Annotated in this window: 54 protein-coding genes, 1 tRNA gene and 3 pseudogenes; 23 read left to right on the top strand and 35 right to left on the bottom strand. The window is 57.8% G+C overall.

Annotation, left to right across the window (positions count from 1 at the left end; all coding sequences use genetic code 11):
* Positions 1-112: 112 nt before the first annotated feature.
* From ACR0BK_RS04805 to ACR0BK_RS04790, 4 genes are all read left to right on the top strand, one after another.
* Positions 113-337 (top strand): YdcH family protein, encoded by a 225-nt coding sequence (locus ACR0BK_RS04805; protein ID WP_209504778.1) that lies wholly within the window; start codon positions 113-115, stop codon positions 335-337.
* 76 nt (positions 338-413) lie between these two features.
* A complete protein-coding gene (gene purE, locus ACR0BK_RS04800; protein WP_209504779.1) occupies positions 414-899 on the top strand; it encodes a 5-(carboxyamino)imidazole ribonucleotide mutase in 486 nt (161 codons plus the stop codon).
* Positions 896-1,651, top strand: coding sequence for an NAD(P)-binding domain-containing protein (locus ACR0BK_RS04795; protein WP_480553925.1), 756 nt, complete (start codon positions 896-898; stop codon positions 1,649-1,651). Before purE ends, ACR0BK_RS04795 begins: the two co-directional genes overlap by 4 nt.
* 2 nt (positions 1,652-1,653) lie before the next feature.
* Positions 1,654-2,721: a 5-(carboxyamino)imidazole ribonucleotide synthase gene (locus tag ACR0BK_RS04790; RefSeq protein WP_480553924.1), complete on the top strand. Its 1,068-nt coding sequence runs from the start codon at positions 1,654-1,656 to the stop codon at positions 2,719-2,721.
* 65 nt (positions 2,722-2,786) lie between these two features.
* Here ACR0BK_RS04790 and ACR0BK_RS04785 read toward each other — a convergent pair whose 3' ends face one another.
* The 6 genes from ACR0BK_RS04785 to ACR0BK_RS04760 form a co-directional block, all read right to left on the bottom strand.
* Positions 2,787-3,938, bottom strand: a complete 1,152-nt coding sequence (locus ACR0BK_RS04785) for an alpha-D-ribose 1-methylphosphonate 5-triphosphate diphosphatase (RefSeq protein WP_480553923.1) — start codon at positions 3,936-3,938, stop codon at positions 2,787-2,789.
* Complete coding sequence (locus ACR0BK_RS04780; RefSeq protein WP_480553922.1) at positions 3,935-4,708, bottom strand: alpha/beta fold hydrolase; 774 nt, start codon at positions 4,706-4,708, stop codon at positions 3,935-3,937. Before ACR0BK_RS04780 ends, ACR0BK_RS04785 begins: the two co-directional genes overlap by 4 nt.
* Positions 4,709-4,737: 29 nt before the next feature.
* Entirely contained in the window at positions 4,738-5,589 is an 852-nt protein-coding gene (locus ACR0BK_RS04775) for a DMT family transporter (protein ID WP_480475467.1), read from the bottom strand.
* A gap of 246 nt (positions 5,590-5,835) precedes the next feature.
* A complete protein-coding gene (gene groL / locus ACR0BK_RS04770) occupies positions 5,836-7,473 on the bottom strand; it encodes a chaperonin GroEL (protein WP_480475465.1) in 1,638 nt (545 codons plus the stop codon).
* Between the two features lie 53 nt (positions 7,474-7,526).
* Complete coding sequence (groES, locus tag ACR0BK_RS04765) at positions 7,527-7,814, bottom strand: co-chaperone GroES (RefSeq protein WP_209504786.1); 288 nt, start codon at positions 7,812-7,814, stop codon at positions 7,527-7,529.
* Positions 7,815-7,965: 151 nt separating this feature from the next.
* Positions 7,966-8,640, bottom strand: coding sequence for a DUF2161 domain-containing phosphodiesterase (locus tag ACR0BK_RS04760; RefSeq protein WP_480553921.1), 675 nt, complete (start codon positions 8,638-8,640; stop codon positions 7,966-7,968).
* A gap of 109 nt (positions 8,641-8,749) precedes the next feature.
* Between ACR0BK_RS04760 and ACR0BK_RS04755 the strand changes: the two genes are divergently transcribed.
* The 4 genes from ACR0BK_RS04755 (at position 8,750) to ACR0BK_RS04740 (ending at position 12,373) form a co-directional block, all read left to right on the top strand.
* Positions 8,750-9,730: a TraB/GumN family protein gene (locus ACR0BK_RS04755; RefSeq protein WP_480553920.1), complete on the top strand. Its 981-nt coding sequence runs from the start codon at positions 8,750-8,752 to the stop codon at positions 9,728-9,730.
* A 110-nt stretch (positions 9,731-9,840) separates the two neighbouring features.
* On the top strand, positions 9,841-10,761 hold the full coding sequence (locus ACR0BK_RS04750) for a manganese-dependent inorganic pyrophosphatase (protein ID WP_480475459.1): 921 nt from the start codon (positions 9,841-9,843) through the stop codon (positions 10,759-10,761).
* A gap of 191 nt (positions 10,762-10,952) precedes the next feature.
* Positions 10,953-11,828 (top strand): TIGR01459 family HAD-type hydrolase, encoded by an 876-nt coding sequence (locus ACR0BK_RS04745; RefSeq protein WP_480553919.1) that lies wholly within the window; start codon positions 10,953-10,955, stop codon positions 11,826-11,828.
* Positions 11,829-11,929: 101 nt separating this feature from the next.
* Positions 11,930-12,373 (top strand): MaoC family dehydratase, encoded by a 444-nt coding sequence (locus tag ACR0BK_RS04740; RefSeq protein ID WP_267362989.1) that lies wholly within the window; start codon positions 11,930-11,932, stop codon positions 12,371-12,373.
* Between the two features lie 75 nt (positions 12,374-12,448).
* Here ACR0BK_RS04740 and ACR0BK_RS04735 read toward each other — a convergent pair whose 3' ends face one another.
* Positions 12,449-13,438: a methylenetetrahydrofolate reductase gene (locus tag ACR0BK_RS04735; RefSeq protein ID WP_480553918.1), complete on the bottom strand. Its 990-nt coding sequence runs from the start codon at positions 13,436-13,438 to the stop codon at positions 12,449-12,451.
* A complete protein-coding gene (locus ACR0BK_RS04730) occupies positions 13,435-14,016 on the bottom strand; it encodes a methylenetetrahydrofolate reductase C-terminal domain-containing protein (protein WP_480553917.1) in 582 nt (193 codons plus the stop codon). The genes ACR0BK_RS04735 and ACR0BK_RS04730 overlap by 4 nt, the downstream gene beginning before the upstream one ends.
* A 261-nt stretch (positions 14,017-14,277) precedes the next feature.
* On the opposite strand from ACR0BK_RS04730, the gene ACR0BK_RS04725 reads away from it, so the two are divergent.
* Genes ACR0BK_RS04725 through ACR0BK_RS04715 form a run of 3 tightly spaced genes read left to right on the top strand, consistent with a single transcriptional unit; the run spans position 14,278 to position 16,714 of the window.
* Positions 14,278-15,210 (top strand): bifunctional riboflavin kinase/FAD synthetase, encoded by a 933-nt coding sequence (locus tag ACR0BK_RS04725; RefSeq protein WP_480553916.1) that lies wholly within the window; start codon positions 14,278-14,280, stop codon positions 15,208-15,210.
* Positions 15,207-15,680: a YcgN family cysteine cluster protein gene (locus ACR0BK_RS04720; protein ID WP_480493604.1), complete on the top strand. Its 474-nt coding sequence runs from the start codon at positions 15,207-15,209 to the stop codon at positions 15,678-15,680. The genes ACR0BK_RS04725 and ACR0BK_RS04720 overlap by 4 nt, the downstream gene beginning before the upstream one ends.
* Entirely contained in the window at positions 15,680-16,714 is a 1,035-nt protein-coding gene (locus ACR0BK_RS04715) for a threonine aldolase family protein (protein ID WP_480482272.1), read from the top strand. The genes ACR0BK_RS04720 and ACR0BK_RS04715 overlap by 1 nt, the downstream gene beginning before the upstream one ends.
* Here ACR0BK_RS04715 and ACR0BK_RS04710 read toward each other — a convergent pair.
* Positions 16,701-17,516, bottom strand: coding sequence for an alpha/beta fold hydrolase (locus tag ACR0BK_RS04710; RefSeq protein ID WP_480553915.1), 816 nt, complete (start codon positions 17,514-17,516; stop codon positions 16,701-16,703). The two genes, ACR0BK_RS04715 and ACR0BK_RS04710, sit on opposite strands and share 14 nt — an antisense overlap.
* A gap of 14 nt (positions 17,517-17,530) precedes the next feature.
* Positions 17,531-18,133, bottom strand: coding sequence for a DsbA family protein (locus ACR0BK_RS04705; RefSeq protein ID WP_480553914.1), 603 nt, complete (start codon positions 18,131-18,133; stop codon positions 17,531-17,533).
* A gap of 107 nt (positions 18,134-18,240) precedes the next feature.
* On the opposite strand from ACR0BK_RS04705, the gene ACR0BK_RS04700 reads away from it, so the two are divergent.
* Positions 18,241-19,260 carry a ribose-phosphate pyrophosphokinase gene (locus ACR0BK_RS04700; RefSeq protein WP_480553913.1) on the top strand — a complete coding sequence of 340 codons (1,020 nt, stop codon included), beginning with the start codon at positions 18,241-18,243 and terminating at the stop codon, positions 19,258-19,260.
* Positions 19,261-19,365: 105 nt separating this feature from the next.
* Positions 19,366-19,815 carry a ribose 5-phosphate isomerase B gene (rpiB, locus tag ACR0BK_RS04695; protein ID WP_480487551.1) on the top strand — a complete coding sequence of 150 codons (450 nt, stop codon included), beginning with the start codon at positions 19,366-19,368 and terminating at the stop codon, positions 19,813-19,815.
* 28 nt (positions 19,816-19,843) lie between these two features.
* On the opposite strand, the gene ACR0BK_RS04690 is transcribed toward rpiB, so the two are convergent.
* The 7 genes from ACR0BK_RS04690 to ACR0BK_RS04660 all read right to left on the bottom strand — a co-directional run bounded on the left by ACR0BK_RS04690 (position 19,844) and on the right by ACR0BK_RS04660 (position 26,201).
* The gene (locus ACR0BK_RS04690) at positions 19,844-20,194 is read right to left on the bottom strand and encodes an H-type lectin domain-containing protein (RefSeq protein WP_480553912.1); all 351 of its coding nucleotides are present in this window, start codon (positions 20,192-20,194) and stop codon (positions 19,844-19,846) included.
* Positions 20,195-20,308: 114 nt separating this feature from the next.
* On the bottom strand, positions 20,309-20,719 hold the full coding sequence (locus ACR0BK_RS04685) for a F0F1 ATP synthase subunit epsilon (RefSeq protein ID WP_480553911.1): 411 nt from the start codon (positions 20,717-20,719) through the stop codon (positions 20,309-20,311).
* 12 nt (positions 20,720-20,731) lie between these two features.
* On the bottom strand, positions 20,732-22,156 hold the full coding sequence (gene atpD / locus ACR0BK_RS04680; protein ID WP_480475437.1) for a F0F1 ATP synthase subunit beta: 1,425 nt from the start codon (positions 22,154-22,156) through the stop codon (positions 20,732-20,734).
* Between the two features lie 20 nt (positions 22,157-22,176).
* Complete coding sequence (locus ACR0BK_RS04675) at positions 22,177-23,052, bottom strand: F0F1 ATP synthase subunit gamma (protein WP_480482282.1); 876 nt, start codon at positions 23,050-23,052, stop codon at positions 22,177-22,179.
* Positions 23,053-23,064: 12 nt separating this feature from the next.
* Positions 23,065-24,603 (bottom strand): F0F1 ATP synthase subunit alpha, encoded by a 1,539-nt coding sequence (gene atpA, locus ACR0BK_RS04670; protein ID WP_480475432.1) that lies wholly within the window; start codon positions 24,601-24,603, stop codon positions 23,065-23,067.
* Positions 24,604-25,164: a F0F1 ATP synthase subunit delta gene (locus ACR0BK_RS04665; protein WP_480493594.1), complete on the bottom strand. Its 561-nt coding sequence runs from the start codon at positions 25,162-25,164 to the stop codon at positions 24,604-24,606.
* 302 nt (positions 25,165-25,466) lie between these two features.
* Entirely contained in the window at positions 25,467-26,201 is a 735-nt protein-coding gene (locus ACR0BK_RS04660; protein ID WP_480493592.1) for a class I SAM-dependent methyltransferase, read from the bottom strand.
* Positions 26,202-26,262: 61 nt separating this feature from the next.
* On the opposite strand from ACR0BK_RS04660, the gene gloB reads away from it, so the two are divergent.
* Both gloB and clpA read left to right on the top strand, forming a co-directional pair.
* A complete protein-coding gene (gene gloB / locus ACR0BK_RS04655; RefSeq protein WP_480553910.1) occupies positions 26,263-27,030 on the top strand; it encodes a hydroxyacylglutathione hydrolase in 768 nt (255 codons plus the stop codon).
* 174 nt (positions 27,031-27,204) lie between these two features.
* A complete protein-coding gene (clpA, locus tag ACR0BK_RS04650; RefSeq protein WP_480553909.1) occupies positions 27,205-29,529 on the top strand; it encodes an ATP-dependent Clp protease ATP-binding subunit ClpA in 2,325 nt (774 codons plus the stop codon).
* Positions 29,530-29,772: 243 nt separating this feature from the next.
* On the opposite strand, the gene ACR0BK_RS04645 is transcribed toward clpA, so the two are convergent.
* The 3 genes from ACR0BK_RS04645 to ACR0BK_RS04635 form a co-directional block, all read right to left on the bottom strand.
* A complete protein-coding gene (locus ACR0BK_RS04645) occupies positions 29,773-31,515 on the bottom strand; it encodes a peptidoglycan -binding protein (RefSeq protein ID WP_480553908.1) in 1,743 nt (580 codons plus the stop codon).
* A gap of 3 nt (positions 31,516-31,518) precedes the next feature.
* Positions 31,519-32,697: a biopolymer transporter ExbB gene (locus ACR0BK_RS04640; protein WP_480553907.1), complete on the bottom strand. Its 1,179-nt coding sequence runs from the start codon at positions 32,695-32,697 to the stop codon at positions 31,519-31,521.
* Between the two features lie 69 nt (positions 32,698-32,766).
* Entirely contained in the window at positions 32,767-33,297 is a 531-nt protein-coding gene (locus ACR0BK_RS04635; RefSeq protein ID WP_267365629.1) for a gamma-glutamylcyclotransferase, read from the bottom strand.
* 67 nt (positions 33,298-33,364) lie between these two features.
* Between ACR0BK_RS04635 and ACR0BK_RS04630 the strand changes: the two genes are divergently transcribed.
* Positions 33,365-34,366 (top strand): DUF2125 domain-containing protein, encoded by a 1,002-nt coding sequence (locus tag ACR0BK_RS04630; protein WP_480553906.1) that lies wholly within the window; start codon positions 33,365-33,367, stop codon positions 34,364-34,366.
* Here ACR0BK_RS04630 and ACR0BK_RS04625 read toward each other — a convergent pair.
* From ACR0BK_RS04625 to ACR0BK_RS04610, 4 genes are all read right to left on the bottom strand, one after another.
* Positions 34,363-35,214: an extensin-like domain-containing protein gene (locus ACR0BK_RS04625; RefSeq protein WP_480553905.1), complete on the bottom strand. Its 852-nt coding sequence runs from the start codon at positions 35,212-35,214 to the stop codon at positions 34,363-34,365. The two genes, ACR0BK_RS04630 and ACR0BK_RS04625, sit on opposite strands and share 4 nt — an antisense overlap.
* Entirely contained in the window at positions 35,211-36,131 is a 921-nt protein-coding gene (locus ACR0BK_RS04620; protein ID WP_480553904.1) for a prephenate/arogenate dehydrogenase family protein, read from the bottom strand. The genes ACR0BK_RS04625 and ACR0BK_RS04620 overlap by 4 nt, the downstream gene beginning before the upstream one ends.
* Positions 36,128-37,213: a histidinol-phosphate transaminase gene (gene hisC, locus ACR0BK_RS04615; RefSeq protein ID WP_480519187.1), complete on the bottom strand. Its 1,086-nt coding sequence runs from the start codon at positions 37,211-37,213 to the stop codon at positions 36,128-36,130. The genes ACR0BK_RS04620 and hisC overlap by 4 nt, the downstream gene beginning before the upstream one ends.
* Before the next feature lie 64 nt (positions 37,214-37,277).
* Positions 37,278-38,693: an aminotransferase class V-fold PLP-dependent enzyme gene (locus tag ACR0BK_RS04610; protein ID WP_480553903.1), complete on the bottom strand. Its 1,416-nt coding sequence runs from the start codon at positions 38,691-38,693 to the stop codon at positions 37,278-37,280.
* Between the two features lie 102 nt (positions 38,694-38,795).
* Between ACR0BK_RS04610 and ACR0BK_RS04605 the strand changes: the two genes are divergently transcribed.
* Positions 38,796-39,257, top strand: a complete 462-nt coding sequence (locus ACR0BK_RS04605) for an Lrp/AsnC family transcriptional regulator (RefSeq protein ID WP_480519191.1) — start codon at positions 38,796-38,798, stop codon at positions 39,255-39,257.
* Here ACR0BK_RS04605 and ACR0BK_RS04600 read toward each other — a convergent pair whose 3' ends face one another.
* Positions 39,258-40,130, bottom strand: coding sequence for a LysR family transcriptional regulator (locus ACR0BK_RS04600; RefSeq protein WP_480519193.1), 873 nt, complete (start codon positions 40,128-40,130; stop codon positions 39,258-39,260).
* 93 nt (positions 40,131-40,223) lie between these two features.
* Here ACR0BK_RS04600 and ACR0BK_RS04595 point away from each other — a divergent pair, with 93 nt between their 5' ends.
* A complete protein-coding gene (locus tag ACR0BK_RS04595) occupies positions 40,224-40,505 on the top strand; it encodes a DUF1330 domain-containing protein (protein WP_480519196.1) in 282 nt (93 codons plus the stop codon).
* 58 nt (positions 40,506-40,563) lie between these two features.
* Here the strand turns inward: ACR0BK_RS04595 and rpsD are convergent, their stop codons facing one another.
* The 10 genes and pseudogenes from rpsD to ACR0BK_RS04545 all read right to left on the bottom strand — a co-directional run bounded on the left by rpsD (position 40,564) and on the right by ACR0BK_RS04545 (position 52,812).
* Positions 40,564-41,184, bottom strand: a complete 621-nt coding sequence (rpsD, locus tag ACR0BK_RS04590; protein ID WP_480519198.1) for a 30S ribosomal protein S4 — start codon at positions 41,182-41,184, stop codon at positions 40,564-40,566.
* A 270-nt stretch (positions 41,185-41,454) separates the two neighbouring features.
* On the bottom strand, positions 41,455-41,898 hold the full coding sequence (locus ACR0BK_RS04585; protein ID WP_480475404.1) for a hypothetical protein: 444 nt from the start codon (positions 41,896-41,898) through the stop codon (positions 41,455-41,457).
* Positions 41,899-42,404: 506 nt separating this feature from the next.
* A complete protein-coding gene (locus ACR0BK_RS04580) occupies positions 42,405-44,216 on the bottom strand; it encodes a TniQ family protein (protein ID WP_480554138.1) in 1,812 nt (603 codons plus the stop codon).
* Positions 44,217-44,247: 31 nt separating this feature from the next.
* Positions 44,248-45,249: a TniB family NTP-binding protein gene (locus tag ACR0BK_RS04575; protein WP_480553902.1), complete on the bottom strand. Its 1,002-nt coding sequence runs from the start codon at positions 45,247-45,249 to the stop codon at positions 44,248-44,250.
* A complete protein-coding gene (locus ACR0BK_RS04570) occupies positions 45,246-47,507 on the bottom strand; it encodes a transposase family protein (RefSeq protein WP_480553901.1) in 2,262 nt (753 codons plus the stop codon). The genes ACR0BK_RS04575 and ACR0BK_RS04570 overlap by 4 nt, the downstream gene beginning before the upstream one ends.
* A gap of 5 nt (positions 47,508-47,512) precedes the next feature.
* Positions 47,513-48,184: a hypothetical protein gene (locus ACR0BK_RS04565; RefSeq protein WP_480553900.1), complete on the bottom strand. Its 672-nt coding sequence runs from the start codon at positions 48,182-48,184 to the stop codon at positions 47,513-47,515.
* Between the two features lie 1,476 nt (positions 48,185-49,660).
* Positions 49,661-50,565, bottom strand: a pseudogene (locus tag ACR0BK_RS04560) (IS3 family transposase); the annotation flags it as partial.
* A gap of 6 nt (positions 50,566-50,571) precedes the next feature.
* Positions 50,572-51,933: pseudogene (locus ACR0BK_RS04555) on the bottom strand (IS110 family RNA-guided transposase).
* 228 nt (positions 51,934-52,161) lie between these two features.
* Positions 52,162-52,401: pseudogene (locus ACR0BK_RS04550) on the bottom strand (transposase); the annotation flags it as partial.
* A gap of 90 nt (positions 52,402-52,491) precedes the next feature.
* Positions 52,492-52,812 carry a hypothetical protein gene (locus ACR0BK_RS04545; RefSeq protein WP_480553899.1) on the bottom strand — a complete coding sequence of 107 codons (321 nt, stop codon included), beginning with the start codon at positions 52,810-52,812 and terminating at the stop codon, positions 52,492-52,494.
* A gap of 119 nt (positions 52,813-52,931) precedes the next feature.
* Here ACR0BK_RS04545 and ACR0BK_RS04540 point away from each other — a divergent pair, with 119 nt between their 5' ends.
* The 5 genes from ACR0BK_RS04540 to ACR0BK_RS04520 all read left to right on the top strand — a co-directional run bounded on the left by ACR0BK_RS04540 (position 52,932) and on the right by ACR0BK_RS04520 (position 56,069).
* Positions 52,932-53,060, top strand: coding sequence for a hypothetical protein (locus ACR0BK_RS04540; RefSeq protein ID WP_480553898.1), 129 nt, complete (start codon positions 52,932-52,934; stop codon positions 53,058-53,060).
* 507 nt (positions 53,061-53,567) lie between these two features.
* Positions 53,568-53,661, top strand: a tRNA-Ile gene (locus ACR0BK_RS04535).
* A 226-nt stretch (positions 53,662-53,887) separates the two neighbouring features.
* On the top strand, positions 53,888-54,379 hold the full coding sequence (locus tag ACR0BK_RS04530; RefSeq protein ID WP_480553897.1) for a hypothetical protein: 492 nt from the start codon (positions 53,888-53,890) through the stop codon (positions 54,377-54,379).
* Positions 54,380-54,459: 80 nt separating this feature from the next.
* Positions 54,460-55,680: an AAA family ATPase gene (locus tag ACR0BK_RS04525; protein WP_480553896.1), complete on the top strand. Its 1,221-nt coding sequence runs from the start codon at positions 54,460-54,462 to the stop codon at positions 55,678-55,680.
* Positions 55,681-55,760: 80 nt separating this feature from the next.
* A complete protein-coding gene (locus tag ACR0BK_RS04520; protein WP_480474846.1) occupies positions 55,761-56,069 on the top strand; it encodes a hypothetical protein in 309 nt (102 codons plus the stop codon).
* The last annotated feature ends 250 nt before the right edge of the window (positions 56,070-56,319 follow it).

Raw genomic sequence — 56,319 nt, 5'->3', positions numbered from 1 at the left:
CAACCGCTTGTTATAGAATATGGGAAGAAACCAGGATGTCCACAAGGTCTGGCGCGATAACGTCTGACACACTATCTTGTTGGGCAAGCACCACAACAAGCCCGAGTCGCCAATGAACGCGCCCACCGACCTTTCGATGAAAACCGATGAAGTTCTGCGGGTTGAATTGGAGGTTTTCCGCCGCCAGCACCGCGACCTTGATGAAGCGATCGAGGCGCTGCATGAAAAAGGAACGGCTGATCAGTTGACCCTTCGGCGTCTGAAAAAGGAAAAACTGCGCCTGAAAGACTTCATCCGCCTGATCGAAGACCGCCTGACCCCCGATATCATTGCCTGAACACCCTGTACCGCATTGCCACAAAAGCGGATTTGGCTATAGTGCGCGCTCTTTCTGAGCGCGGGGACGTAAGCGGATGAGCGATGTGACAGTGGGGATCATCATGGGCAGCCAGTCGGACTGGCCCACGATGAAGGAAGCCGCAGATATTCTGGATGAACTGGGCATCGCTTATGAGGCGCGTATCGTTTCGGCCCATCGCACCCCGGACCGGTTGTGGGACTATGGCAAGACCGCCGTGTCGCGCGGGTTGCAGGTGATCATCGCGGGCGCAGGTGGCGCGGCACATCTGCCGGGCATGATGGCCTCGAAAACACGGGTACCGGTGATTGGCGTGCCTGTGCAGACGCGGGCCCTGTCGGGGGTGGATTCGCTGTATTCCATTGTGCAGATGCCCAAGGGATTTCCCGTGGCGACCATGGCAATTGGGTCCGCTGGCGGGGCCAATGCGGGCCTGATGGCGGCGGGCATTCTGGCCTTGCAGGATGAGGCCCTGGCCGCGCGGCTGGATGCCTGGCGCGAGGCCTTGTCAGCCTCGATCCCCGAGGAACCGCAGGGATGAGCAGAATCGGGTTTATCGGCACCGGGCATATCGCCGCGCCGATTGCGCGGCTGATGGCCGCCAAAGGGCATGAGATCAGCGTGACCGAACGCAACGCCGAGGTCTCGGCCGCCCTGAAGGCCGAACTGGGTGTGGCTATCGCGCCGCCGCAGGCGGTGATTGACACCTCGGACATCGTGTTTCTGTGCCTGCGCCCGCATATCGCGGCCGAGGTTCTGACTCCCCTGACCTTTCGCGCCGATCAGCAGGTCGTGTCGGTGATGGCGGCCGTTTCCGCCAAGGATTTGGCCAAGCTTTGCGCACCGGCGTCGGATTTCGTGCAGACCATCCCGCTGGGGTTCTTGCAGTCCGGTGGCTGCCCGATGGCGGCATTTGGAAATGACCGCTTGCTGGCCGAGCTGTTCGAGCCGGAAAACCCCGTGGTCAAGGTTGCGGATGAGGCGGCGCTGAACGCGCATTTTGCAATTTGTGCCATGGTTCCCGGCATTCTGGATTTGATGGCCACCGGGGCCGAATGGCTGGGTGACGTAACCGGCGATGCGGACGGGGCCGAGTTCTATACCACGCAGTTGATGGCGGGTTTTCTCGCTTCGATGAAGAAAGGCACAGCCGGGCGGTTGGCACAGGAGCGCGACGCTTTGGCGACCGAAGGTACTTTGAGCCTGCAAATGACGGGCACCCTGATCGAACAGGGCGCGCATGAGGCGCTGAGAGCGGCGCTTGGCGCAATTGGAAAACGTTTGGAGAATTGACGATGGCGGAGATGCTCGCCCAAGGTGCAGTGATCGGGATTCTGGGTGGCGGCCAGCTGGGCCGGATGCTGTCGGTGGCGGCCTCTCGGCTGGGGTTTGTCAGCCACATCTACGAGCCGGGCGCAAACCCGCCTGCCGGGCAGGTTGCGGATCGGGTTACGACAGCGGCCTACGACGATATCGACGCCTTGACGGCCTTCGCCGATGCGGTGGACGTCATCACCTATGAGTTCGAGAACATCCCGACCGAGGCATTGGATATTCTGGAAGCCCATCGCCCCATTCATCCCGGGCGTGAGGCATTGAGGGTCAGTCAGGACCGCCTGACCGAGAAGACGTTCCTGCAGGGGCTTGGCCTGAAAACGGCTCCGTTTGCGGATATCACCGATCTGGACAGCCTGAATGCGGCCATCGAAGAAATCGGCACGCCCGCCATCCTGAAGACCCGCCGCTTTGGCTATGACGGCAAAGGACAAGCCAGATTGCGCACCCCCCGGGATGCCGAGGCCGCGCTGGCCGATATGGCTGGTGCGCCTGCCCTTCTGGAGGGTTTTGTTGATTTCTCACACGAGGTTTCGATCATTGCAGCGCGGGGACTGGACGGTCAGGTGGCCTGTTTCGACCCGGGTGAGAATGTGCACCGCGACGGCATCCTGCACACCACCACCATCCCTGCCCGACTGTCCCCTGCCCAGCGCACCGATGCCATCCTGCTGGCGGCCAATATCCTGAACGCGCTGGAATATGTCGGTGTCATGGGCGTTGAGCTGTTCGTGACACCCGGCGGGCTGATCGTGAACGAGATCGCGCCGCGCGTGCATAATTCGGGCCACTGGACGCAGAATGGCTGCGCCGTGGATCAGTTCGAACAGCACATCCGCGCGGTGGCGGGTTGGCCGTTGGGCGACGGGCAGCGCCACTCGGATGTGGTGATGGAGAACCTGATTGGCGACGATATGGACCGTGTGCCCGAGCTGGCGCGCGAACGGGACGTCGCGCTGCATCTTTACGGCAAGGCCGAGATCAAGGCCGGTCGCAAGATGGGACATTTCAACCGGATCAAGCGGTAGAATATCGCGCTGCGGCGCGATGCCTTCGGCGAAAGTATTTGGAAAAAGGTGAAGCCGGTCTGGTTTCACCCCACAAAGCGCGCCGCGATATCCCCTGACATGTAGCTGACGCGCCCGCCCGCCAATGTCGCGGCGACCCGGTGATTGGTTGCGTCAAGGATTACCAGATCGGCGCGTTTGCCCGCGGCAAGCGTGCCCCGGTCCTGCAAGTCCAGCACCCGCGCGGGGCCGGATGAGATCAGCGCCCAGGCCCCTGCGAGATCCAGCAGCCCGGTTTTGATCAGCATCAGCGCCGCGCGGCGTGGACTGGGATAATGGTAGTCCGAGGCCAGCGCATCACAGAGCCCCATCGCAATCAGCTCTACCGCGCTGGCGTTGCCCTTATGCGAGCCGCCGCGGACCACATTGGGTGAGCCGAGAATGACGTGATCCCCGGCAGCGCGCGCGGCCTCGGCGGCTTCAAGCGTTTCGGGAAACTCGGCAATGCGCACCCCTTGGCCGCGCCACCAGGCGCGCGCCTCGGCAGTTGCGTCATCGTGGCTGCCCAGACGCACGCCCATGTCCGCAAGGTCCGAACAGAGCGCTTCTAGCGCCGCCGGAACCTCAGCCTTGCGGGCGTGCATGTCGAGCAGCATCGCAAAATGCGCCTCTGGGTTGCGTCCGGCCTTCAATGCCTGCCCGGTCAGGCGCGGTGGTTTCTTGCCCTGTGCCAAACGATCATGCGGCAGGTGATCATTGAAGACCACGTATGGCACCTGCCAATCGGCGATGCGACGGGCCAGCCCGTCGTAATCCGCGAGCATATTGGTCTCGAACCGCAATTGCGGGATCAGATCGGTGACCGTGCTGCCCTTGACCGCTGCGATGGCCGCAAACACCTGCGCGGCAAAGTCCGGGCCGCGTACGCCGCCTTCCCAGCTGTAAAACTGCGCCAGAACGGCTGTGGTGATGCCGTTGGCCGCCAGTTCGGCCTCGACCGACAGAATGCCCTCATTCATCTGCTTCATCGCGCCGCGACGTGGGGCGATATGGCGTTCGAACCCATCGCCGTGCAAGTCGACAATACCTGGCAGAACAAGAAATCCGGTCAGGTCAATCCGCCGCCCGGTTGCGTCTTTCTGAATGACCCCACCTGCAATGGAAAGCTCCGCGCGTGACAGCCCTTTATCCGGCAACAGAACCTCGGCACCGGTCAATGTCAGATCCAATGTGGTCATTCTGATGGCTCCGCCCCCGGTTCCGAGCAATTCTGCCCGATGCAGATCTCGTCAATTACGTCCATCACACCGTCCAGCCAAGTGATCTGGGGATCGAACCGACCAAATTCGATAAAGTGCAGAGCCTGTGCCATGACCTGCGGGTTGTTCATCATGAAGGTGTGGGTCACCGGCAAGACGAGATGATCGGCCATGCCTTCGACCTTGGTGGATTCGACCGACACTTTGCCATCGTCAGGACCGTCGATCAGAGACGAAAACACGAGGTTCAATGACTGGTCACCTGCGATGACACCCAGTTCGAAATCCACGGGCGGCAGGCGGCTGGGAATACCATCCGGGCCCGTACCCAGTTGAAGACCGGCCGGACCGTTTAGGTATCCGAACACCTCCCACGCGCTGAGTTCATCGACCAGTTGGCTACCCTGATTGGGCGGCCCCAGCATGACGACACGGCCCATGTTTTCAGGGCTGTGGTCCTGCAACCAATACCGCAACAGGATGCCGCCCATCGAATGTGCGACAACATTGACGGTATCAGTACCGCAGGCTGCAAACGCTTGCGGGATGGTTTGTTCGGCCAGTTCGGGGATACCGATTTCGGTCGATGGGTAACCCGGGCGCACCACGGAATAGCCATTCGCTTTGAACAGTTGCTCCATCACGCTAAACGACGCCTCGGTCCGGGCAAGACCGTGCAGCAGAACAACGCATTTCGCGTTGGCCACGGCCGGAATAAGACAAAGAAGCAGAGCGATCAGAATTCTCATACCCGCCAGATAAAGCCTGTGCGCCTGCGTTAAAAGCCCTTCCCGCGTTGACGTCGCAGGACAGCCAGCGCGATACCGCCCAAAACCAGCGCCGCACCAACAAGCAGCCGCACACCCGCGCTTTCCCCCAACAGCACCACGCCGCCCACAATCGCGATCACCGGCACGCTGAGCTGAACGACTGCCGCCGTCGAAGGTGCCAGCCGGGGCAGTACGCGATACCACAAGGCGTATCCCAGACCAGATGTTACGCCACCCGAAAGGGCCGCGAGGAGATAGCCCATTCCGGTCATGTGCCACTCTGCCCCTGTGGCCATCAGGGCCAGCGCGGTCACCGGCAGCGCGACGATGAAATTCGCTGCCGTGCCCTGCAATGCGTCAGGCTCGGACCGTCCGGCCAGTGAATAGGCCGCCCAGCCGATCCCGGCGGCAATCATCAAAACGGTTCCGGTTGGATCGACCTGCACTGTTCCTGTGGGCCACAGGACACAGGCCAGACCACCCAGTGCAATCGCTGCCCCGGCCAGTTGCCGCCGGGTAGGTTTGGTCCCGGTAAGGGCGTTGGCGGCGAACATGGTGATCTGCACAACGGCAAAAAGGATAAGCGCGCCCAGCCCCGCATCCAACGTCAGATAGGCAATGGAAAACCCGATCATATACAGGGAAAGCGACCCGGCCCCGATGAACCGCCTGCAGGTGCGCAGCGGCAAATGTCCTCTGCGCAGCACAACCAGTGCGGCCAGAACCAGCGCCCCCGCCAGAACCCGGATAATGGCAAACCCCGCGGGATCACTGGATCCGCTGTCGATAGCCAGCCGGTTCAGAATGGAGTTCGCCGCAAAGGCGCACATGGTCAGGGCGGTCAGAAGGAACAGTCGCATTTCAACCACATACCGACTTGGCGGCAGGTTGGACACTCACAATTCGGGCACACGCGGAGCTGCCTTCATCTTTTCCAAAATACTCCCGCCAGAGGCGTGGCCGCATTGCGGCTATCAGGAACGAAACGGGGCCGCCAAAAGGCGACCCCGTTCGTTAGCACTTTGGCTTCCCCTCTCGACAGCTTGACCTTGCAGCCAAACGCCTGTCAGGGGTCGTCAGAATTCGCCGAGGCGAATTCGACGTGCTTACATCATGCCGCCCATGCCGCCCATGTCGGGCATGCCGCCAGCAGGTGCATCTTTTTGCGGTTTGTCTGCAACCATCGCTTCGGTAGTGACCAGCAGGCCGGCAACAGATGCCGCGTCTTCCAGAGCGGTACGAACAACTTTGGCCGGGTCGATCACGCCGAACGAGAACATGTCGCCATATTCTTCGGTCTGAGCGTTGAAACCAAAGGCCGGATCCGAAGACTCGCGCACTTTGCCTGCAACAACCGCGCCGTCAACGCCTGCGTTTTCGGCGATCTGGCGCAGCGGCGCTTCGATGGCCTTGCGCACGATGTTGATGCCTGCGTCCTGATCAGCGTTCGCGCCTTTCAGCGATTCCAGTGCTTTACCGGCCTGAACCAGAGCAACACCACCGCCTACAACGACGCCTTCCTGAACGGCTGCGCGTGTTGCGTTCAGAGCATCGTCCACACGGTCCTTACGCTCTTTCACTTCAACTTCGGTCATGCCGCCGACGCGGATAACGGCAACACCGCCTGCCAGTTTGGCAACGCGTTCCTGCAGCTTCTCACGGTCGTAATCCGACGAGGTTTCTTCGATCTGGGTGCGGATCTGGGCAACACGTGCTTCGATCTCGGCTTTCTCGCCAGCACCGTCGACGATGGTGGTTTCGTCTTTGCTGATCTCGATCTTCTTGGCGGTGCCCAGCATGTCCATGGTGACATTCTCAAGCTTCATGCCCAGATCTTCGCTGATCACCTGACCACCGGTCAGGATTGCGATGTCCTGCAGCATGGCTTTGCGGCGATCGCCGAAGCCCGGTGCCTTGACAGCAGCAATTTTCAGGCCGCCGCGCAGTTTGTTGACAACCAGAGTCGCCAGCGCTTCGCCTTCAACATCTTCTGCAATGATCAGCAGCGGCTTTTGCGACTGGATCACCTGCTCGAGCAGCGGAACCATCGGCTGCAGCGAGGACAGTTTCTTTTCGTGCAGCAGGATCAGGCAGTCGTCAAGCTCGGCCACCATCTTGTCTGCGTTGGTGACGAAGTAAGGCGACAGGTAGCCACGATCGAACTGCATCCCTTCGACAACATCGGTCTCGGTTTCCAGACCTTTGTTTTCTTCGACGGTGATGACGCCTTCGTTGCCGACCTTCTGCATCGCGTCTGCGATCTGCTGGCCAATTTCAGCTTCGCCGTTGGCCGAGATGGTGCCAACCTGAGCAACTTCTGCCGAGTCTTTGACTTCACGCGAAGCAGCACGGATGCCTTCGACAACTTTGGCTGTTGCCAGGTCGATACCGCGCTTCAGGTCCATCGGGTTCAGGCCCGCTGCAACCTGCTTCAGGCCTTCTTTTACGATGGCCTGCGCCAGAACGGTCGCGGTGGTGGTGCCGTCACCGGCTTCGTCATTGGTGCGGCTGGCGACTTCTTTCACCATCTGCGCGCCCATGTTTTCGAACTTGTCTTCCAGTTCGATTTCCTTGGCAACCGAAACACCGTCTTTGGTGATGCGCGGTGCGCCGAAGGATTTGTCCAGTACCACGTTGCGGCCTTTGGGGCCCAGGGTCACTTTGACAGCATCCGCCAGGATGTTCACACCCCGGAGCATCTTGTTGCGGGCATCGGTGTCGAACTTGACGTCCTTTGCAGCCATGTCGTTTCTCCTTGAGAAAATGTGTTGAGTGGAAGATCAGAGAAAGCGCGGGCTTACTCGATGATCCCCATGATGTCGCTTTCTTTCATCATCAGCAGCTCTTCGCCGTCGACCTGAACCTCGGTGCCCGACCATTTGCCGAACAGGATCTTGTCGCCAGCCTTGACCGCCATTGCGATCAGCTCGCCGCTGTCCTTGCGCGCGCCTTCGCCGGTTGCGACGACTTGGCCTTCGCTGGGCTTTTCTTTTGCGCTGTCAGGAATGATCAGTCCGCCTGCGGTTTTTTCATCGCTTTCGGTACGGCGAACCAGCACACGGTCATGAAGCGGTTTCAATGCCATCTTTGCAGCTCCTTGGGCTCAAAGTTTTGTTTATCCTCCCCTCGCCTTTCGACGAGGCGTTAGCACTCGGTGTGTATGAGTGATAACGACGCATAGCTAGGGAGTCTAAAACGCCGAGTCAACAAGGTGTTTGGGATTTTTTTACAACGCCTCAGTCAGCCTGTTCCCAGCTGTAGGCCCAGTGTTTCAAGCCGTCTGTTCCCTCAGAAGTAAGAGCGTAGACACCTTTTTCAACCTTCTCGAACCACCCATAGTGATTTTCCCGCATCAACCGGGTGGCGACCGGAACACCCGCCGATCTGGCAACCTCGGCCCCTTTGGCCGGGCCGTGTTCGGCCAGAAAGGCCGCGCATTTCAGCGCATCCTGACGGTAGGCCGTCACGATCCCGTGACGTGTCGCGCCCCCGGAATTGGGGTCGCCCTCCAGCCGAGCGAATTCACGCAGCAGCCGCGCCGCCCTGGCCTTGTCCTTGCGCGGCACATATGGGCCCGGGTCGCATTGCACCTCGACCGTGCCATCGGCGCGTACGGTGATCAGACCCAGGCCAAGCCTGCGGCACAGAGCCAGATTGTCCCTGAGCGCCCGCCGGGCCGTGCGCCCGGTGGGTTTGCTGACCCCGATATAGACCTGATCCGTGAGTTTCAGGCGGGTAATCGCCTGATGGAAAAGGGACAGCGTGAACCTGAGCTTGAGTTCGACAATCACAGGCGTCTCGTCTTCGCGCATGGCGACGATATCGGCTGCGCCCACTTCTCCTTTGACGGTGTATCCCTGACGCTCCAAAAGCGCCTTGATCGGGGGATAGAGGTCCTGCTCGCGGTTCATGGGCCTATGCTACGCAGATTGTTGAGGAATACCAGACGGGTTGCTTGAACATGGGCCGCAGGCATGGCTATGTCTGGGACACCTTGATGACACAACACCGGATGGGTTCATGCGCCTGCTGACGTTTCTCGCTTTTCTACTGGCCCCGATCACAGCTGCGGCTGCGTGCGATGGGCAGGACCTGCGCCCACTGCTGTCAGATGACGCGCGGGCCGAGTTGCAACGCGCCGTGGCGGACATCCCCTTTCCGGAAGGCAACCACTGGATTGCGCGCAAGGGTGACACGGTTCTGCACATCGTTGGCACCCTGCACACTTATGACGAACGTATGGAAAAGGTGGTTGAACGCCTGTCTCCGGACCTGAGCAAGGCTGACGCATTCTATTTCGAAGTCACCCAGACTGACATGGACGCATTCGAAAAAAACCTGGCCAATAATCTCAGCGCTGTAATGATCACATCCGGGCCGACCCTGATCGACTTGATGGGAGATGAAGACTGGGCCGCATTCTCGACTGCGTTGAACCAGCGCGGCATTCCCGGCTGGATGGCAGCCAAAATGCGACCGTGGTTCTTGAGCATGATGCTGAGCATCCCGCCCTGCATGATGGAAGATCCGAACGGGACCTACGGCATGGACGCCCGCCTGAACGATCTGGCCGCAGAAAACGGCATTCCGCAATACTCGCTGGAACGTATCGACGACCTGATCGCCATGTTCGACAGCCACCCTCTGGAACAGCAGGTCGAGTCGCTGGTGCGGCTGTCCGGGGCGATGATGGGAAGCAACGATCAACTGGCCACCATGGCCAATGGATATCTGGAAGAAAAGCACGCCGAGATCATACAATTCGCACGCCATCAGGGGTTCGAGGAATCCGGGTTGAGCCGGGACGTCTTCGATGAGGAATGGAACGGGTTCGAGCAGCAGATGCTTGTCCAACGGAATGCTCTGTGGATGGAGCATATTCTGGCCATCACGGATCAGACGGCGGTGATCGCGGTCGGCGCAGGTCATCTGAGTGATGACCACGGTTTGCTGAACCAGCTGGAGCAGGCCGGATACACGCTGACACGCGCCGCTTTCTAAGCTGGTTCAGCGGTTTTCAGACCAAGCGTCGCAGACGGGCTGCTGTGGCGTGACAAGGGCGTTTGTCCGCCCTATAAGGCGCGCAAATTTCCATTCCGCAGGACGCTGACATGACAACGCTCGTATTTGGTCACAAATCCCCCGACACCGATTCCACAGGCTCGCCGATCCTGTGGTCGTGGTACCTCAACGAAATCAAAGGTGTGCAGGCCGAGCCCGTGCTGTTGGGCGAACCCAACACCGAAGCGGCGTTCATGCTGGACAACTGGGATCTGCCCAAACCACGCATCCTGGACGATCTGGCAGCGGACACTCCGGTGGTTATCGTCGACACCAACAACCCTGCCGAACTGCCCGCCAACGTCAATGACGCTGACATCCGCGCCATCATCGACCACCACAAGCTGGTCGGTGGTCTGGAAACCAAAGGCCCGATCGACATCACCGTGCGCCCGCTGGCCTGCACGGCCACCATCATGGTTGACCTGATGGGCGACGATGCAGCCAAGATGCCCGACGCCATCAAGGGCGCGGCACTGACCTGCATCCTTTCGGACACGCTGGAATTCCGCTCGCCCACCACCACGCCCCATGACCGCGAGGTCGCAGAGCGGCTGGCAGCCGAGTTGGAGCTGGATATCTCGGCTTACGCGGCAGATATGTTTGCGGCGAAATCGGATGTCTCGTCCTTCTCGGATGCCGAACTGATCCGCATGGACAGCAAGGAATACGAAGTCGATGGCACCAAATTCCGCGTCTCGGTTCTGGAAACCACTGCGCCGGGTGTCATTCTGGACCGCAAGGCAAGCCTGGCGGGTTCGATGGTGGATGTCGCCAAAGAAGACGGTGTCGATCAGGTGCTGCTGTTCGTCGTCGATATCCTGAACGAGGAAGCCACCCTGCTGGTGCCCAATGATCTGGTCAAAACCGTTGCCGAGAAAAGCTTTGGTGCATCCGTCGATGGCGACGCCGTGGTTCTGCCGGGCATCATGAGCCGTAAAAAGCAGATCATTCCGAACCTGAAGGTCTGAAAAAACACGCGGGGTCCGTCATTCTGAGTAAAACGGGCCTCGCATTATTGGTCTTCAGTCTGCGCCTTCGGCATTGCGCTTAAACAGACCTTTACCCAACCGACGAAATACAGGGCGGCCACCGATCGATTGGTGGCCAATCCCTTGCCAATCGGTCATAAGGCTCGTGCAGTTTCAGCTTGAGGCCACATATGACCCAGATCGTTCACGCGCTGTCCGAAATCTCCGCCCGCTACAAAGCGTTGTTTGTCGATCTTTGGGGGTGCGTTCACAACGGAATCACGGCCTATCCCGAAGCTGTCGCAGCCCTTCAAGCCTATCGCGCGGACGGGGGGCTTGTTGTGCTGGTCACGAACTCGCCCAAACCCCGTGCGGGTGTGTCCGAGCAACTGGTGCAGTTCAATGTTCCCGCAGATGCCTATGACACCATTGCCACCAGCGGCGATTCCGCACGGTCGGCGATGTTCCGTGGTGCTGTCGGGCACAAGGTTTACTTCATGGGGGAATGGCAGCGCGATGCGGGCTTTTTCGAGCCCCTGAAACTGCTGCACCACCCGATCCAGATTGAACGTGTCCCGCTGAGAGAGGCCGAGGGGATCGTCTGCTGTGGCCCTTTTGATCCGATGGCCGACCCGGACGTGAACCGCCCCGATTTCCTCTATGCCAAACAGATGGGCATGAAGCTGCTGTGCGCAAACCCCGACATTGTTGTCGATCGCGGCGAGGTGCGCGAATGGTGTGCAGGCGCTTTGGCAAAGCTCTATACCGAGATGGGCGGCGAGAGCCTGTATTTTGGCAAGCCGCACCCACCGATCTACGATCTGGCGCGCCGCAGGTTGCAGGAACTGGGCCATGATATCCCGGACGGCGACATTCTGGTGATCGGCGACGGCCCCCATACGGACATTCTGGGGGGCATGGGTGAAGGCATTGATTCCCTGTTCATTTCGGGCGGGCTGGCGGCTGCTGAGACAAAAACGTCGCACCATCCGGATCACGAATCCCTAACGGCTTATATCGAAAGGGAAAAGATCAACCCGACCTACACAATCGGGCGATTGAGATAGCAAGAAAAGACTTGATTTTCTGCAGTTGCGAAGTAATAAAGTTGCCAACCTAGGCCGGATAGTGGTTTTTTCTTTCTCGGTCGATTTCGAGTGAGGGCAACATGTTGGACAATCTTCCACGCGGAACGATCTGTATCGAAGACATCGAAATGGGAATGTCCCGCCACCTGCGCAAAGTGGTGACGGACGAAGATATCGAGATGTTTGCGCAGATCTCGACAGACCGGAACCCGGTGCATCTGGATGATGATTATGCCCGCGATACAATCTTCGAAGGGCGTATCGCGCACGGAATGCTGACAGCTGGGCTGATCTCGGCCGTTATTGGCGAACAACTGCCGGGCCATGGCACGGTCTATATGGGGCAGTCACTGAAGTTCCTGGCCCCCGTGCGCCCCGGTGACATGGTTTATGCCGAGGTCAAAGTCATCGACATCGACTTTTCCAAGCGTCGCGTCAAACTGGATTGCCATTGCTCGGTCGAGGGCAAGAAGGTGCTGATCGGTGAAGCCATGGTACTGGCCCCGTCGCGCAAGTTCGACTGATCGGCGAACACATCCATGCAAAAGGCGCCCGACCGGCGCCTTTTTTGTTGGGACACTGAGTTTTGCCTGTGCCTTTCAGGACGGGCGGGCGCGTTTTCGCCCTTTCAACGCACCGGATTCCAGGATGATCTCTGACACCACGTGTTCGCGCCTGTAGGCCATCACATGAACGCCGGACACTCCCGCGATATCGCGAATCTGCTGGATCAGTTCGATACAGATCTTTTTGCCCTCGTCAGCTGGTTTTTCGGCTTTCTCCATCCGCTCGATTACCTGATCGGGGATGTGAATGCCGGGAACATTGCTGCGCATCCAGCGTGCCGCACGCGCTGACGCGATGGGGCCGACGCCCGCGATGATGAACACTTTCTTGTCCAGTCCCGCATCGCGCACACGCGCCATAAATTTCTCGAACAGCGGAATGTCGTAGATGTAATTGGTCTGAATATACTCGGCCCCGGCCTCAACCTTCTTTGCCAGACGATCAGGTCGCCAGTCATAAGGCGGTATGCAGGGGTTTTCGGCAGCACCAAGGAACAGTTGCGGCGGGCGCGTGATCTTACGACCAGAAAGGAACATTCCCTGATCGCGCATCGTGCGGATCGTCCGCAACAGGGTCAGGGAATCGAAATCGAATACCGGTTTTGCCCCCGGCTGATCCCCGACGCCGACGCCGTCGCCGGTCAGGCACAGCACGTTACTGACGCCCAACGCCGCAGCCCCCAGAACATCGCCCTGAATGGCAATCCGGTTCCGGTCGCGGCAGGAAATCTGATAGACCGGAGAATAACCCGCGCGCGTCAGCAAGGCACAAATCCCAATCGAGGACATATGGCAGTTCGCGCCCGAAGCATCGGTTGCATTGATCGCGTCAGCCACTTCGCCAAGCGGTTGGGCCGCCTGATAAACATCCTCGGGGTCGGCACTGTCGGGTGGGTTCAACTCGGCGGTGACTGCGAAACGGCCTGAACGGAGTACCTTTTCCAACCGGCTGTGCGACACATGTCCTTGGGGAACCGGAACATAGCCAATCGGCTCCACCTCGTTGCGATGGGTATCACTCATTTCTTCAGTTCCCGGTTTATCGCGTTGGGTGGTTCGGCGGCCAGTGGTGCCGCAGAAGGTTCATTCTCGCGCGCTTCGGGGAATGCCTCGGCCAGCGCCAACCGGGCTGCATCCCGGGTCTCGCGCTCCTGCGCAGCAATCTCGCGGCTGACCCGCAGCCAGGATGACGAGCCTTTCAACGTGTGCTCCACCGGCGGAAGAACTTCTTTTATCTTGTCGGCTCCGTGCCGCATGCGGCTGGCTCCGTTCCAGGCCAGGGCCCAGACGCATTTCATATCCGGCTTCACCTCGCAAAACTCGCCGGGACGTACGCCGCCACAGGGGCCATTGCGCAATTGCTTTGGGCAGTTCATCGGGCAGGACATGCCGGTCGATGACAACACGCATTGCCCGCACATCTTGCAATCGAACAACAGGGTTTTGACGCCCTTCTCGACCAGTGCGATGGGGCGTTCGACGCGGTTATATCCGATCTTTGCAAATATCGGGTCCATCGCGACCATGCCGCGTTCGACACATTTATAGATCCACTCGAAAGTGCGGGCATGACGAATCGCGAACAGTCGCATTCGGTACATGGGTCTGCCTCCTGTGCTGGGTTCGTTCGAACCTCGCCGGGCTTTGATCCGGTGCGCCTTAATCCAGGGAACCGGATTTTCAGTCTAAACCCGGAGTTTTTTTTGAATCAAGCGGTTGGAGGCGCTTGGCCTGAAATACTTGGATTGGCCTCATGCATTTTCCCGGCCAACTGAAATGTTCAAAGCTCAGTCACAGGATCGCATTCTTGGAATTCAAACTGCCGCTTGAACAAATTGACTCGCGCCGCTACGCAATCGTCTATGCACATCATCCGGGATATCCAGTTCGTCCAGCCAGAAGATCGCGGCGCCAGCGTGGCAATCGGGAATTTCGACGGCGTTCATTTGGGGCATCAGTCGGTCATTGAACTGGCCCGTAATGCAGCGCCGGACGCGCCGCTGGGTGTGTTGACCTTCGAGCCGCATCCGCGGGAGTATTTTGCGCCTGACGCGCCTCCGTTCCGCCTGATGCGGGGCAATGCGCGAGCGCACCGGCTGGAGAAGCTGGGCGTAGAGAAGCTTTATGAACTGCCGTTCAACGCCGCGCTGGCCGGGCTTTCGCCAATGGAGTTTGCGCGCAACGTGATCTGCGACGGGCTGGGCCTGTCGCATGTCGTGGTGGGTGCCGATTTCTGCTTTGGCAAGGGCCGCAGTGGCACGGCGCAGGATCTGGTGAAGTTCGGGCAGGACATGGGGTTCGGTGTGACGATTGCGCCTTTGATGGAACGGTCGGAAAATGTTGTATCCTCAACCGCCATTCGCACCGCGCTGAGCGACGGCCGCCCACGGGACGCAGCCGCGATGCTGGGACACTGGCACCGGATCGAAGGCGAAGTGATCGGGGGCGAACAGCGCGGGCGCGAGCTGGGCTTTCCCACCGCGAACATGTCCATCGAAGGGCTGCATCCGCCAAAATTCGGTGTCTACGCCGTACTGGTGGATGTGTTGGATGGGCCGCATAAGGGCAGCTATCACGGTGCGGCCTCGATCGGGGTGCGCCCGATGTTTAACGGCCAGGTGCCCAATATCGAAACCTTCCTGTTCGACTTTTCGGGCGATCTGTACGGGGCGACCCTGTCGGTGGGTCTGATCGACTATCTGCGCCCCGAGATGACATTCGACGGGCTGGAGAGTCTGATCACGCAGATGGATGCCGACTGCGAACAGGCCCGCGGTATATTGACCGCCCTATGAGTGTTGATCCGATTGAACGCGCGGGCCTGCCTGCCCGGTTTTGGGAGCGCAAACCCCTGCGCCAAATGAACCAGCGCGAGTGGGAGGCGTTATGTGATGGCTGCGGCAAATGCTGCCTGAACAAGCTGGAAGATGAAGACACGGGCGAGGTTGCCCTGACCTGCGTCGCGTGCCGCCTGTTGGATGACGAAAGCTGCCGCTGCGTACAATACGACATCCGGCATCAATTCGTGCCCGAATGCATCGTCATGACCCCCGACAATATCGACGAACATGCCTATTGGTTGCCACAAACCTGCGCGTATCGGTTGCTGTGGGAAGGCAAACCGCTTTACGACTGGCACCCGTTGATATCTGGTACAGCGGACAGTGTGCATGCCGCCGGGGTCTCGGTTCAGGGGCGCACAGTGTCCGAGTTTGAGACACCCATGGAAGAGTGGGAAGATTACATAATCGAGGAGCCAAGCTGATGCATTTCGCGTCTGACAATTCCGGGCCGGTTCATCCGCAGGTCATGGCCAGGCTGGCCGAGGTCAATCAGGGCTATCAGATGGCCTATGGTGCGGATACGCTGATGAACGAGGTGCGCGACCGTATCCGCAGCATCTTCGAGGCTCCGGGTGCTGCGGTCTATCTGGTGGCGACGGGGACAGCCGCGAATTCTCTGGCCCTTGCAACATTGTCAAAGCCTTGGGAAACGGTTTTCTGTTCCCCAGTCGCGCATATCCACGAGGACGAATGCAACGCACCGGAGTTTTACAGCGGCGCCAAGCTGACCCTGGTTCCGGGCGGAGACAAGATGACCCCTGAGGCGCTGCGCGGGTCAATTCTGGGTGAAGAAACACGCGGCGTACATGGGCCGCAGCGCGGACCCGTGTCGATCACACAAGTGACCGAGCGCGGATCGGTTTATTCGCTGGCAGAGTTGCAGGCCCTGTGCGGGGTCGCCAAGACGTACGGCCTGCCTGTACATCTGGACGGCGCGCGCTTTACCAACGCGTTGGTTGCGCTGAACTGTTCCCCGGCGGATATGACGTGGAAAGCAGGTGTGGATGCTGTCAGTTTTGGTGGCACCAAGAACGGTCTGATGGGTGTCGAGGCGGTGGTGTTCTTTGATGAAAGCAAAGCCTGGGAGTTTGAGCTGCGGCGCAAGCGCGGGGCGCATCTGTTTTCCAAGCACCGCTATCTGTCCGCTCAGATGGCGGCCTATCTGGAAGACGACCTGTGGCTGAAGATGGCACGTCAGGCCAATGACAACTGCGCCCGCTTGGCCGAGGGTTTGCGCGCCAAGGGGGCCGCGTTTCTGCACGAACCGCAGGCCAATATGATCTTTGCCTCATTCCCACGCGCGAAGCACAAGCAGCTGCATGAGGCCGGCGCGGTTTATCACCTTTGGGGGGCAGAGCTGGACGGCGAGGATGAAAACGAAAACCTCGCGTGCAGGCTGGTTTGCGACTGGTCCATCGGAGCGGCGGAGATCGATCAGTTTCTCAATCTGCTTTAACGCCTAACGGGGCGTTGGCCTGCCAGAACGCCCGCAGCAAAGCGCCGGTTTCATCAGGGTGTGAAATCGGCAGCATGTGCCCTGCGCCGTTGATGCGTTCATGGCGTGCATCAGGCAGGCGCCGTTTCAGCCCTGCGCAAATCGCGTGGATCACCGGCGGCGTCTCTGACCCGCTCAGCAGCAGGGTCGGCATCGATGCACGCCGAAGCTGATCGGCGTCAAGCAACCCTGCCTGATCATCGTAGAGCACAGGCTGCACAGCCGGAACCGCATCGATTCCACGCACCATATTTGCCCGCGTGCGTTCGGGCAAATCAGGCCATTTGGGGCTGCTCTTCGTGCTCCACGCCCTGTTGAACAGGCGCGCCGCCAAAACCTTGTCACCAGATGCGAAGGCCGCATTGACCGGCTCCGAGTCCCGTTCGTGCTGTTCGAACAACAGCGGCGCATCCTGTTTTGCAACTGCAAAGAACACGGGTTCGATCAGGATCAGGCTGCGCACGCGGTCGGGATGTTCGATCGCCAGCCTGAGCGCGATCATCGCCCCAAAGGAATGCCCGATTACATCCATGGGTTCGGTCAATTCAGCCAGGGCGGGTTTGGTCACTGCGTCAAAGAAATCACCCTGCCCGTCCCAATCCGGGCTGCGCCCATGCGACAACATATCCGGGGCAATAAATGACGCGCAGCCATCCAGCGCACTGGCCAAACCGGACCAGGCACCGGAATGCGCAATCGTGCAATGGAGGGCGAGCAGTTTCCGCTCCCCCTCACCCAAGTGCCTTACGAAAACGGAATGCATCGCGGCCTTGACCGTCACCCGTACATCTCGGTCAGATGCCGGTCCAGATCATCCAGCCTGTCCTGACCCCAGAACCGCTGATCGTCGGGCGTGATATAGAACGGTGCGCCGAAGACACCCCGGTCCACGGCTTCCTCGAGGTTGGCGGCATAGGTTTCTGCCCCCACCAGCAAGCCGCTGTCTGCCAGACCGGGATCAAACCCGGCTTGCGTCAGACATTCGCGGATGACATCGTCCTGTGCGATATCCTTTTCCTCGGCCCAGCAGGCGCGAAGGAAGCTATGACACAGCTTACCCACATCGCCCGAGCCGTCCTTGATCGCGGCAATAACCGCATAAGATGACGGGGCCATATTGGTCGGCCAGTACGCGGGTTTCAGATTGAACTCCATCCCCAGATTCTTCGATTGGCGCAGCAGCTCCTGTGCGCGGTACTCGATACGAGAGATATGCCGGTCTTTCGGAGGGGTCCCCCCGGTGCGCGCGAACAGGGCGATAATGTCCAGCGGCTTATAGTTGATCGTCGCGCCGTGTTTCGCCGCGATTTCTTCCAACCGCATCCCTGCCAGATAGGAATAGGGCGAGAGTGTCGCAAAAAAGTATTCAATCTGGGTCATGTGCACTTTCTCCGCTGCGTTACCTTTGCGGGACGGTAAGGCCATGCTAAGCGGTGTCAACATCACGATTCTGTCACATTGCCATTGCTGCCCGGGGACCTCAGCCGATGCCGACACTTCACGAACCCAAGCTTATCGCTGGGAACGCCAACCTTCCGCTTGCCCAAGCCATCGCACGCCGCATGAGCCTGTACCGAGGCGTTGATCAGGGTCTGGTCGATGCGCGTGTCGAACGGTTCAACGACGGTGAGATTTTCGTGGAAGTGTTCGAAAATGTGCGCGGCGAGGATATGTTCATTATCCAACCGACCTCGAACCCGGCCAATGACAACCTGATGGAACTGCTGATCATTGCCGATGCGCTGCGCCGGTCGTCCGCGCAGCGGATCACCGCCGTGATCCCGTATTTCGGGTACGCCCGTCAGGACCGTCGCACCAAGGCCCGCACGCCCATCAGCGCCAAGCTGGTGGCCAACATGCTGACAGGGGCCGGGATCGAACGGATCCTGACCATGGACTTGCATGCGGCCCAGATTCAGGGCTTTTTCGATATGCCCGTGGACAACCTTTATGCCTCGCCCATCTTTGCGCTGGATGTGAGGCATCAGTTCAAGGGAAATCTGGATGAAATCATGGTCGTTTCACCTGACGTGGGCGGCGTGGCCCGCGCGCGTGAACTGGCCAAGCGGATCAACGCCCCTTTGTCGATCGTGGACAAGCGCCGCGAGAAAGCGGGCGAAGTGGCCGAGATGACCGTGATCGGGGATGTGAAGGACAAGATCTGCCTGATCGTGGACGACATGTGCGACACCGCCGGAACGCTGTGCAAGGCGGCGCAGGTGCTGCTGGATAACGGTGCGAAAGAAGTTCATTCCTACATCACGCATGGCGTCATGAGTGGCCCTGCGGTGGAACGGGTGACAAATTCGGTGATGAAGTCGCTGGTGCTGACCGATACGATCCAGCCAACCAAAGAGATATTGAGCGCCAAGAACATCCGGATTGTTCCGACTGCGCCAATCTTTACACAGGCGATCCTGAACATCTGGAACGGAACCAGCGTGTCATCCCTGTTCGAAGACAAGACGCTGACGCCGATCTACGAATCCATGTACCAGATGGATTGAGTTTGGAGGGGTCGACAGAATGTGTCGTCCCTTTCTTTTTGAACCACCGATTGCGCACAAGTCTGCCTCATGCGCGCGATCAGCGACACAAGCGGACCGATCTCCATGACTGGCAACAAACGCATTGTTCTTTCCAGCGACCACGCGGCAATCGAGCTGCGTCAGGCCGTGGCCAACCACATCGCGCAGCAAGGATGGGACGTGGTCGATATCGGCCCGACGACCCCGGAAAGCACCCATTACCCCAAACACGGCAAGGCCGCGGCACTGGCCGTAGCCTCGGGTGATTGCGGATTGGGGATAATCCTCTGCGGCACGGGTCAGGGCATCATGATGGCCGCAAACAAGGTGCCCGGCATTCGCTGCGGCGTCTGTTCGGACGCGTTTTCCGCCCGGATGATCCGCCAGCATAACAATGCCAATATGCTGTCGATTGGCGCGCGTGTTGTCGGCGAAGGACAGGCGCTGGATATTGTGGATGCGTTTCTGGGTGCCGAATTTGAAGGCGGCCGCCACGCCACACGGGTCGATATGATCGAAGCGCAGGACGACTGAGGCCTGCGCCTGTCCTGCAAGCCCAGGATCAGGAAATGTCCCAGTCGTCCGGGTGTGCCACCTCTCCAAACGCGGTCCAGCTGATCCGGATGCGGGCAATCCGCGTGTCGGACCATGTACGAAACACCGCTTCAAACCCTTCTGTGGTGACATTTTCTGCCTGAACCTCGGCGCGCAGGGCTGATGATGTGTCGACATCCCAAAGGGAAATCCCGATCTGAACCATGGGCGGGCTAAGAAACGTGTCCTTGAATTGGATGGGTTTCCGACGTTCGCGGGGGCCTTCGCCAGTCCACATGTCCCCGCCTTCGGCAAATTCCGAAAACAGAACACTTTCACCTTGATCGATGCCAATGGGATGGGTCAGAAATTTTTTCATGTTTTCATCATTATACTTGAATTTCCGCAACTTATCCCTGCTTTTTGGCAAAAGCACGACAAAAAAACGGCCCCGCAATCGCGAGGCCGTTCCAATTTTTCACTGTTAAGCCAATTACAGGCTCATATGCGTCCCAAGCGCTTCCATGTCGGCCAGCAGCTTGGCGGCTTCGTCGACGATCGACATATCGTCGCCGCCCTTTGCCGCTTCGTGCGAGGCGCGTGCCTCGGCAATCAGCTCGTCCATATGCGAACGGGTGATTTCCGAAACCGGAACCGCCTTTTCGGCCAGAACCGACAGGCTGTCGCCGTTGATCTGGGCAAACCCGCCGGTGACCAGGTATTCGCTGGACCCTTCGGGTGCCTCAACCTTCAGCAGACCGGGGCGCAGCGTTGTGATGATGGGGGCGTGATCGGGCATCGCCGTCATGTCCCCGTCTGCGCCGGGAATCTGGACCGCGGTGACCTCGAGCGAAGCTAAGCTCCGCTCGGGGCTGACGAGGTCGAAATGCATCGTGTTTGCCATCAGGGATACTCCTTAGGCGGCTGCTGCTGCCATTTTTTCGGCTTTGGCGATCACTTCGTCGATGCCGCCAACCATCAGGAAGGCTGCTTCGGGCAGGTGATCGTATTCGCCAGCCACAACGGCCTTGAACGACGAGATGGTGACATCCAGAGGAACCTGAACCCCCGGCGAGCCGGTGAAGACCTCGGCCACGTCGAACGGCTGTGACAGGAAGCGTTCGATCTTACGGGCACGGGCCACGGTCAGCTTGTCCTCTTCCGACAGTTCGTCCATGCCGAGGATGGCGATGATGTCCTGCAGCGACTTGTAGCGCTGGAGGATCTGCTGAACGTCGGTCGCAACCTTGTAGTGCTCTTCCCCGACGATGGCCGGGTCGAGCAGGCGCGAGGTCGAGTCGAGCGGGTCAACCGCAGGGTAGATACCCTTTTCCGAGATCGCACGGTTGAGAACGGTGGTCGCGTCGAGGTGCGCAAACGAAGTTGCCGGCGCGGGGTCGGTCAAGTCGTCCGCAGGCACGTAGATCGCCTGCACCGAAGTGATCGATCCGGCCTTTGTCGAGGTGATGCGTTCCTGCAGGGCGCCCATGTCAGTGGCCAGTGTCGGCTGGTAGCCCACAGCGGACGGGATACGACCCAGCAGAGCCGACACTTCGGAACCCGCCTGCGTGAAGCGGAAGATGTTGTCGACGAAGAACAGAACGTCGGTACCAGACTGGTCGCGGAACTGCTCGGCCAGGGTCAGACCGGTCAGAGCAACACGCGCACGCGCACCCGGAGGCTCGTTCATCTGACCGTAAACCAGGGCCACCTGGCTTTCCGACAGGTTGTCCGGCTTGATCACGTTCGATTCGATCATCTCGTGGTACAGGTCGTTGCCTTCACGGGTCCGTTCACCAACACCCGCAAACACCGAGAAGCCCGAGTGCACTTTTGCGATGTTGTTGATCAGTTCCATGATCAGAACAGTTTTACCAACGCCGGCGCCGCCAAACAGGCCAATCTTACCGCCTTTGGCGTAAGGGGCCAGCAGGTCAACCACCTTGATGCCGGTGACCAGAACTTCCGACTCGGTCGACTGTTCGGCAAAGGTCGGTGCGGGCTGGTGGATAGCGCGAACTTCGGTCGCCTCTACCGGACCTTTTTCGTCGATCGGCTCGCCGACGACGTTCAGGATGCGGCCCAGGGTGGCATTGCCAACCGGAACCGAGATCGGTGAACCGGTGTCGGTGACCACTTCGCCACGGACCAGACCTTCGGTCGCGTCCATCGCGATGGTGCGGACAGTGTTTTCACCCAGGTGCTGAGCAACTTCCAACACCAGGCGCTTGCCATTGTTGGTGGTTTCCAGCGCGTTCAGAATTTCAGGCAGCTGATCTTCGAAGTGCACGTCGACGACGGCCCCGATGATCTGTGTGACTTTGCCTTTTGCATTCGCCATGTTTCGTCTCCGGTTTGTCTCTACAGCGCCTCGGCGCCGGAAATAATTTCAATCAGCTCGTTGGTGATCACGGCCTGACGCGAGCGGTTGAACTGGATCGTCAGCTTGTCGATCATCTCACCCGCGTTGCGCGTCGCATTGTCCATTGCGGACATCCGCGCGCCCTGTTCAGACGCTCCGTTTTCGAGCAGAGCCGAGAAGATCGCGGTCGCAACCCCCTTGGGCAGCAAGTCGGCCAGAATGGCCTCTTCGCTGGGCTCGTAGTCGAAGATGGCACCGCTGTCGTCACCTTCCGATTCCTCGAACGAGGCGGGGATGACCTGCTGTGCCGTCGGGATCTGGGTCACAACGTTGACGAACTTCGAATAGAAGATCGTGGCAACGTCGAACTCGCCCCCGTCGAAGCGGGACAGGATGTCCTTTGCGATGTCCTGCGCGTTGGAATAACCCAGACGCTTGACCTCACTCAGGTCCACATGCCCAACGAACAGATCGCCAAAATCACGCTTGAGCGCGTCACGGCCTTTCTTGCCGACGGTCAGGATCTTGACCGTCTTGCCCTTGCCGCGCAGCTCTTCCGCCTTCTGGCGGGCCAGCTTGGCGATGTTCGAGTTGAAGCCGCCACACAGGCCGCGTTCAGCTGTCAGCACAACCAGCAGATGGACATCATCACTGCCCGTACCACGGAGCAGCTTGGGGGCGCTGTCGCTGCCCCCAACCGACGCCGCCAGCCCCGCCATCACGGCATTGAACCGCTCGGCATAAGGGCGCGAGGCTTCGGCAGATTCCTGGGCGCGGCGCAGTTTTGCGGCCGCGACCATCTGCATGGCCTTGGTGATCTTGCGGGTCGATTTGACCGACTCGATCCTGTTTTTAAGGTCCTTCAGACTAGGCATCGGAACCTCCTATCAAGCGAAGGTCGCGGCGTATTCGTCGATCGCTGCTTTGAGTTTGTCGGACGCTTCACCTTTGATCTTTGGATCTTCGTCGGTGATCCACTTCAGCAGGTCTGCGTGCTTGCCGCGCAGATGCGCCAGCAGACCGGCCTCGTAGCGGCCAACGTCAGATACATCGATCTTGTCGAGATAGCCGTTGGTGCCAGCGAAGATGACGCAGACGATTTCCGCGTTGGTCAGCGGCGAGTACTGCGGCTGCTTCATCAGCTCGGTCAGGCGCGCACCACGGTTCAGAAGCTGCTGGGTTGCGGCGTCGAGGTCGGAACCAAACTGCGCAAAGGCCGCCATTTCGCGATACTGAGCCAGTTCCAGCTTGACCGGACCGGCAACCGATTTCATCGCGTCGGTCTGAGCCGACGAGCCCACACGCGAAACCGACAGACCGGTGTTCACAGCAGGACGGATGCCCTGATAGAACAGTTCGGTTTCCAGGAAAATCTGACCGTCGGTGATCGAGATCACGTTGGTCGGAATAAAGGCGGAAACGTCACCACCCTGGGTCTCGATAACCGGCAGAGCCGTCAGCGAACCAGCACCGAAGTCTTCGTTCAGCTTTGCCGAACGTTCCAGCAGGCGGGAGTGGAGGTAGAAAACGTCACCCGGATAGGCTTCGCGGCCCGGCGGGCGACGCAGCAACAGCGACATCTGACGATAGGACACGGCCTGTTTCGACAGGTCATCATAGATGATCAGCGCGTGACGGCCATTGTCACGGAAATATTCTGCCATCGCGGTTGCGGCATAGGGTGCCAGGAACTGCATCGGTGCCGGGTCGGACGCGGTTGCGGCGACAACGATCGAATATTCAATCGCACCGGATTCTTCCAGTTTCTTCACCAACTGGGCTACGGTCGAACGCTTCTGACCGATCGCAACGTAAACGCAGTACAGTTTCTTCGACTCGTCGTCGCCCGCTGCTTCGTTATAGACTTTCTGGTTCAGGATGGTGTCCAGAGCCACGGCGGTTTTACCGGTCTGGCGGTCACCAATGATCAGCTCGCGCTGGCCACGGCCAATCGGGATCATCGCGTCAACCGATTTCAGGCCGGTTGCCATCGGTTCGTGCACCGATTTACGCGGAATGATACCGGGTGCTTTGACGTCTGCAACGCCGCGCTTGGTGGCATTGATCGGACCTTTGCCGTCCAGCGGGTTGCCCAGACCGTCAACAACACGGCCCAGCAGCTCGTCACCGATTGGAACGTCCACGATCGAGTTTGTGCGCTTGACGGTGTCACCTTCTTTGATGTCACGGTCAGAACCGAAGATAACGACACCGACGTTGTCGCTTTCCAAGTTCAGCGCCATCCCCATGATGCCGCCGGGGAATTCGACCATCTCACCGGCTTGAACGTTGTCCAGGCCATATACACGGGCAATCCCGTCACCGACGCTCAGCACTCGACCGATCTCGGCCACTTCGGCTTCCTGACCAAAATTCTTGATCTGGTCCTTCAGGATTGCAGAAATCTCTGCAGCTTGGATTCCCATTTATCCGACCTCTTTCATTGCATTCTGTAGGGAGTTCAGCTTCGAACGGATCGAACTGTCGATCATTTTCGAGCCCACTTTGACGACAAGACCGCCGATGAGGCTTTCATCAACGGTCGCATTGATAGTTACGGTCTTGCCCACACGCTCGGACAGCGTCTTGGACAGTTTTTCCAGTTGTGTCTTGGTCAGCGCCTTGGCCGAGGCGACATCGGCGGTCACTTCGCCACGCTCATCAGCCAGCATGTCACGCAGCACCTGCACCAGTTGCGGCACAACAAACAGGCGGCGTTTCTGCGCCATCAGACCCAGCGTATTGCGCAGGATGGCGTTCAGGCCCATCTTGTCAGCAATTGCGGTGATCGCAGCTTCCTGCTGAGTACGCGAAACCAGCGGCGATGCGATTAGGTCGCGCAGGTCGGCACTGTCGCCCAGTGCTGCTGCCAGATCATTGATGCCGGATTCCAGACCCGCAAGGTCATTATTCTCTTTTGCGATCTCGAAGATCGCGGTGGCATAGCGCTCGGCGATGCCTGTGGAAATCGAAGCTGGTTCGGACACGTCCACCCTTCCGATATTTGAGGCCCCGATTTTGGGTAGCGGCCGCTACTTTGGGGCGTGAGGAAACCCCGGCCAGACGGTCGGGGATCAAAATCACCGGGGATGTAGCAGAGGTGAACCAACCAAGCAATACGCTATAGCGGTAACAGATTTATCCACAAAATGTTAATTTTCATACACTTACACCAAGTGCGACCGTTTGGACCGGTCGCGGCAGTTGAAAAATGTTACGAATATGCAGGTTTTTGCGATTCCTGTGACTTTTTTCTCGCGAATTTGTCACTTTGGGATGCACACGGTTGTCACGCAGGCTTTAGCAGACCGTCAAGCGCCTTGATCGGCTTCCTGATGGCATGTTTGGTGACATTGCCCCGGGGCGGATGAATGTTCTTTGTGACCTCGACCATCAACACCCCGCCCGCCATGACAGTTGGAATACGCTGGCCGGTTTTTTCGATCAGACTGCCCGACTTCAACCAGAACCGCCGGAAGGACGGCGGCATGTAAAGAGCCGAGCAATGCGCCTCGGGCAGGAAGTAGTGCGACCTGAGCTGATTTTCCAGCTGAGTGGCGGAATAGGGACGGCCAAAGCCAAATGGCGTTTTGTCCGTACGTGACCACAGACCCGCCCGGTTCGGAACAATGAACACGGCCCTGCCACCGGGGCCCAGAACGCGCCAGCATTCCTCCAGCAGCTGGTTTGGCCGCTCGGACGTTTCCAGCCCGTGCATCACCACAAGCTTGTCCACGTGACCGGTTTCAATGGGCCACCGGGTCTCTTCCGTCAGGACCGAGACATTGGGCATCCCCGCAGGCCAGGGCATCACACCTTGCGGGCCGGGCATCAGCCCGATGACCCGGCGCGCATCGGCCAGATAAGGGCGCAACAGCGGCACGGCAAAGCCAAAACCGGCAACTGTCTGACCTTTGGCTTCGGGCCAGAGCTCGGTCAGCCGCCCGCGAATAGCCGCCTGTGCCGCGCGCCCAAGGGTGCTGCGGTAGTAGAAGTTCCTCAGATCCTGCACATCAAGATGCATTGCGGACATCCGGTCAATCGGCTTAGCTGGGCGCAGTCTAGCAATGAAAGGGCAAAAGACCATGCCTCTTGAAATCGTTACAATCCCGTGCCTCAGCGACAATTACGCCTTTCTGGCCCATGACAGCGGCAATGGCCAGACTGCGCTGATTGATGCGCCCGAAGCCGCGCCGATTCTTGCAGCGCTGGAAGATCGGGGATGGACGTTGTCACATGTGCTGCTGACCCATCATCACTGGGATCACGTTGAAGGGCTGGCCGAAATTCTGGCCAAACACCCTGCAAAGGTCATCGGTGCTGCCGCCGATGCGCACCGCCTGCCCCCGCTGGACCAGCGGGTTGCCGAAGGCGACAGCTTTGAGGTGGGTGGCGAACCGGTCGCGGTGATGGACGTTTCGGGGCACACGGTTGGTCATATCGCGTTTTACTTTCCGCAAAGCGCAGTCGTCTTTACCGCTGACAGCCTGATGGCCCTCGGGTGTGGGCGTCTGTTCGAAGGCAGCCCGGCGCAGATGTGGGCGTCGCTGAGCAAGCTGGCCGCTTTGCCGGACGACACTCAGGTCTGTTCGGGGCATGAATATACACAATCCAACGCAAAATTCGCCATTACCGTCGATCCCGAGAACGCTGCGTTGAGACAGCGAATTGCCGATATCGACCGCGCCCGCGCCGCTGGCGAAGCCACTGTTCCGTCGATTTTGGCGCTTGAAAAAGCCACCAACCCGTTCCTGAGGGCCACTGATCCGGCGATTCAGGCCCATCTTGGTATGGCAAACGCCGATCCTGCGGCGGTTTTCGCCGAAATCCGGGGTAGAAAAGACAGGTTCTGATGCTTATTTGCCCCTCTTCACGGCCACGGTCACAACAAATGTGACTGTCAAGTGAAAGAAAACCCTTGAAGCCGGGCCACGATCAACCAAACTCTAATAGTATGAGGACATGGTTGGGATGGGGTTCCGGCCGAAAGCCCGCCCCCTTCTGACCCAAGACAGAGGAGCACCCGCGTGCCTTCATTCTCGAGCACACTGGAACAAGCCATCCACGCGGCCCTTGCGGCTGCGAATGAACGGCGACACGAATTTGCAACGCTGGAGCATTTGCTGCTGGCGCTTCTGGAAGAACCCGATGCGGTGCGCGTCATGAAAGCGTGCAGCGTCGATCTGGACGAGTTGCGCAGCACTCTGGTTGAGTTCATAGACGAAGATCTTTCAAATCTGGTCACGGATATCGACGGGTCCGAAGCCGTACCGACGGCAGCGTTCCAGCGCGTCATTCAGCGCGCCGCGATCCATGTGCAAAGCTCGGGCAGGACCGAAGTGACCGGTGCCAATGTACTGGTCGCCATTTTTGCCGAGCGCGAAAGCAATGCCGCCTATTTCCTTCAGGAACAGGACATGACCCGGTACGACGCGGTCAATTTCATCGCCCATGGCGTGGCCAAAGACCCCGCTTATGGTGAAAGCCGGTCGGTATCCGGTGCGGATCAGGTGGAAGAAGAAGCTCAGACAGGATCCGGCGACACGGAACAAAAAGAAAGTGCGCTTGGGAAATACTGCATTGACCTGAACTCGAAATCGCGCGCGGGTGATGTCGATCCGCTGATCGGGCGCGCGGATGAGGTGGAACGCTGTATCCAAGTGCTGTGCCGCCGCCGCAAGAACAACCCGCTGCTGGTGGGCGATCCGGGCGTGGGCAAAACCGCCATTGCCGAAGGTCTGGCGCACAAGATCGTCGCCGGAGAAGCCCCAGATGTCTTGGCACACACCACCATCTATTCGCTGGATATGGGCGCACTGCTGGCTGGGACCCGTTATCGCGGCGATTTCGAAGAGCGCCTGAAGGCGGTTGTAACCGAGCTGGAAGAGCACCCCGACGCGGTGCTGTTCATCGACGAAATCCATACCGTGATCGGTGCCGGTGCAACCTCGGGCGGGGCGATGGATGCCTCGAACCTGCTGAAGCCTGCGTTGCAGGGCGGCAAGCTGCGCACCATGGGCTCGACCACCTACAAAGAGTTCCGACAGCATTTTGAAAAGGACCGCGCTCTGTCGCGCCGGTTCCAGAAGATCGATGTGAACGAACCTTCGGTTGAAGACAGCGTCAAGATCCTGCGCGGTCTGAAACCCTATTTTGAGAAACATCACGACATCAAATACACCGCTGATGCGATCAGAACCGCAGTCGAGCTGTCGGCACGTTACATCAACGACCGCAAGCTGCCCGACAAGGCCATCGACGTGATTGACGAGGCTGGCGCGGCGCAGCATCTGGTGGCGGAAAGCAAACGGCGCAAGACCATCGGGGTCAAAGAGATTGAGGCCGTGGTTGCCAAGATCGCCCGCATCCCGCCCAAGAACGTCACCAAGGACGATGCCGAGGTGCTGAAAGACCTCGAAGCCTCGCTGAAACGGGTGGTCTTTGGGCAGAATCTGGCGATCGAGGCGCTGGCCAGCGCGATCAAACTGGCGCGCGCCGGCCTGCGGGAGCCTGAAAAGCCCATCGGCAACTATCTGTTTGCCGGTCCGACCGGTGTGGGCAAGACCGAGGTGGCGAAACAGCTGGCGGATACGCTGGGCGTTGAACTGCTGCGTTTCGACATGTCGGAATACATGGAGAAACACGCGGTCAGCCGTCTGATCGGCGCACCTCCTGGGTATGTCGGGTTCGATCAGGGGGGGCTGCTGACCGACGGTGTCGACCAGCATCCGCATTGTGTGTTGCTGCTGGACGAGATTGAAAAGGCGCACCCGGACGTGTTCAACATCCTGTTGCAGGTGATGGACCATGGCGAGCTGACTGACCATAACGGCCGTACAGTGAACTTCCGCAACGTGGTGCTGATCATGACCTCGAACGCGGGGGCGCAAGAGCAGGCCAAGGCCGCGATCGGGTTCGGTCGTGACCGTCGAGAGGGCGAAGACACTGCCGCGATTGAACGCATGTTCACGCCGGAATTCCGCAACCGTCTGGATGCCGTGATCTCGTTCGCGCCGCTGCCGAAAGAGGTCATTTTGCAGGTGGTCGAGAAATTCGTCCTGCAACTGGAAGCCCAACTGCTGGATCGTGGTGTGACCATTGATCTGACACCCAAAGCCGCCGAATGGCTGGCGGACAAAGGGTATGACGACAAGATGGGGGCGCGCCCGCTGGGCCGTGTCATTCAGGAATACATCAAGAAACCGCTGGCCGAAGAGTTGCTGTTTGGCAAGCTGGCAAAAGGCGGTGTGGTCCGTGTCTCGGTCAAGAAGGGTGATCTGGATCTTGAGATCCTTGGCCCGGATCAACCGCGTATTTCGGGTGACAAGCCCCCGCTTCTGACGGCGGATTGATTGCCTGACGCATCAAACAGAAAACCCGCCAACCAAGGCGGGTTTTTTGTTTTACCCAACACAGACGAGGACTCACCCGCCTACCCCAGGGTCGCAATGGCGTCTCGGTTAGGCTGCGCGTGAAACGTCTGGCGGACATGCGCAGCCATGATTTTTCAACGGCACGGGTCACTGTGGCCCGCATCGCCAATAACCGGTTGCGGATCGGCGGCTTGTTTTCGTGGCTACCAAGGGCCAGTGGCCTTACCTTTCAGTCAGCTTCAACTCGATCCGGCGGTTTTGCGCGTGTGCCTCCGGCGTATCAGCGGGGTTGACGGGCTGGAATTCGCCAAACCCGTTGGCTGCAAGGCGGTTGGGCGGAATGCCCAGCGCGTCAACCATATAGCGCACAACCGACAGCGCGCGACCCTGGCTGAGCTCCCAGTTGTCGCGATACCGGCCCGACCCTGCCAGAGGAACGTTGTCAGTGTGGCCGTCGACCCGGATCACCCAGTTCAGACCCGGCGGGATTTCAGCGGCAACACTACGAAGGATGTTAGCCACCTTGGCGACCTCCTGCTGCCCTTCTGCGGACAGTACGGCGGACCCGGTCGGGAACAGAACCTCGGAAGAGAACACAAACCGGTCGCCTTCGATGCGCACCCCTTCCTGACCGCCAAGAACGTCCCGCAAACGACCGAAGAATTCCGAGCGATAGCGTTGCAGGTCCTCGGCCTGTGCCGCCAATTCCTGGTTCTGCCCGGCCAGTACCTCGGCCTCGGCCTCAAGACGCAGGCGTTCCGCTTCTTCCAGCAGACGGCGCCTGCGTTCTTCGGATGCGGCACGAGCCAGTGCGGCGTTCAGGTCCTGCCCTAACGTCTGAATCTGCACCTCGGCGGCAGCGTTGCGTTCTTCGAAATCGTCAAGCAAAGCCTGCAAGGAGCCAAGTTGCCCGCGCAGGGCGGCGATCTGCTGGTTCAGCAGGGCGGCTTCTCGCTGCGCCTCGGCAGAGATTTCTTTTTCATCCGAAAGCGTCGCATTGGCGAGGTCCAGCAAGGCCTGCCGCTGCTCGGCCAGAGAGCGTTGTGCGTCGGCATCCGCCTGCGCCTGCGTCTGCGCCTGCAAAGCGGCTTCAAGCTGGGCCCGCAGTTCATCCGGGTTCACGTCACCAAACTGACGCTCCAACGCGGCACGCGCCGCCTGTGCTGCCGCCAGCAGGGTGAGTGTGTCTTCGGCCTCTTTGCGTTGCGCTTCCAGCGCAAGTGTCATGGCCGTCAGCTCGGCATCGGCATCCTGAAGGCGGTTACGCAATGCCTCGGCGGCGGCAGCTTCGGCCAGACGGGCGGCCTCTTCATCGCTGAGCTGCTGTTCAAGGGAGGTGATCTGGGCGTCCCGGTCGGCGCTGCCTTGCTCCAGATCCGCCACCAGCGCTTCCAGTGCTTCACGACGGGCAGCGGCCAAACGGGCGGCTTCGGTCTGCGCGTCGATTTCCTCGCGGCTTTGGGCAAGCGCCAGGTTCAGCGCCTCTTGCTCGGTCAACAGTTGCGCGCGCTGCGTTTCAAGCGCTGCAATATCGCCCAGTGCCCGTTCCTGTTCGGCCAGCAGGGCGGCAACTTGCGCTTCGAAGTTGGTGATCCGGGTCTGTGCCTGATCCAATGCGGCAGCCTGACGGTCGCGATCGGTGGTCAGTGACGCGATCAGTGACTGGGCCTGCGCCAGATCGTCTTCAGCCTGCGACAGGGTGGTGTTCAACGCCCCAAGCCGCGCCTGCAAGCGGCTGTTTTCGCGTTCTTCCAGCCCCAGCGCACCCGCCAGCGCCGCGATTTCGTCGGCCAATGTGGTCAGTTCGTCTTCCTGACCCGAGATGGTTTCGCGCAGCACAAACTGGATCACCATGAAGATGGTCAGCACAAAGGTCAGCACCATCAACAGCCCCGTCATCGCGTCGACGAAACCGGGCCAGACCGAGCCCTGGAACCGTTGACCGGTGCGGCGGGACAGCGCCATGGGTTATTCTCCTTCCGGCGTGGTACGCACCGCACCGCGCGGCAGGGTCAGCGCCTTGACCAGCAGTTCTATATCCTTTCGGAACTCGTTCATGCTTTCCTGACGGCCCGCCGAAATCTCTTCGAGGATACGCAGCAGCTGCACATCCATCGAGCGCAGGCGCATCCGGCTTTCGGCGTCGATGCCTTCACCCGCGCCGTGATCGCGCATGTGATCCAGCAGGGCTTCCTGACCCAGCGCCACGCGTTCCAAAGCCGAGGTGACTCCTTCGGTATTGGCCTGACGGTTGTTCATTTCACCGATCACATCGACCAGCAAACCCAGCTTGGCGGAAACCTCGGCGCGCTCGCTTTCCTGCGCTGAAAACAGATCCTGCAACGCATCCATCTGTTCGGACATAGCGTCCAGCACCGGCGTGAGCACGGCAATTTCGGCACCGCCTTCTTCTCCACCCGCGAAACCGACACGGGTGATCGAAGACAGCCATTCTTCAAGCTCGCGATAGAAGCGGTTCTGCCCGTGCCCTGCAAAAACTTCGAGCAAGCCGACGATCAGCGACCCGGCCAGACCCAACAGAGACGATCCGAACGCAACACCCATCCCCTGCAATTGCGCCTCGAGCCCGGTCATCAGGCGGTTGAAAACGGCCAGCCCTTCCTCGCCCTCCTGCGGGTTTAGGCTGCGGATGGTATCGACAATGGCCGGTACGGTTGTCGCCAGTCCAAAGAACGTACCCAAAAGACCCAGATAGATCAGCACGTTGGTGATATAGCGGGTGATTTCACGCTCTTCCTCGACCCGTTCGGCCACGGAATCCAGAATGGAGCGGGTCGAGGTCGAACTGATCTGCGACCGCGCACCCCGTTCGCGCAGCAATGAGGCCAGAGGTGCCAACAATTGCGGTGTGCGGGCGTCTTCACGAACAACACCGCCGACGAATGCCTCGATCCAGCGCACGGACCCGATCAGTTGTGTCACCTGATAGAAACAGGCAAACACGCCGATCAGGAACACCATCAGGATGAAGCCGTTCAGGTACGGGTTGGCGAAGAACACCGGCAACACATAGGGCAGCGCCAGAAACACACCCAGCCCGGACAGGCCGATCGCCATCAACATCAACAGAATCTGTCGCGTTGGATGCGAGAAATGGGGTCTCGCGCCCTGATGTGCCTGCGCCATGCGCGTGGTTCCCGGTATTTGCCTGCTCTGCGTCGAAACTAGCGAAATTCCACTGGTGACGCCAAGAGTTTATGCGGTAATACTGCGCACCCGTTGCGCCAACCACTCAAGATCGGGGTCGCGCAGGCCGATCTCGGCCAGATGTTCGGCAGTGTTGTAGAGGTATTCATCATTCGGGCCGCGTCCGCCAACCGCGTGGGCGATGATCCGGGCCTGATCCTCCAAAGGCATGCCGCCGCAGTATTGCACATGGTCGGCATCGATCACATAGGTCACGGCGTTGACGATGTCGCCATTTTCCAGATGCACATCCAGCATACGTTCGACATAGGCCGACGAGATCAGCTCGCGCTCGCGCAGTTCGTGCAGGGTGCGGTCTTCGTGACCGGTTTCAACCGCAAGGGCCAGACCGGTGCAGATCGCGTTTGCCTGTTCGTCCAGCGCCAGCACCAGACCCGGTTCTTCTTCGGTTCCCCGGTGGTGGATCGAGCTCATGCAGAAGGACCGGGCATAGCCATGCAGTGTCGCGCGTTCGCTGCGTGCGACCGGAAAGCCCGGATTCCACAGCAGCGATCCATAACCGAAAACCCACATCGTCATTGCACTGGTCCTTGCCCGTTTGGGCCTATAAACATCAATTCCGAGGCAGGAAAAAGGGCCAAAGCTCATGCGCCGTGTCATACGAGTAGTCATTTTTATCGGGATCCTGTGGAGCGCCTATTGGTTTGTCGCCGGATATGGCCTGCGCGTGGCAATCACTGGCTGGTTTGATCAACAACAGGCCCGTGGCTGGCTGGCTGATTTCTCGGACGTGACAACGGCAGGGTATCCGACCCACCACTTGACCCGCCTGAACAATCCCGCCCTTGCCGACCCGGTGAATGGCACAGCCTGGAGCGCGGACTGGATCGAATTCGAAAGCCCAGCGATCTGGCCCGGCCGGCAGGTGCTGCGGTTTGCCGAAACGCCCCAACGTCTGTCTTATTACGATCAGACGTCAACGATTGTCGCAGATGAGTTGATTGCCGAACTACAGTTGCAACCCGGCGTTTCGCTTGTGCTTGAGAAACTGGCGCTGACGGCAGGGGCTTGGTCGGTGACCGAAAACTCCACAGCACTGGCCGCTGGGGACACCCTAAGCCTGATCATGGCGCAAACATCCCAACCCGAAGCTTATGCCATTACCGCCCGCGCGGATGGGTTCACACCCGGTGACCGGTTGCGGGTCCTTATGAATTCGGCCGCGTCGCTGCCGCAGTCCTTCGAAACGCTGGAACTGGACATGGTCACCACGTTCAGCAAAGTCTGGGACAGGTCGGCGCTGGAACACAGCAGACCGCAGCCCGTGGCCATAGACCTGCGACTGGCCGAGATCAAATGGGGTGGGTTACGCCTGTTTGCGGCTGGTAAGCTGGATGTAGACTCACAGGGTGTTCCGAGCGGTGAGATCGCCGTCAAGGCCGAGAACTGGCGCGATATGATCGACATGGCAAACGCGGCAGGTGCCCTGCCCGATCAGGCGGTTGATCCTGTCACCCGTGCACTGAATTTTCTGGCAGGGTTGGGCGGCAACCCCAACGCGCTGGACCTGCAACTGAACTTCCGGGATGGTTTTGTAGCCCTGGGGCCGGTGCCGCTGGGCCCTGCCCCGCGGCTGATCCTGCGTTAACGGCAATACGCTCCGCTGCGGTAGCGTGCCGTATCCAGATGGAAATGATCGCGATGGTAGCCGTCCGAGTTCGGCCCCAATACCGTACCGAACGGGCCACACGCACCGCGCCAGATCTTCTGCAATTGCTTCTGTGACGGGTTCTTGCGCCATCCTTCTAGGACGGTCACGACCTCACCATCGGCCAACTTGAAGGCCGAAATATCGATGGCGCGTCCTTTGCCGTGCTCGGAAATCCGCGCGCCCTTGCGGTTGTTGCGAGTTCGGCACGCATAATGGGCTGCCACCTGCAATTCGACCACCGGGCCGCGACGTTTGAAGGTGGGTTTGACCGTTTTGTCGACCCATTTGTTCAGTGCAACTGCGGTGCCGCAATCCATCGTCGCCGGGCGGCTGAGTGCCACACCGGAAACAGAGGTGATCTGCACAGCATCTTTTACGCCACAGGCCGAGTTGTCGCTGCCGACCCTGCCGACGGGCTTGCCCTGAATGGCGATATCTCCGCAAACTGACCCTTTACGCAGCTTGCGCTTCTTGAAAAGCACCTGCTGTTCAAGCGATTCAGGTCTCAAGTAAGGCATCAGCGACGTGTCGGGCCCCAGCAGTGGCAATTTCGATGGTCGCGCCAGTGCAGCAGTGACCTGCGGTGAAACCGGACGTGAGATGGGGCGCAGATCGGTTATGGCCGCGACGGACACCGGGGCAACAGCGGACACAACCTGAACGTTGTGCTGGTCCAGAATCGGACGTGCGGGAGGAACCAGAGATCGTTCCAGAGGTGTTGCCTGTGTGGCCACGGCGCACAACGCCATGATCCCGATCAGAAATTGCCCCCGGTATAACCTCATGAACCTGCCTTTCCCCGCCCGAAATCCGGTGCGTCGGTGTCCTGCCCCGCGTCGATGATGCCGCGACGAATAGCACGGGTATGGGTGAAGTAGTCAAACAAATGTTCCCCGTCCCCGGTCCGGATGGCACGTTGCAGCGCAAACAGCTCTTCCGTGAACCGGCCCAGGATTTCCAGCGTCGCGTCTTTGTTGGACAGGAACACATCGCGCCACATGGTCGGGTCGGATGCGGCGATGCGAGTGAAGTCCCGGAAACCCGCGGCCGAGTATTTGATCACTTCGCTATCGGTCACCCGGCGCAGATCGTCGGCCACGCCAACCATCGTGTAGGCGATCAGGTGCGGCGCATGGGACGTGACGGCCAGAACCAGATCGTGATGATCGGCGTCCATCTCATCGACATGGGAGCCCATACCTTCCCACAACGCCCGAAGGCGGGCGATTGCATCCGGGTCGGTTCCTTCGACGGGCACCAGCAGGCACCAGCGATTGTCGAACAATCTGGCAAAACCCGATTCCGGACCGGAATGTTCCGTCCCTGCCAAAGGATGCGCGGGAATGAAATGCACACCTTCGGGGATATGCGGCTGAACTGCGTGAATGACATGCCGCTTGACTGACCCCACATCCGACAGGGTCGCGCCGGGCTTGAGCACGGGTGCGATGTCTTCTGCGACGGCCCCCATTGCCCCCACAGGCACGCAAAGAACGACAAGATCAGCACCTTCGACCGCTTCGCGCGCCGTGTCACAGACGCGGTCGCACAGCCCGATTCTGCGCGCGGTGTCACGTGTCGCCTCGGACCGGGCATAGCCGGTCACTTCCCCGGCCAAGCCCCCACGCTTGATCGCCCAGAACATGGAGGAGGCAATCAGGCCCAGCCCGATCAGCGCAACCCGGTTGTAAATCTGGCTCATGCTGCGCCCTCTTTGAATGCTGTAATCACCGCAACGACGCGGCGGCAGGCTTCCTCATCGCCCACGGTGATCCGCAGGGCATTCGGCAGGTTGTAGCCTGCAACCCGGCGGACAATCAAACCCTGCGTTTTCAGATAGTCATCACAGGCCTCGGCCTCGGCCCTATCGGCAAAACGCGCGAGGATGAAATTGGTACAGGACGGGTCCGAGGGTACGCCAATCTTGTCCAGCGCCTCGGCCAGCCACACTCGCAGGCGCGCATTTTCAGATTGGCAGAACGTCAGGAAATCGACGTCGCTGATCGCTGCTTCGGCTGCGGCCAGGGCTGTCAAAGACAGGTTGAAGGGCTGACGCACCCGGTTCAGAACATCGATAATCGATTGGTGCGCATACCCCCAGCCGACCCGCATCCCGCCCAGCCCGTACACTTTCGAGAATGTGCGGGTCATGATTACGTTCTCATACGCATCCACCAAAGACGCGCCGCCATCGAAACCGTCGACGAATTCGGCATAGGCACCGTCCAGAACCATCAGGCAGGTATCAGGCAGACCCTGTGCCAGATGGTCCAGCTCGTCGTTCGAGATCATGGTCGAGGTCGGGTTACCGGGGTTGGTCACAAACACGATCCGCGTCTGGCTGGTTACGGCGGCCAGAATGGCATCCACATCGACTTTGCGGTCGCGCTCGGCCACCATGACCGGTGCGGCACCTGCCATGCGGGCGATGATCGGGTACATGGAGAACCCGTGTTCGGTATAGATCACCTCATCCCCCGGCCCTGCATAGGCCTGAGCGATGAATTGCAGCACCTCGTCGCTGCCGACACCGCAGATGATCTGCGCAGGGTCCAGTCCGTGACGCGCGCCGATGGCCGCGCGCAAACTGGCGTGGTCGGTGTTGGGGTACCGATGCAAAGTGGCCGCGCTGTCGCGCACCGCCTCAATCGCCTTGGGGCTGGGGCCGAACGGGTTCTCGTTCGAGCTCAGCTTGATCACATGCTCAACACCCGCCACATGCGACTGGCCGCCCTGATAAAGCGCGATGTCCATAATGCCGGGTTGCGGGGTGATCTTGGTCATGAGAGGCTCCGTTGATTGGGCCCCTCATACCTGTCTCAACGGATTGAGAAAAGCGGCAATTCCATCATGCGGCCTTGAAGCGCGCAGTCGCCGGGTCGGCGTTGTAATACGGCACGAATTCCTCGGTACGGCGGGACAGGTCATTGACACTGTCGATGATGAATTGAACCGTTTCCTCGCTCATCAGGTACGAGAAATTCAGGCGTACCCAGCCGGGTTTCTTCATCTCTTCGCCCGCAGACAAGGCCGCGTGCAGAGCCTCGGACGCGGCGCGGTCAATCCCCAGCAGGCGGTGGGCATAAGGCCCTGCGCAGGCACATCCGCCACGTGCCTGAATGCCGTAGACGTCGCTGAGCATCCGGGTAAACAGCTGCTGATGCACAGGCTGCCCCGCATTGTCGCGCACGAGGAAAGAGAAGATCGGCAGGCGATGCGAATTATTGACCCCAAGCAATGTCAGGTGCGGGTTATCCTTCCACCCGTCCAGCGCCATCTGGTTGTACTGCGCCTCGCGTCTTGCGATTTCTTCCGTGCCGACGACATCCTTGACGATAAAGGCAAGCGCCGCGCGGATATCACCGATCACGTTGGGCGTTCCCGCCTCTTCCCGCGCAGACAGGTCCGCGCTGTAGTCATGCCGCCACGGTGACACGAAACTTACGGTGCCACCACCCGGCCAGCTGGGGCAGTTCCGTTTGGCTGCAGCCCGGTTTACGATCAGAACACCCGAGGCCCCCGGACCGCCCGGAAACTTGTGCGGGGAAACGACGATCGCATCCTTGCGCGCGTCCGCCGGCCCCATATCCATCGGCAGGTAAGGCCCGCCCCCGGCGTAATCCCAAATCGCCACAGCGCCATGCGCCTTGAGCAACCGCGTCACCGGATTAGGGTCCGTGACAATTCCGGTTACATTGGACGCCGCCGAAAAGGAACCGATCAGAAGATCGGCGCCTGCATGGGTCAACAGCGCGGTTTCCAGCGCCCCGAGGTCAACCCCGCCGCCTTCGGCCTCGGGGATTTCAACCACAAGTGCCTTGCTTTCCCGCCACGGCAGGATGTTCGAGTGATGCTCGTACGGACCAATCAAGACAACCGGTTGGTCGGCCTCTGCCACCCCGAGCAGGCTGACCAACCGGTTGAGCCCCGCAGTGGCGCCAGACCCGGTGAAGATCACCGCGTCCTCTTCCTGGGCACCAACAATGCGGGCTATTTCCGCCCGCGCCTCGCGGCGCAGATGTGTCATGTAAGATCCGCAGTAAGAGGCCTCGGTGTGGCTGTTCGCGTAAAACGGCAACACATGTTGCGCCACAAAGTCTTCGACCTGCCGCAAGGCGCGACCCGAAGCGACGTAATCCGCATAGACAAGCGGCACGTCCCCATGCAGACCCGGGATCAGAACATTCTCTCCGATCAGCCCATCGCGCAGGTTTGAATTGTGAGCGGTGGAACAGAGTTCCGCACGAAACTTGGACAGGGACATTGCATTGGCTCCTAACTGTCCGACTAATGTGATTTATTGTCAGCGCGAAAACTTCACCTATTATTGCATAGATTTTAAAATCTTTGTGTCATATGATCAGTAATGGCATCAAAATTGGATCAAATTGACACACGCATTCTGAAAGAACTGCAGAAGGACGCCACCCTGTCGCAACGGGAGTTAGCGGATCGTGCGGGGCTTTCGCAGAACGCCTGCTGGCGGCGGCTGAAGGCTTTGAACGAAGATGGCGTCCTGATCGGTTCAACCGCCCGCATCGCACGCGAGAAATTGGGCCTGAGCCTTGTGGTCTTTGTCATGCTGCGCACGCGGCATCATTCGACCGAGTGGCTACAGGCCTTTCGCAGCCACGTTCTGACGATCCCCGAGGTCGTGGATTTTCATCGTATCGGCGGTGACTATGATTATCAGCTGAAAGTCGTCACACAGGATATGGCGTCTTACGACAAGGTGTATCAACGGCTGATCGAAAAGGTCGAGCTGGACAGTGTCACGTCGTATTTCGCGATGGAAGCAATCGCCGAAGGACGACCATTGCCGATATGATCACGCCGTAAACAACGGGCGTTTTTGCTTGAAAAAGGGCACCGCGATGTCGCGGAATGCGACCAGTTTTGCCGAAGGCCAAACATCCGGATGCGCCACGATCCAGATATCTGCGTAGGGTTGCGGTGAAAGGACCGGAACCTGCACCAAGCCCCGGAGTGAGCGGCCCAGAAACACCGGCATACGCACAACGCCCAACCCTGATTGTGCAGCACCCGCCATCGCGACCATGTCATCAAAGCGCATATGTATCCGCGAGTTCGGATAGATTTTGTCGACGCCGTCCGGCAGGTTCGGCTGCTTTTCATAAAGCAACCAATCCACGGGCGCGTTCGGATCTTGCCGCATTCGCGCGGCCCTTTCAGGCGTGGCAAAACAAGCGCTGTGCTGTTGCGTCAGGCGCAGACCTTTCAACGTATCGCCGGGGTTGCGGCTGATCCGGATCGCAATGTCGGCTTCGCGTCGATTAAGGTCCAGAATCTCGTTTGCCGCGCGCACCTGCAAAGACACAGCAGGGTGCCTTTGAGCAAACTCGCCCAGCGCCGGGGACAGAACATGGGCAATTAACAGTTGCGGCGCGGTTAAGGTCAGTTGCCCTTCCAATCGGGCATCTCGCCCTGACAAACCACGCAGCATCGCGTGTTCTGCGCTTTCCATCCGGGCAGCATATGCAGCGACAAGGTGCGCTGCTTCTGTCGGCCGATACCCGTCGGTCAGCCTTTCGAACAGCACTTCACCTGTCGCAGCTTCGGCGCGCGCTATACGGCGCGCGACAGTTGTGTAGTTGACGCCAAGCTCTTGTGCCGCGGCGGACAGGGTGCGCCTTCGAACCACGGCAAGTACGGCCCGGTAATCATCCCAATGAATATCCATACATGCAAATTCGCACATCATTGATGCAAATACACGCGTTTTCGCAAAGCAGATCACACCCTAGCTTTTGCCCACACATCAAGGAGAAAAGCCATGATCTATGCCTACGCAAAACTCACTGTAAAGAATCCCAACGCTCTGGCCGCATATCGCGAACAGGCCGGGACTGCATTGGCCCGCCATGGCGGAAAAGTCGAACACGCCACCGCAGAAACAACCGCGCTGGACGGCGCGCCGGACTTGCCTGATGTTGCAGCCCTGCTTTCCTTTCCCAACCGGGACGCGGCGCTGGGATGGATCAACGACCCGGAACTAAAAGACATCCACGAGCTGCGTCGCAGCGCAGGCGCGTCAGATATCGTTCTGCTGGGCTGAAAATGAAAAGAGCCGCACCCAAAGGTGCGGCTCTGAATTCCGGATCGGAATGCGAAGATCAGTTCTTCGCGTAGAATTCGACGACCAGGTTCGGTTCCATAATGACCGGGTACGGCACATCGCTCAGGCCCGGTGCGCGAACGAACGTTGCGGTCATTTTCGAATGGTCGGCGTCGATGTAGTCAGGAACATCACGCTCGGCTAGGGCAACAGCTTCCAGAACAACAGCCAGTTGCTTGGACTTGTCACGCACTTCGATGACGTCGCCTTCTTTGACGCGGTAGCTGGGGATGTTGACACGCTTGCCGTTCACTTTGACGTGACCGTGGTTCACGAACTGACGCGCAGCGAAGACGGTCGGTACGAATTTGGCGCGATAGACGACGGCGTCCAGACGGCGCTCCAGCAGGCCGATCAGGTTTTCACCGGTGTCGCCTTTTACACGCTCGGCTTCGGCATAGATGCGGCGGAACTGCTTTTCGGTCAGGTCGCCGTAGTAGCCTTTCAGCTTCTGCTTGGCACGCAGCTGCAGACCGAAGTCTGACAGTTTGCCTTTGCGGCGCTGGCCGTGCTGGCCGGGGCCGTATTCACGACGGTTGACCGGGGATTTCGGACGACCCCAGATGTTTTCGCCCATCCGGCGGTCGATTTTGTACTTGGCAGACGTGCGTTTGGTCACGGCTGATCTCCTTCTTTAGGTCGATGCCCAAACGGGCAACTATGAAGGGCGTTGTCCTCTTGAGGTTTCCCTCATGACAGGCTTCCCCTTGCGGGGGCCACCAACACCAATGAAGCCGCGCTTATATCCGCAAAGCCAGCAGAGTCAACATGGCATTCAACGCAGTTTCGAATATCTGCAAAGATATGTTCGCCGCAAGCAGCACAGGCTCCTGCACGTATGCGACGACCGCCGTCACACCGCCTTTGTCAAGAAAAATACAGGTCGCGTTCAGGCCGGAAATGCAACGACGTTCCCGCCGCCTTCAACACCCGCCTTGTGCACCATCACAACCTCGGTCACGTCGACGATCCAGAATTCTTCATCCCGTGGCGGGCAAGCGCCATCGAAAACGATGGTCGGTGCTGCATCATTGGTGTCGGCAACAAGGTTGGCTGAAAACCGCTGCGACCCATTGGTAAGTGTCAAAGCGCCGGTCACATTGCCGGAAACTTCCCGGACAATCGGAAAGCGGTTCTGCAAACGGGTTGCAGCGCCCCGCGCATATCCTATCTGTTCGATGCTGTTTTCGGCCTCGGCGCTCAGCACTATCGCCTGTCCGCGCCATGACCAAGCCGCGCCGACGGCCAGACAAGCCAGAGGCGCGTCCTCGAGTCCGTCAATTTCAGTTTGATCCCATGAAATGGCTACCTGACCGTTAACTCCGGCTCTCATCTGCCCACTCGCACTATTTAACATCCCGATATTCAATCATTGCTTATCAGCACAAAATCCGGCGGAAAAGAGACGGGAATGCAGCATTCACAAGAATGTTGCAGAAGTGAATCAAAAAATATGTGTTCGACCTGAAATCAATACGCGCCTGCGAACAATCCCGTGTCTTGTTCGTTGCTGGCCGTCCGATCATCAACTGGCTGCGACTGATCAGGGTTCGAAATAGAAACCACCGCCCAGAAAAGCGATGGCCACGCTTGCGTGGCCAGACACTCAGTCTGTCGGGTCAAATTGATGAGCGCTGACTTTGTACGGCAGCCCCTAAATAACCCTCATTCGCCAAGATGCCCGCCACGAAACCTTTGTATTTACTGGATCTTTATTTGCCCACGATCAAAACGGCGAACACTTTGCCCACTTTGCCAATACATTAAGACCCACAGAAAAATTTTTAGGGGCAAAAAAAGCCGCCTCAAAGGGCGGCTAAAAAACTGTTCCTAAACAACTCAGACATCTGTTGCCCAATAAAATTCAGCACCAACCTCCTTCGGATCCCAAACTGGAAACACCCCTCGCTCTGACAGCGCTTTTCGAGCCGCGGGAACAGTCATTGACATCCTCTCAGAAACCACTGAGAGCTTCTGAAACCTAAACTTGAAGCTCTCGACGCTGCGCGGATCAACCAGATCGCGCACTTGGCCCGCATGTCTAGCTTGCCCGCAGATTTTCAATGGAGGTTCCATGTCATCAGGCGATTTTCGCAAGAGAGCTTCGATAGAGCCTATCGGAAGACCAAGAACCCGCGCAGTATAGGAGATAGAGATTCCTGACAAACCCGACCGAACACCCAGTTTTCTTCCAACTTCATTCTTGTCGATCAGAACAGATTTATATCGCAACTCTTCATCGAGCAGTTCGATCTTGGTTAGATCTTGTCGGAGCAGCAATTCAACGATCCTGACAGAGTGCACCTTTAAGGACTTGGATGCGTCAACGATTCCGAGCATACCTTGAGAGGGCTTTGATACGCATTGCCCAAAAGCTCGAAGTTGATCCACAAACGTATTCAAGTCCTCCGCGTTGATGCCTTGCGTGACACTTCTTCGACCGTCCCGACGCCCTGCAATTGGCTTGAGAATGCCTGCCTCAATCAATTGAGCGACTTGGTGTCTTCCGCATCCAAGATACTCCGGAACCGAAGAAACAGGTATTGATCGCTGTATCTTTTTCAGCAGGTTTTCAGCGGAGAGCACTTCGATTGCGCTGATATCTCGAGCTGGATCGAAATCTGATGGCAATAAGCCTGCCATCTTTAGGGCGTTTTGCACAGTTTTGGGGTGAACGCCAAATTTCTGGCTTAGCGATACCACTGAATGACGGCGACGTTGGCGGACGGGCTCGCCAAATAAGTCGACGCCGACAGCAATAGGCATTGTATCCAGAATGTGTTCTCGAAATACTTCACGAAATGGTCCGACCGGTTTGCGGTACTTTTTGAATTGGATCCATTGATAGAGAACTCCAAATACACCCTGCGGACCTGCCTGGATCATGGAACACGATGCTCGAGACTGGATTAACTCAAGTCCCTCCCGAACGCCTTTCAAGCCTCTCCGGGTGAATTCGAAACCAGTACGCCCAGCCAAATCCAAATCCAACTGCGACAGGGTGGAAAGGTTCACACTTGAGCCGAATTCAATGCACGCACCGAGCATCTCTGTGGCACGCGACGCTAGATCAATCTTTTGGTTGTCCAACCACTCCGGACCCTCGACTCCCTCAAATCTGTTTTCAATGTAGGATTGTAGACCGGAAACCTCTCTGGGCGCTGCGCCGTCAACCATCTCAGTCAGCTGCGCCACAGCAGGCATATGCGCAGCCAAATCCAGGAAGAGTGTACCTGGGCCCTCCCCTCGTTCTCGCACCAAGGGAATGGAATGCTTGGGACAAGTTCTTATTGCTGAAAATGCCCAGTTGATACGCCCAACTGCCATTCCGAATGAACGCTTTTCATCGGAAATGTCATGTAGGATACACTTTGGGCAATAACTCACCCGGTTTCCAGCAACGAACTCAGAATGAAACTCTTCGCTCCGATGCTTGTAGTAACGAAGCGAAAGCTGCATGTATCCACCTTGCACAAGCCGATCCGGCGAAATGCCAGTTAGCTCATGCATCCGCTCGACCGCGTTGTCCCGGGTTCTGGCGAGGTCCTGGAGAGGCACACTCACAAACGATACAAACTCTTTCGCAGACATATCACACTGAACACGCGCGAACCGGCTGACCCATGAAACAAAGCTTTCACCGGGCAACATGGGTACAAATGGCGAAACATAGTTCAAAGCTTCACCCCCGCCCCACTTGCCGACGCTGACGACTGGTCCGCTCAGCCTCAAAATCCTCGACATCCCGGTCTAGATCCAAAGCAGCCCAATCGTCGATGACGAAGACATTTTCATCCCAAGCGCACCCTTCCTGAATACTCCAGGCTTCAGCGAAGTGCCTTGCAATCAAGCGCTCGCTGCCTTCGTAGAGGGCCTGTTCGATTGCGGCGAGAATGGTCTCGATGGATCGACCAAAGAGTCCGCGGCTACCATGAATTAATCTCCTCAGGGTATCGAGCTCAATTTCCGGCCTGATGCGAGCCATTTCACAATAGGTTTCGATCAAACCTTGAAGGTTCTCTTCGTCGTGTCCGATCAACAGGGGGCGGGGAAGGACTTTACGGAACCGCCGATCCACTTGTTGATCGTAGCGCGCAACTTCGAGCAGTCGTTCAGTGCCACTCAGGACGACAATCACAGCCCCATCACCTTGCATCAGTGACTTGAGAGTTTTGAGCATGTCATCGATTTCACACGCTGATCGAGACAAGAAAACATCCTGTGCTTCATCGATCCAGAGCACCACAATGCCCAATAGAGACAAGCGGTGCTTGACGATGCGCCAGATGTCCCAAGCAGGGGCACGTTCGGAAATGTTGGAGAAACCAAGTTCAGCGAGGATTGCCCGACCTAAACTCTTGAGGGTCGCTGGGCTGGGCACTTGAATCCGGATGTAGCTGGGCAGGTCGGCTCCAGGCGCCGCTTGCAACGCCTGGTGTTTGCTCAATACTCTCAAGACTGCGGTGGTCTTACCGTCGCCTGGTTTTGCGACAACCATCAATCCTTTGGCCTCAAGGCCACCGGCATAACGTTCCGGGAGAGCCAGCTTGCCACCGTTCTCGTCGCTCTGAAGCAAGCGATCAATCTCGCGTTCGATCTGCCGATGGCGGTTGTTTTTGAAATATTGGGCTCGCAGTGGCTGCATGATGGCCTGGGGATCGATACTGGGGGAACTCCGGCTCATTTGTTGCCCTCCCCGTCAATCTCCCAATCGTCATATTGAACGCGATGCTGCATGCCATCAGCTTCCTTGGCTTCGGAAACCCAGTCAGGCTTCAACGGGATCACTGACATGCCAAACTGCTCGGAACCCGTTTCCAACTGCGGCTGAGAAGTCGTGACCTTAAAACCCACGAAAAGTTCTTTCTCCAGAGCGTCAACACGCTCATCTGAAAAGACTTGAGAAACCAGACCGAACTCGAGTGACTTTCTGAGGTTCATCGCATCAATCGCCTCGAGTGCGTTGGCGACGATCCGTTCACTCCACGCCTTCTGCCTGGGGTTCGCAATCTTCATCTGGCGTCTCGCTGCCACCCATTGTTGAGCGTGCACGCCTTCGAACTCTTCGTACACCGCAGGCACTTCGTGCCAATGCTGGCCCAACTTGACGAAGATCGCGCCAATGTTTTCAGGCAGCCAACTAACCTGCAAGTCTTGCTTTCCGCGTTGTGCGAACCACTCAGCGAGTTGTTCAGAATGATACTGCACACCCATGACAGTGAGACCGGCCTTGCTGAGTGACCGTTCGAGTTTAGTTCCAAAGATGAGGCGCTTGCGCCGCATGTCCGGCGCAGCCTGAGCCGGGAAGTTCCCGTCCTCCATGTCTTCGTTCCATTGCTGGAGTGGTGTTCGGCCATGAAGTCCCTCGTGAGGCGTATTGTGGTACACGTCCACGATCCAGCGAACCAACGCCGAGCAAAGATCTTCTGTATTCAAGCAGGTACGTTCTTCCGTAGGATGGTCGCCTCGTTCGACTGAAGAGGAAAAAGTACGCCCATGAAGACGTGAAACGACACCAGTCGAAGCGGTCTTGAAGAACCTTTCAACAGTGCCCCTCATGGCGGGCAAACCAGCAATAGTTTTCTCGAGCGTGATACCCAGATCGAGGCAAGTGCCGATGAATAATTGAGACTTGAAAGCAGCACCATTGTCAGTCACCAGAGTCTCCGGCAAACCAAACAGATCCCAGGGCGCCTCAGCACCGACCGCATCGACCCAAGCACCTTTGTCTTGCAATGCCATTTTCAAGCAATCTACGGCGGTCGCGGCTTCAGGGTTTTTTGCCAGCGTCATGGCAAGAATGCATCGCGTCCGGCAGTCGATGACGACAGAAATCCACCAACGTCTACTTTTGGCGCCTTTCTCGTCGAGCAGGCCCAATCTCTCGAGTTCCTTCTGAGAGAACAAGTACCGTAGACCTGTTCCGGAGATAAGCGTGCGCAAGTCAACACGCCACTCATCCATTTCACATCGCTCAAGTGGCCGGTAAACCTCAATGCCACGGCCAACTGGTTTGCAGCGCTTCACCGCTTCGTGATAGCCGAACCTATTCAACGCAACTTCAAACTTGCTGAAGTTGTTGATGCAACGGCGTACGGCATCCCGACTGGGAACCCGATATGGGGTCAGGCCCTGCTCGCGCCGAATTTCATTAGCCTTTTCGAACGCCCGTTGGACGTCATCTGTCGTCTTCTTCTTAGTGGGGCGATTGAGGTCGAGATAACTTTTCCGGGTCTCCTCTTCGAGCAACTCGCGCTCTTCGGTCGAATAGTAGCTATACCGATTTCCGCGATTGTGGGCACTGTCGATGAGCCCAAGCTTGCCCAAACGGCGATAAGCCTTCACCCATTTGCGAAGAGTCGTTGGATGAACCGGCTCAACTGTCAGAACCGATTTTCGCCCACCCTGCCGCTTGCGCCTTTTGCCTTGTTGAATCTCCTCTTTATCCATCTCGGCATTCGGAGATGGCATCTCTTCTGTCGCGATAGAAGCTGCCCGTTCGCAAATCTCATGCATCAATTTTGCGATGGAGGTGTCATTTGGTGAGACGCGATCCTCACTTTCCAGCTCCAAGTATGCAAGCACCAACCCGTACCGAACCCAGTAGCGTTCACGTTGTTTTTCAGTCAGATCGAAGAGCGCGATACTCTGTTCCACGCCTTGATGCCGCTCTGCTTTGGGAAGAAAGTGATCACGCTCATGCGTAATCTTGCCTTCTGAATTGAGCCGACTCAACTGTTCGAAACCAAAAAACTCAGAAAAACCCTCGCCCGAGGTTGGACACAAAACATAACCATCTGCGACCAAGCCGGCCAAGCGCATCCGCTTGTCGCCAATCGTTACACGATCATGATGTGAGATCATGAACCGACTATTTGAGGATGAATTCGCCGATTTCTTTACGCCGGCAATTTTTTGGGACAAATTAGTGTGCATAGTCATGGAAATTATCCTTTCCGTTGGACAAGTGAGTTGGGCGTGATGATTTCACGAGTGACTGGCGCCAAGTGTTGAGTTGAAACCAAGCGAACGAGTGCTCGGAAACCGGCGGCACCAAGACCGGTCCGAATTGTCAAATCGCGCAAAGAAGCCGCGCCAACGAGATTTGAGACAACTTGCAACGCTGCTTCGTCTGCGGTTGGATCTGGAGTCCTGACTGCCCAGAAAAGCTGAGCATTCCGTTTCTCAACTCGGTCGGCACTTTTCTCAGTCAAAATGCGGACATCGTTGCAAAATCCAGATCTAGTCGCGAACCACGCAACCTCCTGCATTTCTTCAAGAAAGGTAGATCTCGCTGCACGAAAAAGAGGCTTCACTGCAAAGGCAACTTTGCAGCCACCACGGAGATGAGCGACGTAATCAAATACATGGCTGCGCAATTTTCCATGCAAACTTTTCCAGGAGAAGCGGACCTGGTCGAAGATGTCCTCAACCTCCAGCTTCGCGTTCAAAACAAGCAGGCTGACAAGCTCAAGATGCGACTCCGCCTGCATTCTGACACCGGGACCTGAACCGATAACGGTGTGAGCGGTGCAATGGCGATTGGCAGCCTTGGCAATGGTACGGTCGGATCGGAAATCCGAGGGGAGTCTAATTCCCTCTGGGGATTGTTGTTCCATGTGAGAACCTCACGTCTGTTGAGTGCCGTCGAACGCATGCGACGGAGTTGCTCAGAATTCGAATATTTGTGGGAAGCAGGCGGCCGAGACCGCCCGATCACACAGCTATTCGCGTGAGGGTCAAAAAGTGTTGGATGGCCATGGACGATGCCTTTCGATCACTCTCGAAAAGCCACCTCAAAGGCTCATAGATTTTTTTAGTGAACGCCATGATGAGCGCCTCATATCGACATATTGCCTGCAAGAAGCTCGCTACAGATTTTTGGAAATCCAAAAGAACGCTGTGCCGAGAATCCGGGTAAACGGAAGGTCAGGCAGCCCGTATAAGAGCGGAGATGATATGACAGCGTTTGTACGTCATGGGATCCCTCATTACGCATAATTCGAATTGCGAATCAAGCCCAAATTTCCATTTCCAGAAAATTCACTCTACTTTTTGGTGTGCGGCATGTGCCAAATGGGTTACATCATTGAGAGCAAATCGAGTATTGCGCTGGATAGTCATTTTGACTGTCCAAAACTCTTCACGATAATGAACGCTATTCCGTATCGAATGTATACAACGCCATGAGTTGCAATCTACCTATCGCGTCCATTCAGCGAATCGACACGAATCACCGTGCCGCAACTTGGGGTATTGAAGGCCCATAATCGGCTCTACACCGCAAAACACTCGACTGTTCTATTCTTCACCCAGTCGGATGTCCGCCCCAACCTTAACCCCGCCTATTCTATGCATCTATCCTTTCCAACGCAGGATTGAATTAGGCGAAGCCTAATTCCAAGTCAGTAAATCGGATTTTGGTGACCAAGAATAAATATTTAAAACCAATTACTTATTGAAATTTTCGCTCCCTTGCGGTACGATCACCGCCAATGAGAAATCGGTCCAATTCTGGGCCGGCACATTGGATGAAGGTGGAAGTCTTGGTGATGCAAATCGCTGTCGACCAAAACGTTGCCCGGGCGGGAACTGCGATACGCAGACCTCGCTCAAAAGGGCGACGTGAAGATTGCTTTGGAGGGCGTTGCCGCCAGCGAGCACCCGGCCCTTGGCGATCCGAACTGCATTTTTTGTCGGTCGGCGATGGCAATGTGGTTCATGCTGCAAACACGCATTGTTGCTGGGAACTACAGCTATTTCTACTAATAAAGTTTCTCCAGACAATATTGGTCAGTAGTCAATATGACTAGCTAGGCCGGAGTTGGAAATATCGGATCACCTATCTAGGGAAGGCGACTCTACTTCAGATAGCACGGTTTTCTTCGCCGAAAGCCTGAAACGTTGCAAGTTTTTCGTCTTGTCAATTCGTGCGAAACATCACCCGCAAGGTTGCGATCCGGCACCTCCTTCACTTAACTTTCGATTTGCCGGGCAACTCCAAGATCCGGGTACTGAAATTTTGGGACTACAGCTACAATGGTTTCTGAATCTGAGCCTGACATCGGAGCTCCTGGTGAGGTGCCCCTAGTTTCCTAGACACCTGCCGTGGTCAGTTTGTGCTGTCTGATTTCGAAGTCAACGGGCGACAGCATGCCGTTGTTCGTGTGCTTGCGCTTCGAGTTTTAGATCATCTCGATGTATTCGAACACGTCCTGCCGTGCAGCTTCCCGCGTTGGGTAGGTGCGGCGTTTGATCCGCTCCCGTTTCAGCAACTGGTAGAAGCTTTCTGCCACTGCGTTATCATGGCAATTGCCGCGCCTGCTCATGCTGGGTTCCAGGTTATGCTGACGCAGGAACAACTGCCACTCCCAGCTGGTAAATTGGGAGCCCTGGTCGGAGTGGACCATGACCTTGCCTGCGGGTTTGCGTCGCCACACGGCCATCAGCAGAGCTTGAAGGGCGAGGTCGGTGGTCATCCGGGATTGAGCGGACCAGCCGACGACGCGGCGGGAGAACAGGTCAATGACGACACACAGGTACATCCAGCCTTCGTGGGTCTTGATGTAGGTGATGTCGGTCACCCAGACTTGGTCCGGCCGAAAGGTCTGAAACTGCTGTTCCAGCCTGTTCTCGGCAACGACGGCCGGTTTGCCGCCGTAGCGGCCGGGCCGCCGCCTGTAGCCGACCTGCGCAGCGATCCCGGACAGAGACGCCAGCCGCGCGGCCCGGTTCTCGGAAATCTTCTCTCCCAGGTCGCGCAGATCATCCGCCAGCTTGTGATAGCCATAGATCTTGCCGCTCTCGGCCCAGACCGCCGGATCAACGCAGTCTGGCGCACATCCTCCTGCGCACGGTGGCTTAACGGTTCCTTAAGCCATGCGTAGAAGCCGGAGAAGTGGATCCGCAGCACCCTGCACATGGCCCGAACGCGAAACTGTTCTCGATGCGCGTTGATGAACGCGTACTTCACTTTACATTCTGCGCGAAGTACGCGCTGGCCTTCCTAAGAAACAGCTTCAGCGTTTGAGATGGGTGCCAGGGCAAATCCCATCGTCTTTGCACGGCGCTGGAGGTTCGAGAGTACACGTTTCCGATGTCGCTCATCATAGGCAGCCGCACCTTGATCTTGATATGTCATGCCATGACGGATTGCGTTTTAGAACAGAACTGCGATCTTTCGCGCCGTGGCTGTGACAGCCTTTTGTTTGCCGACCCGGGCCGAGAGACGTCGATAGAACGCGCCCAATGCGGTGTCGCTTCGACCAAGAGTAACAGCGGCCAGTCGTAAGAGCGCAGCTGCGCGACTTGAAGATCGGCGAGTCCTTGAAGACAGCAGTTTGCCTCCAGAGATCTTGTTGCCGGGCGCGAGGCAGAGCCACGACGTGAAGTGCTTTGCGCTCTGCCACGCCCGCAAATCCGTCCCGCATTCGGATACCAGCTTGAGAGCCAGAGACGGTCCAAGGCCATGGATTTGCGTCAGGTCTGTGCCCAGCACACCGTAAAGCGCAGCTCGTATGTCGAAGGCAGGCGCATTGCGTTGCTTGCCTTTGAACCTGGCTTTTGGAATGGGTGCTAAGTCGCCATCTGTCCGCACGGTCAATGCGCAAACGGCATCTTCAAGCTTGGCATCACAAGTGGCAATCTGGGATTTGTAGAAGTCATAGAGTTCAAGTGACTGTGTCAGCGCAAAAACATGTTCGTCCCGGTCGTTCCCGATAAGGGCGGCTTTGATCGTTTCGATAGAAGATTTGCACCTCACATCGCGATACTCGGCCAACACATCAGGGTCACGTTCGCCTGCCACGATGGCGCGGATGATCTTCATCCCTGTCGCGCCTGTAATATCTGAGACGACATGATGAAGTTGCAGGTTCATCTCCATCAGGGCCTTCTGCATGTGCTGGATATGAGCGGCAGCATACTCCGTCAGCCGTTCTCGCTGGCGCATATAGGCGCGTAACGTGGCGATCTCTGCTGTGGGTCTGAAGCTGCCGCGCAACAGACCATAGGAATGGAGTTGCCGTAGCCAACTTGCATCGCTCACATCAGTTTTGCGACCTGGTACATTCTTGGCATAGCGGGCATTCACCAAGATCACCTCGAGACCATGCGCCTCCAAAATCTCGAACGCTGGTATCCAGTAAACGCCGGTCGATTCCATCGCCACAGTAGTGGCGCCGCAAGACTGGAACCAATCGGCCAAATCATGCAGGTCCTGAGTGAATGTTCCGAAGGCCCGTACCGGACTGGCATGAACATCCGGGTTCACCGCTGCCATGTGCATTGTTGAGCCGATATCAATCGCCGCTGCATTCGGATTGACCAACTTCAAATCCGGGTGGTCGCCGGTTCTGCGCCTTGTCATAGCATCTCCTCCGTTCAAATCGAAGGGCGTGGGCCATGCAAGTTCGTCATCTTCCTAACCGGGATCGCCGCGATAGCGGCGTCGCCACTCTCAAGTACGCATCAACCCATGTGCCACGTTTTTTAACGGGGTCCAGCCCACCAATAAGCTATCGGCAACTGCCCTTCGCGTAGAGCGTAGCATAAGCTGTTTCCGCCCCGCACAGGCGGGCAACGGCCCGGAACAGTTTTTTAAGATATCGCGCTCCTCGGTCACCCTGGCCAATTCCCGCTTCAGCCGCCGGTTCTCGGCCTCATGATTCACGCCAGGATTCTTGGGTGCAGGATCGCTGAACAGCTTGAGCCACTTGCAGAGCGAATGCGTGCTCACACCCAAACGCCGGGACACCTCCGGAACCGGATACCCCCGCACCGTGATCTGATGCACCGCATCCCGCTTGAACTCGTCGCTGTAATTGCTTGTCCCCATGTCGGCCTCCTTGCCTCAAAGTTAGGGGGCAAAGCGTCTACAAATATAGGGGCACCTCAGTCGTCACCAAAATGGACCAGTGCATTGCGTTCAGGACTTCCAAGCACACAACGTGGCCCCGCCATTTTGCCAGCAAGCACCGTCGCGGTACAGCGTACCCAGATTATGGTTGGCTTTGCTTTCGCGATCACTCCACATCGCAGTCCCGATGCCAGCATCATCAAGATAGAAGTACACGAATGCCAGCCTGTCGTCTTCGTCTGCGACAAAGAAGTCACCGCCGCCCATTGGATCGAAGACGCAGGGACCTTGCATCTCGATGACGCCGTCAATTTCCAGGTAGCAGATTTCTGCGCTGGTGACCGTGCTCGTAATAAGAAAGGTAACTGCGGAAGCAATGGTGTTTTTCAAATCTAGTGTCCTTAAAAATGCTCGTTTCTCCCGCTAGTTGTACTCAGAATCTGACCAAATTTTGGCTGCTGGTACGCAATAACCATCCCCACTCAGGATCTCTGTGGTAGAATGAGCGAATGGAACCTGACCAGATCATTTCAATCCTCGCCGTCGGCATCGGAGTATTTGGTTTAGCAGTATGTTGGCTGACATGGCGAAGCCTGCCCGAAGAGCCGAAAGCGGCTACAGACGAAGAGATTGAATAAGTATTCTTAGATAAGACCAAGACCCGAGCAATTTTTGTTGATGACATCGAATATCAGAAAAGGATTCGGAAGGAATTCTCCGATAAAGACCAATGACTTTTTCATCTTCTTTGTGATGGAGGATCCTCAAGCCATCCAAACCTTGGGGAGCACGCTCGTTTTCATTGTTCCAATCTTATTCCTGAGACCGTGGAACCGACGAATGCTAATCGCATCCAACGTTCTTTGGGCAATTTCTGTGACGCCGCAAATACGAACTATGTGGGCATCAGGATCGGTCGATTCTTCACTAAGGGAAGTCACGGAAGCTCGTATCAAATTTGCAGCCCCGTAACATGCCGAGAAAAATAGTTAATTATCTCAATTGACTGCGCATCATTTTACATGACGCTTCAGTTTCCATCTTGACGCAGGCGCAGGAATTGGACCAGCCTTAGCGCATGTCAAACGCACGCATCATCTGCCACCGAATATCGACCTGAGGTCGATAGCCCACGCGAAACCCGTGGGAGGCAGCATTGGTATGCGGGCGGGGCTTATACCCCTGTGATAGCTCCAGATTAGAGTGCACGAGTCGGTTCGATTCCGACGCCTCCTACCATTTTCAAAGGAGGAATTTCTTGTGCGGGAAAGTAAGACTCAGCATGAATTAAGTTGGCTTCCTAGAAGCGTTGCCCTCTATCAAGACACCCTGGAATTCAAACAGCACCTGCGCGCAGCGGGACCAAGTCTCTGGTGGTCCAAGTTCCGAGACTTGGTTGCGGACGCAATCTGTGAATACAGGGTCAAGTTGCCCCGGCGTCACCGTCAAGAAACGGGAGGCAGGTATGTCAGTGATTGATTGGGATGACATCCATAACAGCGTCGTCAGCGAGCTTGGAAAGGAGTTCCAGGGCTGGATCCGGATCGTCGAAGAAGCGCTTGAGCGCGTCAAGAAGCGCGCGATTGAGCAAAAAAAGCCTGCCCCAGAGGTTCATCAGATCAAGCAAAAATTTGGCGAGCTGCGTATCTATTATAGCCGCGCGAACACCGACGGCTATCAGGATTCGGACATTTTGGCCGCGATCACTGAGGCAAATCGTTGTTGCCAGTGGTGCGGAAACAGCTGTCGCACGCAGATCATCGATGCCTGGATCGTCAACATGTGCTGCTGGTGCATGCACCGAATGGCGGACAACACCGGCAAGTCGAAGCCCAAGTTCAACATCCAACACCTGCTGGACGATCCACTCCGGTGTCAGAGCTGTGGCTATGTCGGGCAGATTGCCTGGAAGGCAACCGGTCATCGGTGCCCGTGTTGCGTCTCCAAAGGACTGTAGAAATGGTGCTCAAGAAACGGCAATGGGAAGACGCTGAAATCAGACGGCTCTCGGGGTTCGACTGGGAGTTCCAGGACGTTGTGCGCCGCGTTGTCGAAGTTGTTGGAGACAAGCGTGAATGGGACGAACTCAAGGCGCGCATTATCGATCACCAGTCCGCCCTAGACGCGTTTAAGGTAATCAAATGCCGAGGTGCTGAAGCAGTATGCTATGCCGACACGGACGATCCAGATTGGCGCCAAACCGAAATTGACAAGCTGAAATCAGACGATCCGATCCCGACATCTTTCGCGGCATATGCAATCAACCAGATGCCCAGCATGGATGTCTGGCACCAGGTCGCTGAATTGCTTGTCAAAAACTACCAGACGAAGTTGGCAGAGGATGGTGAGTCTGAAGAAGATCCCGATAAACTCGACGCGCGTTACCTCATCGGCCAAAGCGGCTTTGACTACCTGCCGCGCAATCTCAAAAACGAAATGCCAAAACACATCCGGGAATTGGTTGACTGGAGTGGCCAGTTCGCGCGCCTCAAAGTTCCGGATCACCTTGAGAAAGTTCGCTTGCTGACAACAAATTTCCCACACTGCAAGCGGGCCGTCGACGGTATTGTTCACGACATCGAATTGAGTTGGGGCATGGGATCAGATGTCATCCGGTTCCGACCGACGCTTTTGGTTGGTTCTCCTGGTATCGGCAAAACCAAGTTTTCGAGGGAGCTTTGCAAGACACTTGGGCTATACGCCCAGTCTGCCAATGTGGGCGGTATTTCGGAAAATCATCTGTTCGGTTTGTCCGCGGGGTGGCATAGCGCCCATCCGGGCATTGTAACGCAGGCCGTCGCTTCGGCACGCATTCTAAATCCCGCCATTATCCTGGACGAGATCGACAAGACCCATTCGGGTAGAAACGGGGATATCCAGGGTGAACTCCTGGGGCTGTTGGAGCCCGAAGAAGCCAGGCGTTACCGGGAAAAATACCTGACCACCGAAGTCGATGCATCACATGTGAACTGGATCTTCACCGCAAACGTGCTGGACAAGGTCTCGGCGCCGCTGCGGAGCCGTTGCAAGGTCTATGAGATCCCGCAACCGACGCAGGAGCAGGTGCCTGCCATCATCAACAGTCTCGTCGGTGGATATGCGGCGGACCACGGTCTCAGGCGGGAGTTCTTCTCGCTTGATATCGGCGAGGTCGAAGCACTGGCTGACACGTACAAGGTGCATAAATCCATCCGCATTCTGGGGCGTCTGGTACACGGATACCTCCATGAGAAATCGATAGAACTGCCGTCTGCATGATCCGCGCGGCGAGGAAGCAATTCAAAGTGTTCTCCCGGCAAAACCGAACGAGAGCACCTCAGAATAATAAGGATAAACCTATGACGTCATCAAAGCCCGATACGGTAACCAAACCTCTCCAGTTCATGGTCTCGGAGGAAATATTCGAGCATTTTGGCGCACTGGCCGTCCAGTTTGCAGGCCATGGGAAAGGAGCCAAAACCGCTCTCTTTCTCGAACTAATCGCCTTCTATGAACGCACCCCGACGAGCGAAACGGCAAAAGTGGCTGAACTCGAAGGCGAGCTTCGTGAAGCCAGGGTGCAAGAGGAAGAACTGGCGGCGGAACTGGAACGAATGGTCCGTCGGCAAAATGCGTTGCTGGATCTGCTCGCAGAGCAAAGTGTGTGAGGAATACCGGGCTATCGTCGTGTATTGAATGAAAGTCTACAGAGCGCATCAAATCTTACGCTGCACTCTCCAAGATCTATGCCCACTTTTCAGCCCGAAGCGAACCTTCAAAATCCGACTTTGCAATTCTCGTGTTGCGGGACGAAGCTGCCGCAGACGCGACCTGACAGCGTGCTTTGCGGACTATTTTTGCAGTTCAATATTATGCTTCTGAAAGTCTGTCGTGGCGTTTGTATGCGGATAGGTTTGA

The organism is Ruegeria sp. AF1, from assembly GCF_056542125.1.
The sequence above is the reverse complement of the archived record's forward strand: the minus strand, read 5'-3'. Positions and strand labels throughout refer to the sequence as shown.

Coding starts and splice junctions, on each gene's coding strand:
- ACR0BK_RS04570 (WP_480553901.1), bottom strand. CDS start 47,507: ATGACTATGCACACTAATTTGTCCCAAAAAATTGCCGGCGTAAAGAAA.
- ACR0BK_RS04675 (WP_480482282.1), bottom strand. CDS start 23,052: ATGCCTAGTCTGAAGGACCTTAAAAACAGGATCGAGTCGGTCAAATCG.
- ACR0BK_RS04790 (WP_480553924.1), top strand. CDS start 1,654: ATGGCGGAGATGCTCGCCCAAGGTGCAGTGATCGGGATTCTGGGTGGC.
- ACR0BK_RS04720 (WP_480493604.1), top strand. CDS start 15,207: ATGAGTGTTGATCCGATTGAACGCGCGGGCCTGCCTGCCCGGTTTTGG.
- ACR0BK_RS04605 (WP_480519191.1), top strand. CDS start 38,796: ATGGCATCAAAATTGGATCAAATTGACACACGCATTCTGAAAGAACTG.
- ACR0BK_RS04645 (WP_480553908.1), bottom strand. CDS start 31,515: ATGGCGCTGTCCCGCCGCACCGGTCAACGGTTCCAGGGCTCGGTCTGG.
- ACR0BK_RS04580 (WP_480554138.1), bottom strand. CDS start 44,216: ATGTTGCCCGGTGAAAGCTTTGTTTCATGGGTCAGCCGGTTCGCGCGT.
- ACR0BK_RS04690 (WP_480553912.1), bottom strand. CDS start 20,194: ATGAAAAAATTTCTGACCCATCCCATTGGCATCGATCAAGGTGAAAGT.
- ACR0BK_RS04630 (WP_480553906.1), top strand. CDS start 33,365: ATGCGCCGTGTCATACGAGTAGTCATTTTTATCGGGATCCTGTGGAGC.
- ACR0BK_RS04760 (WP_480553921.1), bottom strand. CDS start 8,640: ATGAACCGCGAGCAGGACCTCTATCCCCCGATCAAGGCGCTTTTGGAG.
- ACR0BK_RS04565 (WP_480553900.1), bottom strand. CDS start 48,184: ATGGAACAACAATCCCCAGAGGGAATTAGACTCCCCTCGGATTTCCGA.
- ACR0BK_RS04775 (WP_480475467.1), bottom strand. CDS start 5,589: ATGCGACTGTTCCTTCTGACCGCCCTGACCATGTGCGCCTTTGCGGCG.
- ACR0BK_RS04725 (WP_480553916.1), top strand. CDS start 14,278: ATGCACATCATCCGGGATATCCAGTTCGTCCAGCCAGAAGATCGCGGC.
- ACR0BK_RS04635 (WP_267365629.1), bottom strand. CDS start 33,297: ATGACGATGTGGGTTTTCGGTTATGGATCGCTGCTGTGGAATCCGGGC.
- ACR0BK_RS04745 (WP_480553919.1), top strand. CDS start 10,953: ATGACCCAGATCGTTCACGCGCTGTCCGAAATCTCCGCCCGCTACAAA.
- ACR0BK_RS04685 (WP_480553911.1), bottom strand. CDS start 20,719: ATGGCAAACACGATGCATTTCGACCTCGTCAGCCCCGAGCGGAGCTTA.
- ACR0BK_RS04785 (WP_480553923.1), bottom strand. CDS start 3,938: ATGACCACATTGGATCTGACATTGACCGGTGCCGAGGTTCTGTTGCCG.
- ACR0BK_RS04520 (WP_480474846.1), top strand. CDS start 55,761: ATGACGTCATCAAAGCCCGATACGGTAACCAAACCTCTCCAGTTCATG.
- hisC (WP_480519187.1), bottom strand. CDS start 37,213: ATGACCAAGATCACCCCGCAACCCGGCATTATGGACATCGCGCTTTAT.
- ACR0BK_RS04660 (WP_480493592.1), bottom strand. CDS start 26,201: ATGCATCTTGATGTGCAGGATCTGAGGAACTTCTACTACCGCAGCACC.
- ACR0BK_RS04710 (WP_480553915.1), bottom strand. CDS start 17,516: ATGCATTCCGTTTTCGTAAGGCACTTGGGTGAGGGGGAGCGGAAACTG.
- ACR0BK_RS04620 (WP_480553904.1), bottom strand. CDS start 36,131: ATGAGCCAGATTTACAACCGGGTTGCGCTGATCGGGCTGGGCCTGATT.
- ACR0BK_RS04540 (WP_480553898.1), top strand. CDS start 52,932: ATGGAACCTGACCAGATCATTTCAATCCTCGCCGTCGGCATCGGAGTA.
- purE (WP_209504779.1), top strand. CDS start 414: ATGAGCGATGTGACAGTGGGGATCATCATGGGCAGCCAGTCGGACTGG.
- ACR0BK_RS04700 (WP_480553913.1), top strand. CDS start 18,241: ATGCCGACACTTCACGAACCCAAGCTTATCGCTGGGAACGCCAACCTT.
- ACR0BK_RS04755 (WP_480553920.1), top strand. CDS start 8,750: ATGCGCCTGCTGACGTTTCTCGCTTTTCTACTGGCCCCGATCACAGCT.
- ACR0BK_RS04715 (WP_480482272.1), top strand. CDS start 15,680: ATGCATTTCGCGTCTGACAATTCCGGGCCGGTTCATCCGCAGGTCATG.
- ACR0BK_RS04740 (WP_267362989.1), top strand. CDS start 11,930: ATGTTGGACAATCTTCCACGCGGAACGATCTGTATCGAAGACATCGAA.
- ACR0BK_RS04780 (WP_480553922.1), bottom strand. CDS start 4,708: ATGAGAATTCTGATCGCTCTGCTTCTTTGTCTTATTCCGGCCGTGGCC.
- ACR0BK_RS04530 (WP_480553897.1), top strand. CDS start 53,888: ATGTCAGTGATTGATTGGGATGACATCCATAACAGCGTCGTCAGCGAG.
- ACR0BK_RS04610 (WP_480553903.1), bottom strand. CDS start 38,693: ATGTCCCTGTCCAAGTTTCGTGCGGAACTCTGTTCCACCGCTCACAAT.
- ACR0BK_RS04595 (WP_480519196.1), top strand. CDS start 40,224: ATGATCTATGCCTACGCAAAACTCACTGTAAAGAATCCCAACGCTCTG.
- ACR0BK_RS04735 (WP_480553918.1), bottom strand. CDS start 13,438: ATGAGTGATACCCATCGCAACGAGGTGGAGCCGATTGGCTATGTTCCG.
- atpD (WP_480475437.1), bottom strand. CDS start 22,156: ATGGCGAATGCAAAAGGCAAAGTCACACAGATCATCGGGGCCGTCGTC.
- ACR0BK_RS04575 (WP_480553902.1), bottom strand. CDS start 45,249: ATGAGCCGGAGTTCCCCCAGTATCGATCCCCAGGCCATCATGCAGCCA.
- ACR0BK_RS04585 (WP_480475404.1), bottom strand. CDS start 41,898: ATGAGAGCCGGAGTTAACGGTCAGGTAGCCATTTCATGGGATCAAACT.
- ACR0BK_RS04625 (WP_480553905.1), bottom strand. CDS start 35,214: ATGAGGTTATACCGGGGGCAATTTCTGATCGGGATCATGGCGTTGTGC.
- ACR0BK_RS04805 (WP_209504778.1), top strand. CDS start 113: ATGAACGCGCCCACCGACCTTTCGATGAAAACCGATGAAGTTCTGCGG.
- rpiB (WP_480487551.1), top strand. CDS start 19,366: ATGACTGGCAACAAACGCATTGTTCTTTCCAGCGACCACGCGGCAATC.
- groL (WP_480475465.1), bottom strand. CDS start 7,473: ATGGCTGCAAAGGACGTCAAGTTCGACACCGATGCCCGCAACAAGATG.
- ACR0BK_RS04730 (WP_480553917.1), bottom strand. CDS start 14,016: ATGTACCGAATGCGACTGTTCGCGATTCGTCATGCCCGCACTTTCGAG.
- ACR0BK_RS04750 (WP_480475459.1), top strand. CDS start 9,841: ATGACAACGCTCGTATTTGGTCACAAATCCCCCGACACCGATTCCACA.
- atpA (WP_480475432.1), bottom strand. CDS start 24,603: ATGGGAATCCAAGCTGCAGAGATTTCTGCAATCCTGAAGGACCAGATC.
- groES (WP_209504786.1), bottom strand. CDS start 7,814: ATGGCATTGAAACCGCTTCATGACCGTGTGCTGGTTCGCCGTACCGAA.
- ACR0BK_RS04705 (WP_480553914.1), bottom strand. CDS start 18,133: ATGACCCAGATTGAATACTTTTTTGCGACACTCTCGCCCTATTCCTAT.
- ACR0BK_RS04795 (WP_480553925.1), top strand. CDS start 896: ATGAGCAGAATCGGGTTTATCGGCACCGGGCATATCGCCGCGCCGATT.
- ACR0BK_RS04600 (WP_480519193.1), bottom strand. CDS start 40,130: ATGGATATTCATTGGGATGATTACCGGGCCGTACTTGCCGTGGTTCGA.
- gloB (WP_480553910.1), top strand. CDS start 26,263: ATGCCTCTTGAAATCGTTACAATCCCGTGCCTCAGCGACAATTACGCC.
- ACR0BK_RS04640 (WP_480553907.1), bottom strand. CDS start 32,697: ATGGCGCAGGCACATCAGGGCGCGAGACCCCATTTCTCGCATCCAACG.